We start from the raw sequence: 57,313 nt of genomic DNA, 5'->3' as shown, positions 1-57,313 counted from the left end.
TAGTCAAAATCTTATTGACTGTCAGTCAAAGTTGCGCTTGGTTCTCGGTCGCGAAAAATAATTCAGGGGCGATCGGGAGGAGGTCTCATGGAGACCGAAGTGGCAATTGTTGGTGCCGGACCAGTGGGTCTGACGGCTGCCGGCTTGCTGGGTTCGTTGGGCGTGAACACGATCCTCATCGAACGAAATGCCTCGACATCGGCTCATCCGCGGGGGCATGTAGTCAACGCGCGCACGATGGAAATATTCCGATCGATTGGTTGCGACGAGCCAATAGCAAAGGCCGGCCTGCCTCCAGAGCGCAATGCGGGAGTCTCCTTCCTGTCCCGGCTGATAGGGCCGGATATCGCGGTATTGGCGACGCGGGGCATTCCCGACCGCGACCGGGCTCATCAAGCCGCCAGTCCGAGCCGCAAGACGTCGTGCCCTCAGGACGTGCTTGAACCGATCTTGGTTGATGTTGCGCGAAGCTTTGCGCCCGTCAAATTGCTGTTCTCGACCGAGCTTAAAGAACTCGCGTCCCGACCTGATGGTGTGCGGCTCGAATGTCGGCAGGGGGTCGGCGACCTCATGATCGACGCGCGCTACGTGATTGCCGCGGACGGCGCGCGCAGCTTCGTGAGGGAGCGCCTCGGCATCGGGATGACGGGACGAGGACGAATCGGCCGACAGATCGGCATCTACTTCGAGGCCGACCTATGGGAGTTCGTCGAAAAGCGGCCTTACCTGCTGTGGTGGATCTACAACGCCACGACGTGCGGAGTGCTCATTGCTCTCGATGGCCGACGACGTTGGACGTACAATTTCGCCTTCGATCCGGACCAGGAAAGCGTCGAGTCGTTCACGACCGAGCGCTGCGAAGCGATCGTTCGCGCAGCCATCGGCTCGGACGACGTTCCGCTCGAGATCCATAGCATCCTGCCGTGGAGAATGCAGGCTCGCCTTGCGGACCAGTTCAGCAAAGGTCGGGTATTCATCGCGGGGGACGCCGCCCATCCGCTGCCGCCGACGGGCGGGCAAGGAATGAACACCGGCATTGGTGACGTGCACAATCTGGCGTGGAAATTGGCCTTCGTGTTGCGCGGCAACGCTCCGGCCTCGCTTCTCGAAAGCTATAACGAGGAGCGCCGTCCTGTCGCTCAGACCAATATCGAGCAGAGCGTTCACAACGCAATGAAGATGGCGGAGAGTGGTCTCTCCGGGATGGCAACGCACGACAGCCCGATCGCCAGGATGCTCGAGGGCCCGGATTCCGCCGCAGCGGAGCGTCACATTCGGGACGTGATCCCGAGCCTTCGCGAGCACTTTGACTACATAGGTCAGACATTCGGCCAGGCTTATTCCTCCCGATGGATATCGCCTGACGGGACGTCGGCTCCGCCCTTCTGCATTGAGCAGTACGAACCGGTTGCCTGTCCCGGACACCGAGCACCCCATCTCTGGCTGCAAGGACCAAGCGGCAGATTGTCGACCGTCGATCTCGCCGGTGCCGGCTACTTCTTGATGCTGACGACACCCGGCGCAGAAGATTGGCAACGCGCCTTTGCCAAGGTGTCCGCAGAGCTTCATGTTCCAGGGCGCTCCTGCAGCATTGGCGCCGGCGGCGACTACATCGATCAAGACGGACTCTTCATCCAATCGTACGACATCGGTCCGCGAGGGATGGTCCTGATCAGGCCCGACGGCTACGTAGCCGCGCGTAGTTTCAACGCCGTGCCCGATCCAGAAAAATTCGTCGAACGTGCTCTTGGAACGGCATTGGCGGGAGCGGACATCAGAAGCGACGAGGAGCCGTCCGCCGCTTGAGAGCAACGCAACTCACGACATCAACAATAATGCCAGGGAGGACTCTATGAACAAGGGAATGCAGTACGCAGGACGAATATTGAGTCTTGCGATGATCGCTCTGGGCGCCCTGCACGGCTCCTCGCCGGCGCTCGCACAATCGCCGGTCCCGACAACGATTGCCTTGCCGGCTCAATCCCTCCTGTTCGCGCCGCTCTACATCGCGCAGGAGCGCGGCTTCTTTCGCCGACATGGGATCGAGCCGAAGGTCATCTATGTCGCCGGTCCCGGCGTCATCAACGCGATGCTCGGCAAGAGCGCAGACTTCTCGTTGATCTCGGGAGGAATCCAAATCGCAGCCGCGGCCCGAAATCAAAAGCTCGTCGCGATAGCCAATACACAGGATCGCTTCACGACGGATATCGTGATCCGCGACGCGGTAGCCCAAAAGCTGGAAATGGCGCCGAACGCGGACGCAACGGCGAAAATCCGCGCTTTGAAAGGACTCACGATCGGGGTCGACGCAATCAATGGTCTACCCCACAGTTTCCTGCGGTTCGTCGCGGTCAAGGCGGGAATGAACCCGGAGACCGATTTCACGATTACCGCGCTACAGCCACCCGCGATGGTCGCGGCGCTCAAGGCAGGTACGATCGACGCCATGGTCTTCTCGCCTCCGTTCTCTCTTCTGGCCGTCAAAGAAGGCGGTGTTCGATGGCTGTCGGGGCCGGAAATATCTCTCCCTGAGTTGAAGCCCTTTCCATATAACGTCGTTCTGGTTCGGCCGGGCTACTGCGATACCGAAACGGTGCGCTGCCAGGGATCTGTGGCGGCTCTGAAGGACGCGATCGCGTTGATGAAAGCGGACCGCTCCGCGAGTCTGGAGGCGCTCGGCAAGTCATTCGACAAGATGGAGCCTGATATCCTGAAGGCATCCTACGAGGTGTTTGCCCCGTTCGCTCAGCCGGACATGAAGCTGACGAGCGCGATGCTGGACAACGTCATCGCCTTCGATCGGATCAGCGGAATCATTCCTCCGGACGCCAAACTGCCCCCCGAGTCGGAACTTTATTCAACAGCGTTCACTCCGTAGAGGGACCGCGGAACAGAACCCATGAGTAGAGCAACCTTCGATAGATTCGGGTTCGGAGCCATGCTGCTGCTTGTTTGGCAAGCAGCAAGTGTCTGGACTGGGCCCGAGTTGATAAGTTCGCCGCTTCTCGTTGGGCAGCAGCTGTATCTGTGGTCGCTCAACGGCGTCCTGGGTGCGAACGCAGGCTATACGTTGCTGGCTGCCGTCCTCGGATTTGTTATCGGCGGCTTGCCGGGCTTGGTGCTTCCGTTTGTCCTGCGGAAACGGCCGTTTGTGACGGCGGTGCTCGATCCATTCATATTGATTGGATACGGGCTGCCCAAGGTCGCATTCATTCCCCTCTTCATTATCTGGTTTGGAATCGGCATCTGGAGCAAAGTTGCACTCGTCGCGAGCGTAAGCTTCTTCCTCGTGTTCTTCAGTACAATGGAAGGCGTTCGAGGCGTCGATCCTCGCCTGCTCCGGATGGCAAAGGTTGCTGGCGCGAGTGAAGTGCAGTTGTTGCGCACCATCGTCTGGCCTTCTGCTTTGCCGTTCGTTTTTCAGGCCGTGCAGGTCACGCTACCTCTTTCGATTGGCGGAGCAGCCATTGCCGAACTGATCTCCTCGAACCGCGGATTGGGGTATCTTGTTCAATTTTCTGCGGGGAATTTCGAAGTCACGGGCGCGCTCGCCGCCGTAACAGCTCTCGCGCTAGTCGTAACCATCACCAACGTCGGCATCGATCGTTTGCACGACCGCCTGCTGGCTTGGAAGGGTTCTCATTCCAAAGGCGTTAGTTCGGGAAGCCTCACATGAGACAGAATGGTAAGCCGCTCCTGGATGTCTGCAATCTTGGCAAGCGCTTCCAAGGGCAGATCAAAGACGGAATTCGCTGGGTCGTAGAGGGAATGTCGTTTGCGCTCTACGAAGGTGAATTCGTCACGCTGATCGGACCCTCAGGCTCCGGAAAATCGACGTTGCTCAATATGATCGCGCAGATCGATATTCCTTCGAAAGGGGAGATATTGTTTCGCGGCGAAGTCATCAACGACTCGAGCCGCAGCAGGCCTTCTCCGGGATGCGGCGGTCGCATCGGATATGTGATGCAAGACGATAACCTTTTGCCCTGGCGGACTCTGCGGGAAAATGTCGAGTATCCGCTCGTTGTCCAGGGTCGACTCAACAGCGAGACCAGGGCGCGCGTCGAAGAACTGATCGAGACAGTGGGGCTAGGTGGCTTCGAAGGGTATTACCCTCACCAACTTTCCGGCGGTATGCGCAAGCGCGCGTCCATCATCAGAACGCTGGCCTACGATCCGCCGGTCATCCTGATGGACGAACCATTCGGGGCGCTCGATGCCGAATCTCGGCTCCATATTCAGTCGGATCTCGTCAAGTTGTGGCAACGAGGAGAGAAGACGATCCTGTTCGTCACCCACGACATCAATGAGGCGATCGCCCTTGGAGACCGGACGATAACGCTGACGAAGTCGCCCGCTTGCGTTCGAGGCGAGCACGTCATCGATATCCCGCGCCCCAGAGCACTCGATAGCATCGTGACCGCACCGCAGTTCCCGGGCTTGTTTAGCCGGATCAGGGCGCAAATCTGATGCCGAGTTCGTCAACGATCTCGGCAGGTCGGTCGCAGATGGCGATCGTTCCGTCGCCATTAATCATCGCGCGCACGGCGGTCGCCGTCGTGCTGGTTGGCATGTGGCTCGCCGCCGCGCGGGCACATCCGACGCTTGTGGCGACGCCGCAAGCCACTCTCCAGAGGGTCATCGAGCTGATCTCGAATCGAGAACTTTTCCCGATGATGGCGACGACCGCCGCAGAGGCCGGCATAGGCCTCATGTTGGGAGCGGGTCTCGGTGTCGTCCTTCCTTTTCTCGTCCAACTGTCCGAGCGGCTTCGGGTGGTCGTCGAGCCGTTCGCCCGAACCGCCGTCGGAATTCCCAAGCTGGCGCTGAGTCCCATCCTCATCCTGTGGTTCGGCATTGGCCTTGGCTCGAAAATCGTGCTCGTCGCGTTGATGACGTTCTTCCTGGTGTTCGTCGCGACGGCCGCGGGAATACGATCCATCGGCCCGAACCTCGTCCAGACAGTATCGATCTTCGGTGCAAGCAAGATCGAAGTGGCGCGCGAGGTGATCTTTAATAGTGTCCAGCCGTTTGTGTGGGCGGCGCTGCGGGCCGCGCTTCCATGGGCCATCAATGCCGCGCTTGTCGGCGAGTTTCTCGCGGCCGAGAACGGCGTGGGTCATTACATCGAGCAATCCTACAACTCTGTGGACATTGCGGGCGTCTATGCCGGCATAACCTTGATCGTACTCATCGTCTTCGCGTCCGACGGAGTGCTCATGGCTTTGCAGCGGCGATGTCTTGCGTGGCGTCCGGTCGATCAGGATGTCGTTTTGCATTGATCGGGAGAACAAATGATGAAGCTCTACTTTGCGCCCGGCGCCTGCTCGATCGGCATTCACTATCTGCTGCAAGAAATCGGGTGCCGTTTCGAACTGAGGAAAGTCGATATTCGCAACGGAGAGAATTTTCAGGCCTGGTACACAGCGGTCAATCCGAAACGCAAAGTGCCCGCGCTCGAAAGCGCAGGCGGCTCGATCCTCACCGAATTCCCCGTGATCGCGCGCTATCTCGCCGAACAAGCGCCTTCGGCGGGCCTGATGCCGTCTGACCCGGAGACTGTTCTGAGCGCCAGTGAGCTGACCGAGTTCATCGTTTCGACCATCCACATGCAGGGCTTTTCGCGCGCGTTTCGTCCGGACAAATTTGCGATGGCTGAAGAAGATCATGAGGCGACGCGGGCGCGTGGGCGAGAGATCATCCAAGAAGGATTTCTCGTCGTCGATCGTCACCTGCGACAGAACACAGGGCCGTCATTCGCCGATGGCGCGCTCTTCTACGTTCTTTTCTGGGCTTGCGAGCGTCTCAGGCTCGAAGTCCCGGCGGCGTGCGCCGCTCAGTGGAGCGAATTCAAGTCCCGGCCTTCCGCGCAACGCGTCTTCGCAGCAGAAGGAATAGCCCTTTAGGCCTGCGCGACCGGCGCCCAGAATTAGGCAACGCATCGAACTTGGGAAACGGCGGAGGAAACGGTTCATGGCACTCAAATCATTGGGCTACGTTGGCGTAGAATCGACCAGGCTTGAGGACTGGGAGGGCTTCGCGACGCGCCTGCTCGGTATGCAGAAGGTCGACGCAGCCGCCAAGGTTCGGGCGTTTCGCATGGACGATCGACAGCAGAGGCTCGTCGTGACCGGCGCTGACAGTGATGGTCTCGGCTTCCTTGGCTGGGAGGCCGAAAGCAAGGCGGATCTCGACGAGTTGGCAGCTCGTCTGGACAACGCCGGCGTGGCTGTCTCCAAGGGCACGCGCGCTCTTGCGGACGAGCGCCGTGTCGCGGATCTCATCGCATTTCGCGATCCGGGGGGCCACCGGGTGGAAGTGTTTCACGGGCAGGAGATTTCGCCCGACCCGTTCAAGCCAGGACGGCCCATCTCGGGCTTCAAGACCGGCCCTCTTGGGATGGGTCACGTCGTGATGAACGTCGCCACGGTGGACGATCTGTTGCCGTTCTACCGCGATCTGTTGGGCTTCCGCATCACCGATTATGGTCTGTCGCCATACCCGCTCTACTTCCTGCATATCAACGGACGCCACCATAGCTTTGCTATGGTCGGCTCGGGCAAACGCAGTTTCCACCACTTCATGGTCGAGATGCAGAGCTTCGACGATGTGGGGCAAGGCTATGATCTCGCCCAGCTCGAAGAGGGGCGCATAGCCTATACGCTCGGTCGGCACACGAACGATCACATGACATCATTCTATGCTCACTCGCCCTCCGGCTTCTTCGTGGAGTACGGTTGGGGAGCGCAAGTGATCGACCCCGAGACATGGCAGCCCTTCGAAACCTATGATGGCCCGAGCCTATGGGGGCATGAGCGACTGCACCTTCCGGAGGAGCAGCGAGCTCGCATGCGCAACATGCGACTAGATGCTGCAGCCCGCGGCGTCCGGGTCCCGGACCCGAACTGCGCCTGGCTCGCCTCGGTCGTGGCCCAAGAGTCGGTAGTGGACCAGGAGCAATAGCGGAGCGCGCACCGTCGCTGGACGCCGAAGACCAGATGTTGACCCGCGCGACGTGCTCGCCAAAACATCCAGCCTCCATTCGGAGTGCTGGCGTCAGCGCGCAGGCGAAAGCTGCTCGCTCAGGCGGCGCTGACAGTCTGGAGTTCAGCCACCAAAAACTGCTTTTCAAACGCCTCGGCAGGCATCGGACGGCCGAAGAAATAGCCCTGCCCTTCCTCGCATCCCATGTTAACCAGGAAGTCGGCAGTGGCCCGGTTCTCGATGCCTTCGGCCACGACCGTGAGGCCGAGCTGCTTGCTGAGACCGATGGTCGAACCGACGATCGCGGCATCGTCGGAATTGGCAAGCAGGCCGAACACGAACGACCGGTCGATCTTGAGCCCGTCGAGCGGAAACTTCTTCAGATAGCTCAGGCTCGCGTAACCGGTGCCGAAATCATCGAACAGGACCCGGACGCCGAGCTCCTGAATCCGCTTGAACATGGCCAGCACGCGGCGCTCGTCATGAAGCAGGATGTCCTCGGTGACCTCGATTTCGAGAAGCGACGACGTCAGCCCGGTCGTCTCGAGCAGTGCCGCGACCGAATGCGCGAGATCGCCGGATTGGAGTTGCGAGGGCGAGAGGTTGATGGCAACGCGCACGTTGTTGCCGGACAATTCCCAGGCTCGCGCCTGACGGCAGGCCGTCTCCATCACCCAGTTCGCGATCCGCTCTGACAGGGCCGACGTGTTGACCACCGGCATGAATTCGGCCGGCGAGACGTAGCCGCGCACCGGATGGCGCCAGCGGATGAGCGCCTCGGCTCCGACCAGGCTGCCGTCGACCAGGCGAACCTGCGGCTGATAAAACAGCTCGAACTCGCCGCGATCGGCGGCAAGCGCCAGCTCGCTCTCCAGCGTCAACCGGTTCTCCAGCTCCTGCCTGATTGCGGTTTCGAACAGAACATGGCCGCCGCGCCGCGTCGCCTTGGCGCGGCTCAGCGCGAGATGGGCGTTGCTCAGGAGATCGTCGGCGGTTTGCCCGCCTTCCGGATAGACGGCGACGCCGACGCTGATCCTGATGCGGTGCTGCCGGGCGCCGGCCGCGAGGGGAGCTTCGAAGGCCTGCGCGATGCGCTCGGCGAAGGTCGCGACCGGTTCGCCGATATCGGCACAATCGAGCGCAATGGCGAATTCGTCGCCGCTGAGCCGGGCGATGGTCGCCTTGCCATCGGCTTCGGCGCGGAGCCGATCGGCGACCGCGCACAGCACGAGATCGCCCGAGGAGTGCCCGAGCATGTCATTGATCTCTTGGAAGCCGTCGAGCCCGAGCACGAGCAGAGCGACGCCGGACGACCGCCGCTCCGCCGCAGCGATCAGGTCGGTGAGGCCCGTGTGCAGCATGTTCCGGTTGGCAAGACCCGTCAGCACGTCATGTTCGGCCAGATATTGAATGCGTTCGGCCTCACGCTTGCGGACCGAGATATCGCGCAGGATCGCGCCGTATTGAAAGCCGTCCGTTCCCTGCCAGCCCGAGAAGCTCGCCTCGACGGAAAAAGTCTCACCATTCTTGCGCCGGCCCTCGAACTCGACCACGACGGCCCCGCCTGGAACCAGAAGCGCCTGGCGCGCGGCGTCATGCATGGACGATCTGGCATCGCCGTCCACCGGCAAAGCGCACAGCGTTTCGAACGGGCGGCCGATCATCTCGGCCGGCGTGTAGCCGAAGATCGCGCTCGCGCCGGGATTCCAGACCGTGATCCGATGATCCTCGTCGGTGCAGACGAGACCGTCGCCAAGCGACATCGCGATGCGGTGAAAGCGGCTCTCGGCGATACGCCCCAGCAGCCCACGGAAATCGATTTCATCCAGCGCGATCGCGGTCAGATAAGCGATGATCGCGATATGAAATAGCGACGTGTCGATGACGAGGGGCCATCTTGCCTGCACGAGGATCGCGGCCAATCCCATGGCTGCCCCAGAAGCGACCAGCGCTGCGACGCGAATCCCCGGCCCGAAGCGCCGCCACGAATACATCATCAACAGGCAGATCACGCCCACGCCCAGGATCATGCCGATATCCGAGGTCCAGCGCAGCATCCGGTCCTGAAGGATGGATTCCGCGGCCAGTGCCTGGAGCACCGGCCCCGAGACGATCTTGCCGTTGGGAACGCTGAAGCGGTCGCCAAGCTCGAGCGCGGTGGCCCCGACGATGATCTTCTTGCCTCTCACTTTGTCGAGCGCAGCAGGATCGCCGCGCAGCACGTCGATATAGGAGACGGTCGGAATGGAGGCCGCGCGAATGCTGAAATCGATCAGGAAGGGCGGCCGTCGGTTGGCGTCCTGGCCGGCCAGCACGACCGCCATCGAGGGCAACACCTCATCCCCGAGCTTCTCGGCGACCGGGTAGCGGCGAACGCGCCCGTCGGATTCGACTGCGACGTTCACGACCGCCGGCCACGACTGGTTGCTGAACGGCTTCAGAGGACGATTGACGTGGGCCGCGCCGCCCTTCGGCGTCGGCTGCTTGAAGGACGGCAGGATCGTCGAGCCGCCGGCATCGCGAAGGGCCTTGACGAAAGCCTCGTCGGAGGCCGGATCCGACGGCGTGCTGAAATCGACATCGAACGCGATGTCTCCCGAGCCCGCCGCCTCGAGTCTCCTCAATAGGTCCGCGTGAAGCCGGCGCGGCCAGGGCCACACGCCGATCTGATCGATGGACGGTGCGTCGATGGCCACCACCACGACCTTGCCGCTGGCGTCCCGCGGCTGCCAGGCGAACCGCAGATCGGTGAGCGCGTTGCGAAGTGCGCCATGCCATCCCGTGGACAGCACGATCGCAAGCGCGATCATAACCAGAATATGCGGCCGATAGCGTTTCACTCCGATCCTCCCCCGTCCCCGCTTCTGCGGGCACGCCCCTCATCCCCTAGGAAATCGCCTCAGCGTCTGCCGTAGGCGTGACCATTGCTGCCATTGCCGCCGCCATTCCCGTTGTTGCCCCTGCCGTTGCCGGTGGCGCCGTTGTTGGCATGGCCGCTGCCGCCGTTACCGTTGTTGCCGCCGTTACCGTTGTTGCCGTTGTTACCGTTGTTACCGTTATTGCCGTTGTTGCCGTTGTTGCCGCCATTGCCGTTGTTGTTACCGGAATTACCGTTGCCGCCGGCGTCTCCGTTCTTGGCGCGCGGGGCATCGCTTGATGCCCCGGCTGTCATTGCGGCGGTCGTGGCGTTCGCGCTGGCGCTACCGCCAGCTGCCGCGCTGTTGGGTGCGGCCGGGCTGGTCTTGCCATCGTTCCAGACCGTCTGACTGTCCGCCCTGGCATTCGCGTTACGCGCCTGCCCTGGCGGAACGCCGCCGTGGGCGAGGCCGCGCGTCGCCTTGTGGACGTTCAGCTTGACCTCCCCCAGCGCGGTCGAAATGCGCACGACTCCCGCCTTGGGGGCATGCCCCGCAGCCACCTGCCCCGATGCCTTGGGTGCACCAGCCGCCTTGCTGCCCTTGTCGACCGGACCGAGTGCATGGATGGAATGACCGGTCGCGGCATTGCGTGGCGCCGTCAGCCCCGATCTCGGCACCGGGACACGCTCGATCGTCGGGGCGCGCGGCTTGCCCTGCTCGATCGGACTCAACTTTCCTGGGCCGCTCAGACTAAGTCCGGGCTTGCCCTGCTCGAACACCGTAGCCGCTTGTCCCGGCATGACCTGGGCAATCTGCCCCGTCCTGAAGTCGGAGACCTCGACCTGGCCGCGGAGCACGCCGACCTTGGTGCTGCCCGCCTCCACCGTGACGCTGAACTGGGTTCCCTTGACCACGGCCGCGAGATAGGGCGTCTCGACCTCGAAGTGCTTGACGTTGCGCTTCTCGACCTCGAGCAGGATCGAACCCGCCTGCTGGATGATGGTGGTCGAGAGTCCCTCCTTCTTCTCGGCCGGCAAGCCGACCACCGAGTTCGGAGAGATCAGGATCGTTTCCTCGCCGCGGACCAGCAGCACCCGGCCATTGCGGCCGGTGCGGATGGTATTGCCGGGCTTGAGCGTCTCGTCCCGGTTCAGCGCGACCTGTTGTGCGCCGTCGGTCGCGACCCACACCTCGCCGGTGGCCTTGCTGATCGACCAGACACCGTCCTCCGCGGCGAACGCGCCGGAAGCTGTTCCAAGAGCCAGCGCCACGAGGGCACATCGCATTCCAATTCTGCCGAGCATGACGATCCTCAGTCTGCGTTACAGCCAGATCTGAGGGGTATCCGAAATCACTCAAGAGAGGATTAGCAGGAAGCGGCCAGTGGAGCGGCGGCATTAACCAATCGTTGACCTTAAAAAACTATGAAAAATCATGAGGCTAACGACCCCCTCCCGTCCCGCGGCAATTCCTCCGTCAAACTACGGGGAAAATTTCGCCGCGCGCGCCGGAAAGCGGCATCTCGTTACCGCAATGGCCTTGCTGGCTCCGCTTTTTGCCGGGGCTGCCCAAGCGTTCGCACAACAGGCGAACCAACCGGGCTTCGATCCGCGACAGCCCGAGAAATATTTTGAAAACCAAACCGAACGGGAAAAACTGAACCGCCCGCCGGTCAGCCTGCCGACGGTTGGCCAACCCGATACCCGCGGCGATACCAAGCCGCAATTCGTCCTGCGCGGCGTTAACGTCAGCGGCGCCCACGCGGTTTCCCGCGACCGTATTACCGCAGTCTATCAGCCGTATCTCGGCAAGAGGGTCTCACAGGCGGATCTCGCCGGGATCGCCGGCGCGATCGGCGAGCTCTACCGCGCCGACGGCTTCCATCTCAGCCGGGCGATCGTGCCGCCGCAGGACATTGCCGACGGCCGGGTCCGGATCCAGGTGATCGAAGGCGCCATCGTGCAGGTCGAGCTGAAAGGCGACGGCGCCGAGCAGTTCGGCGTCAGGCCGATGCTCGGGCCGGTTCTCGCCGAGCAGCCGTCGCGGCTCCCGACGCCTCGAGCGCCAGCTCTTCCTCATCAACGCCAGGCCGGGCGTTCGGATCACCGACAGCGCGCTGGAGGAGATCGGCAGCGGGTCCGGACGCTTCCGTCTCACCGTCTATTTGAAGACCTGGCACGTCTTCTCCTCGTTCGGCCTGGACAACCTTGGATCATCCTCGGTGGGCCCGTGGCAGACCTACGCCACCGGCGCGTTCAACTCCTACCTCACGCCCGGAGACACGCTGGCCGTCAACCTGTCGACCATTGCCAACGATCCTCGCCAACTCGGCTTCGCACGGCTGTCCTATGACGCGCCCGTCGGCGTCGATGGCGTACGTCTCGGCGCTTCCGTGCTCTACAGCGCGGTCCGGCCAGGCGATGCCCGCCGCCTCGACAGCGACATCACGACGACCGAGGCCTTCGAGCTGCGCGCCAGCGTCATTCCGCTACAATCGCAATCCTCCACACTCACGCTGACTGCGGCGACGAGCTTCAGCAATGTGTCCGAGCATGACCTTTACGGCCCCTGGTACAACGACCACATCAGGACCGCGAGCCTGACCGCCGACTATAGGCTGCAGGATCGCTTCGGCGGCACCAATTTCGCGACACTGATCTACCGCCAGGGCCTCGACATGTTCGGTGCCTCGCATTTCAACGACGATCTTTTGTCGCGCGCCGGCGCCTCGTCGAACTTCTCGGTGCTGAACCTCTGGTTCACGCGCTACCAGACACTCAACGACGCCTGGTCGCTCAAGCTCGCGGCAGCGAGCCAGACTGCGTCGCGGCCGCTGTTCACCTCGCAGCAATTTTATCTCGGCGGTGCGGCCTTCGGCAGGGGTTACGGCGCAGCCGAAATTAGCGGCGACAACGGCCTCGCCGGCTCGCTTGAGCTGCGCTTCGATCAGAAGCTCGATTTCCGCTACTGGACCGGCTATCAGCTCTATGCCTTTGGCGACGCTGGCGCCGTCTGGAACGACGGCTACCGTTTGAGCGAAGGCCTGTCGCTGACATCGGCCGGAGCCGGTGTCCGCCTTTTCCTGCCAAACGATCTCCAGGCCGACCTCGGCGTGGCCGTGCCGTTGAGCTACCGGGCGCCGGATAACGAACGCCGCAGCCCTCGCCTCCTGTTCACACTGTCAAGCGCATTCCGGCTCTGCCCTGAACGCGGCAGGTCGGGGTGTCTCTAACCAGCCAACCGTTTGCAAAAATGGACCCGGCCCACCCACGGCCATTGCGGCCTTGCTCACAGAGTTGCCTAAATTTAATCCCGTAACCTGCTCACGATCGCTCGATCGGGGAGCTCCGAATGACCATGTTCAGTCGAACGTGATTTGAGACGAAGCCATGAAGAGGGTGTTTGCGATCCTGGCGTTTCTCTGCGTCCTCGGCGCCGGGGAATATTTCGTCGTCAGCCGGTTCGCGATCCGTCATGAGACTTTGGCGCTGTTCGACGCCTCACGGCAGCGGCCGATCTCGGTCGAGCTGGCGGTGCGGCGCGATTACGAGACCAAGGCCAATCTCGGCCTCTGGAAACTCCCGCTTGCCATCATCAGCAACGGCAACACCGTCAAGGCCACCGAATATTCCTTCCTCGCCAATGTGCTCGCCGCGCGCGGCTATCTGGTTGCCAGCATCCAGCAGGACCTGCCGACTGATCCGCCGCTGATGACCCATGCCGGTCAGCCATATGTCGGCCGACGTGAGGTCTATATCCGCTGCGAGGCCAACATTCTCTTCGTGCTGGATAAGCTGAAGAGGCAGCAGGAGAACGTCGATTACGACCACATCACCCTCGTCGGCCACTCGAACGGGGGCGATGTCTCCATGTACGTCGCCCATCAGCACCCGGAGCTGGTGGCGAAGGTGATCACGCTCGACAATCTGCGAGTGCCTTTCGTGACCAGCGACGGCATGAAGATCCTGTCGTTCCGGTCGAAGGACCCGCATTTCGTGACCGATCCCGGCGTGCTGCCGACGCCGGAAGAAGCCAAGGCGCGCGGCATCGACATCGTCCACACCGGCGCACAGCACACGGAAATGAGCGATCGCGGCCCCAACTCGGTCAAGCAGAAGATCCAGGAAACGCTCGACCGCTTCCTGCGTGACAGCGCCAGCAGCGCGCTCGCGCCCGCCGATACGAGAAGCCCGATGATCATGAATCCGGGCGACTATTAGCCGGGAACGCTTTGCGGCAGATCAAGGCGGCTCCGAGACGGCAGGATAGAAAAGCGACATGGCCTCGGAGAGACAGGTGTCGCATTCCGTCGAAAGTCTTGATACGAAGGGGCTTGATGCAAGAAGCCTGAGCCTGCCGGCGGCGAGAATGCCGGCAGTCGTACGGCATCTCTATCGTTCGGTCCGCAAGCTGCTGCGGTCGATCATCGCCCGCATTGATCTCTCGCAATTTCCGGGATCGTGCTGCGGATAGGCTTGGCCGACGGAATGCAAGAAGGTTACCCGATGCACCAGCATTTGAGACGAATCTGCCTGATGCTTGCCGTAACCTCGAAGCGTTGGCGCGTCGCCCGCGCTCGCAGCCGATGCCGATCACGGTGCCGACCTTGCCAAGCGCTGGTGCGCAAGCTGCCATATCGTCGCGAACGGCCAGACCCAGGCGAGCGCCGACGTCCCCTCCTTTGCCTCGATCGCGCGCAGGCCAGACTTCAGTCCGGAGAAGCTCGCCTTCTTCCTGCTCGATCCTCACCCGAAGATGCCGAATTTTCCCTTGAGCCGGACCGAAGCGGGCGACATCGCGGCTTACATCGCATCGCTGCGCTAGTGGATGATCCGGAAAGCGGTCTTCCGAAAAGCTCAAACAATCCAAAGCGCGATGACGATTCTTCCTGATCTCATCGAGCTTGAGTGCCGCGCCGAGCACAACACCTGCCACAGATATAAATAAAGATCCCTGCCGGAGGACCGACAGGGATCAGCAGAAGAGATGACGGACGGCGAACAAGGCATTCGGTGGCCCGTCATGGATCTGCGCCCGCATCGAAAGGCGGATCGCCGCGCCACGCAAGTTCAATTTGTGGGCATACTGCGTACAGAACGAGAATCAGGACTTGTCCTTGCCCGATTGCATAAGACTGCCGGTCATCTGGCGCATGTGATCTCCAGCACTGGTGAACTGGCTGCGTAGGAAATCGGACTGGATTCGCATTGCTTCCTGAAGGTCGTTGGCATGAACCAGCTTGCGCGCATGCTCGAAGGCCGACCTCATATTCTGCTCAGTGAAATTCAACGCCTGCTTCGACACCTCCGTCCCCGCGCCCGGAACGGACGACATTGACTTGCTGGCGGCTTCGAAAAACATGCCGAACGCTTTTTCGGCCTGATCAATCGTCTTCTCGGCCAGGTCGCGCAGTTCGGCCGGAACTTCCAGCTTCGGTTCGATCATGGTCGCACTCCTCCCGCTTTCCCGACTGAATACCACACTTGCCGGATCGCCTTCCAGCGGCCAGCCTCGAGGAAACCTCGCCGGGGACCGGGCTAGGGCATGATCCGGAAAAGTGCGCAGCGGTTGTCCGGAAAGATCATGCGCAAACAATAGCCTGAAGCGCTATGACGATTCGCCCGAATCTCATCGCGCTTTAGGGCAGGAAGGGACGGCACGAGGCCGGACTCAGGACAACGGGCGCTCGGGAAGGGCTTCTTCGGTGGCTAGATCTTCGACCAGCTTGATCACCTCGAAACGCTGTCGCGGTGCGAGCTTCAGGAACGCGCGGAGCAGGCGCAGACTTTCGACCGTGCCGCTTGCGGGCGCGCCGAGCTTGAGGTGCAATTCAGCCGCGAAATTGAGGTTCTTCATCTCGCACCTATGACAAGCGCCAGCCTTCGTGATCTACGCGAGGCCGACGCCGCAGCAAGACGCCACGATGGACCATGGCGACAAACTGTCGGCCGGGTGGCCCCGGCCAGCCGACACGCCGAACGACATGCCCAACAACGCTCAACCATCTGGTTGCAATTATGTCAGGGAACAACCCGTCCGGCAAGTCCGACAGCGGGCGCAGAGATGCTTCGTCTGCATCGCAGCGCGGCAATTCCGGATAACAGGAATATCGGCCGCCGTCACCCACCTGCGTCAAGAAGCGGCATCCATCTCGCCACACAGTCCCGACCGCTGTCAATTGGCACAGCGTTTCGGCTTGTTTCCGACATGAATGCACATTGGCTGCATACGTGCGCTTCTCGGCGCATACACGTAATTGTTGAGTCAGCGTCCCGATCTCGACACGGATGTCGCATCGTCGGTCCGCAGGTCTCCGGTCATGAACCATTGTCCATATGCGAGCGACCAAGCCGTTGCGACACGGCCACGCAGATTACGGGCGCCATGGCTGAACTCTTCGATTCGGGCGCGCCTCAGCACCAAGGACGACGGCATGATTTCTCGCTGCGATCTCATCAAGGGCGCCGCGGTCGCGCTTTTCACCCTCTCGATACAAGGCGCATGGGCGCAGGAGACCAAGATGAACCTGTTCAAGATCATCACCGTCAAGGACGAAATCGTGATCGGGTTATCGGCAGAGGAGCTTCAGGGGCTCGGCGGCAATGATGCGAGCGCGGTTGCGCACGCGCTTGCGCAGAAGGGCGACCTCACGGTATGGCAGTACAACGTGCATCGCGGCCCGAACGGCGAATTGCAGCAGACGCCGACCGCCAAGATCGGGCTTCTGGCCAATGCCTCGCTGCGCGTCGAGCCGTACACGACACCTTATCAGATCGTACCGCATCCATAAGCGACCGACCATCTTCACCCGGGCCGCTCTGCCCGTCGGGAGCTCTTTTCCGTCGCAAAGCCGTAGATCAGTGCCAGCCGGTCCAGACATTCGCGAAAGCGCCGCGCAAAGTAATCGTTCCAGCGCTGCGTCCGAACGGCGCGACGCGCGCCGATCTGATCCATGGTCAGGCCCAGGATCAGCACGTCGTGCACCAGCGCTGCGCCGTCGGTACCAAGCTCGCGCTCGACCCGATTCAACCGCAACACCGCCTGGCGCTGGCTCTCGGTAACCGGGTCGCGCGTGCGCGCGCCGTCGACATGTTCCCGTGTCGGGTCCACCGCCTGAGGCCCCCGCTCCGCCCTCTCCCAATCGTTCTGGAAGGCACGCCCGCCGCGGTATTGCGCCTCGTCGATCTGGTGGTGTGCGTGCAGCCGCCCCAGCGGGTCGCCATGGATCGACCGGATGGCCAGGATCTTCTCACCGGAATCGAGCGCCAGTGGATTGTCGATCTCGACCTCCGCCACTTCGGCATTGAACGGCACCTCGCGGGACCGTCGATCGTAGATCTTGGCCAATTTGTAGGACTTGTTGCGTCGGACACGAGCCACTCGGATACTCCTTGCGAAATTGACGACGGAACGGATGGGAGCTCAGGCAGCGGAGACCAGCCTCAGCACGACGGGACCGGCGGCGCGGGCGGACGCCGCACCGGAGCGGCGCGTCAGGCGCGCATGCGGCGCGCAATAGTTGGAGCCCGGCCGGCAGGGATGACCGCAGAAGGCGATTTCCTCCCCGTCCTTGTCGCCGCCATAGGGATAGCGGCAATCGGCCGGCTCGAGCTCGACCAGTTGGATCAGGCGCGGCTGAACGCCGACGCAGCGCAACTTCACCGTCGCCGCCGGCTTCATTGCGGATTTCGGCGGCACGTTCAGGTTCGGTAACACCGCGCGGCGCGGCGAAACCGGAGCCTCGCCCGGCAAATATGGCGTGATCGACGGGCTCGTTATCCATTCCGGGATGACGAGCCCGAGCCGCTTGGCGCGGCCGATCACCGCATTGCGCGTATAAGCCGTTCCAAACCTTGCATTAATCTGTCTTCCGATCTCCGCATAAGACATGCCCTTGCGAAAATAGTCGCGAAGCGCGTCGGAATGCTCCGACGGCCAATGGCCCGGTTCCATGATGCTGTCCTGTGATGCGCCTTCCCTCGTCGAGCGACCGGGAGGCGAAACACATATTCCGGTATTCCGAACCGCGAGTCAAGCGATAATTCTGATATTCATAATTGCATCAATTCCGAATTTCGGATTACAAGAGCCAAGACGGTGCGCAATCGAGGGAATCACCATGTTGGACGTTGCAATGATCGAGCGAGGCCTGGAGAAGACGGGCAAGAGCAAGGGCGGCCTGGCGGCGGCCATGGGCGTGCGCCCCGGCGCGGTCTCGGAGATCCTCGGCGGCGAACGTCTGGTGAAGGCTTCGGAGATCATTCCGATCATGGAATATCTCGAGCTCAATCTCGCGCCGATCATGGGCCGGGTCGGCGCCGGCGCCGTGATCGAGCCGGATTACGAGCAGGTTCCGCCGGAGGGGCTTGGCGACATCACGTTGCCCTTCCCGATCATGGAAGAAACCGTCGCATTCGAAATCGTGGGCGATTCGATGCTGCCCAAATACGAGAGCGGCGACGTGATCGTGGTCTACAAGGATCAGCGCCATCCGCTGTCGAGCTTCTACGGCGAGGAGGCCGTGGTCCGGCTCAAGACCGGCGAGCGCTATCTGAAGACCATTGAGCGGGGGAAGAGTCCGTCCGTCGTCAATCTTACCAGCTTCAATGCCAAGCCGATCGTCGGCGTCAAGCTCGACTGGGTCGGGGAAATCTGCCTGTCGATGCCCAAAGGGCAGCTCGAGGCGGCTGCGCGCCAAGTCGGCGCGGCCGCGCAAGAAGGGCAAGTGATACCAAATTCCGTTTTTCAGAAACAGTCCTTGACTTGATTCCGTTTTTCGGAAATACTTTGCCGCGTTCCCGGTGACGGGAGCGCGGCAGGATCGTTTTCATGCAATATTTCGTCGTGATGATCGATTATGGGCGGCGCGGCCGTGAGGCGGTCGTTGATCCCGAAATCACAAGGCGCGAGGTCGTCTCCCGCATCGCCTCGGGCGAATACCAGAACGTCTCGTTCATCCACGAGATCGCGGAGAACTCGGTCGAGGACGTCACCGAGGCCATCCTGACGGAGGCGACCCTGCCCCAGATTCCACCGGAAGAGGTCGACCTCCAGGCAGTCCGCCTCGACCACGCTCGCGATCTGCGCAAGCACGAACGGGCGTGACGCAGGAGAGCCTGCGCCAACGTCCCGGAGCGGATCAGACCGTGAGGACGGTCGATCCCGTCGTCTTGCGTGCGGCGAGATCGGCGTGCGCCTTGGCGGCATCCTTCAACGGATAGGTCTGGTGCACCTCGATCTTGACCGCGCCGGACTTGACGACGTCGAACAGCTCGCCGGCCATCGCAACCAGGTTTTCGCGCTTCGCGGCGTAGGTGAACAGGGTCGGGCGGGTGACGTAGAGCGAGCCCTTCTGAGCCAGCAGGCCGAGATTGAGCGGCTCGACCGCACCGGAGGACTGGCCGAACAGCGCGGCGACGCCGAGCGGCGCGAGGCAATCCAGCGACTTCAGGAACGTGTCCTTGCCGACGGAATCGTAAACCACCGGCACCTTCTTGCCGCCCGTGATCTCGTCCACCCGCTTCACGAAGTCCTCCCGGGTGTAGATGATGACGTGATCGCAGCCATGCGCCTTGGCGAGCTTGGCCTTCTCGTCGTTGCTGACGGTGCCGATCACGGTCGCGCCGAGGTGCTTAGCCCATTGGCTCAGGATCAGGCCGACGCCGCCGGCCGCCGCATGCAGCAGGATCGTATCGCCGGCCTTCACCCGATAGGTCTGCCGGATCAGATATTGTGTGGTGAGCCCCTTGAGCATCATCGCCGCCGCGGTCTTGTCGTCGACGCCGTCCGGCAGCCTCAGCAAACGATCGGCAGGGATCAGCCGCGCCTCGGAATAGGCCCCGAGCGGCGAGGCGCCGTAGGCGACACGATCGCCCGGCTTCAGATCGGTGACACCGGGCCCGACCTCCTCGACAATTCCGGCCGCCTCGCTACCGAGCCCGCTCGGGAGTTGCGCCGGGTACAGGCCCGAACGGTTGTAAATGTCGACGAAGTTGAGTCCGACCGCGGTATGGCGGATGCGCGCCTCGCCCGGCCCGGGCTTGCCGACGCTGACCTCCTCCCAGACCAGGACTTCCGGACCGCCGGTCTTGTGAAAACGTATGGCATGGGTCATGGGCGTTGCTCCCTTATCGTTGGGTGAGGATCCGATAAAGCTGGATGGCCGCAGAAATAGGCATTCCGTCTGCCCGTTACAGTACAGACACGTAGCAAGAATGTCACAGCGAGCGACAAACCCCCGCCGTTCGACCTCCGTTCGAAAAAGTTGATGACGCGCATGAAGCGACCGGCAGTAACTTCCGCGCGGGGTTTGGTGGTCGCCTGCGAAGGAGAGCCGAGATGCCAGCTTATGTACAGCATCATCAGGACGTCGAGATCGCGCCCGTGAATTGCCCCGCCTGCATGGGGTTCCTGCCGATGTATGTGCGCGAGGTCGAGCCGCATTGGAGCCTTGCCAAGATCGACTTTGTCTATGAATGCGCCGATTGCGGCGCCGAGGTCAGACAGACCATCCGCAAGCCGGAAGTGCTGCGGCACTGATCCCGCGGACGGCGGACCGCTCAACTATTTGCGTTCAGCGGAAAAAACGCCACTGATGCGGGTCTGATGTCTCCCAAACGAGGCTTGTTCTTTGCCGGGAACGCAGGCAGAACAAGCCTCAAGCAAGACCTTGGGAGCGCCCATTCGTGGCTGATCAGAAGGCCTCGACCTCGATCGAGGCAGTGGAGAGCGGCCTCGCCGCGCAGGGCTACATCGCGAGCCGGCAGATCGCGACCGCCGTCTATTTGTCGCAGCAGATCGAGAAGCCGATCCTGGTCGAGGGCCCCGCGGGCGTCGGCAAGACCGAGCTTGCCAAGGCGATCGCCGCCTGGCGCGGCATGAAGATGATCCGCCTGCAATGCTACGAAGGCCTCGACGAGGCCAAGGCACTCTACGAGTGGAAATACGCCAAGCAGCTTCTGTATACGCAGATCCTCAAGGACAAGCTCGGCGAAGTCCTCGGCGGTGCGCAGACGTTGCATGCCGCGCTCGCCCAGCTCCACGATTTTGGCGACGTGTTCTTCTCCAAGGAATTCGTCGAGCCGCGTCCCCTGCTCCAGGCGCTGGAGCAACCGGGCGGCTGCGTGCTCCTGATCGACGAGATCGACAAGTCGGACGCGGAATTTGAATCGCTGCTGCTGGAGATCCTGTCCGACTTCCAGGTCACGATCCCCGAGCTCGGCACCGTCTCGGCCATCACGCCGCCGACCGTGATCCTCACCTCCAACAGCGAGCGAGACCTCGGCGACGCCTTGAAGCGGCGCTGCCTGCATCTGCATATCGGCTTTCCCGAGCAGCGGCTCGAGGAGCGCATCGTCGAAAGCCGCGTGCCCGGCATCTCGCAGGCGCTGCGCCGGCAGATGGTCGGCTTCATCCACGAGATCCGCTCGCTGGATCTGAAAAAGCTGCCGTCGGTCAGCGAGACCATCGACTGGGCACGCGTCCTGGTGCTGCTCCAGGCCGCCGAGCTCGACACAGATATCGTCAAGGACACCCTCAACGTGCTCCTGAAATACGAAGCCGACATCGAGGCCGCATCGCCGCAGGTGACAACCTTCATTGCCAAGGCGACACGGTCCAACGTCTTCGGTTGACGCCGATGCGCGAGAACCTCCATCGTTTCTTTCGGGCAGCGCGGGGCGTCGGCGTTCACGTTTCGCCTGCCGAAAGCATCGATGCGATGCGCGCGGTCGCGCAAGTCGGCATCTCCGACCGTGCCGTGCTGCGCGACGCGCTGCTGCTGACGCTCGCCAAGTCGCAGGACGAGAAGCTCGCGCTCGGGGATTGTTTCGATCTGTTCTTCAGCCAGCCGGAGCCGCGACGGGACCAGCCCGAGGCGAATAACGACGACGCCTCGCAGGACACGGATCAGTCGCCCGCTTCCAGCTCGGCCAGCGAGCCGGGCGAAGGGCAGCCTCCTGAGGGTTTGGGTCCGCTTGCGCAGATGCTGCTGTCGCAGGACCGCAATGCGATCGCAGCCGCCATCGCCAGCGCCTCCGGTACGGCCTCCCTGTCCGAGATCCGCTATTCCACCCAGCGCGGCATCTTCTCCAGCCGCATCCTCGACGCCATGGGCCTGCAACGCCTGCGCGACGATCTCGACCAGCTGACCGCAACCAATCCCGCGCTGGCCGAGCGCCTGCGCGCCTCGCTCGACGCGTTGCGCGAGGCGGTGCGAGACACGGTCGCGCAGGGGCTCGCGCTCTATGCCCGCGAGGAGGCCGAGAATCTTCGCAACGAGATCCTGCGCAACGCGCCGCTTGCCCGCATCGAGCGGCGCCAGGTCGCCGAGATGCGCGCCCTCATCCGCCAGATCGCGCGCCGGCTGCGCGAGCGCTATTCCAAGCCGCGCAAGCGCCAGCGCCGCGGCCACCTCGACGTCCGCCGCACGCTGCGCCGCAACGCGGCCTGGGGCGGCGTGCCGTTCCTGACCGCGTGGAAGCGCAAGCATCGCGACCGGCCGAAGATCGTGGCGCTCTGCGACGTCTCTGGCTCGGTCGCCCAGGTCTCGGATTTCTTCCTGCTTCTGATCCACTCCTTGCACGAAGTCGTCGATGACGTCCGCTCCTTTGCCTTCTCCTCGCATCTGATCGAGGTCAGCGACATCCTGGAGGCGAAATCGCCGGAAGAGGCGATGGCCGAGATCATGTCCAAAGTCGGTTTCGGTTCGTCCGACTACGGCTCTTCGCTGGTCGATTTCGAAAAGGACTTCATGAGCGCGCTGACGCCGCAAACCACGGTGATCGTGCTCGGCGATGCCCGCAGCAACAATCTCGACCCGCGCGCCGACATCCTGCGCCGCATCTCCGAGCGTTCGAAGCGGCTGGTCTGGCTCAATCCCGAAGGGCGGCTCGCCTGGGGCTTCGGCGATTCCGAGATGCCGCGCTACGCCACCTTCTGCAGCGTCGTGCGCCAATGCGCCACCGCGCAGCAGCTCGAGCGCGCCGTGTCCGACATCGTGGCGACTTATCAATAGGTCTCGCGCGCGGCCAACCTCGTTGGCGAAACGCAGTTTCGCGCAAGCTGCGCCTGGTCGAGGTTACACTCCCGGAAGTGATAGGCGATTTCGTCGAGCGCGCGTTGCTCCCATTCCTCGGCCTGCGCAAGCCAGAACAGCCGACGATCCAAATCGAGGGCCGCACGCTCCCGGCACAGGGATTCCTGACTGCGAATTTCGACCAGCCTGTTCATGCACTCCACTCCTGCCGCGTGAAGTCATTCCCCGGGAATCAACCTAACAGAATCCCGAATTGCTCGCTTCACCATTTCTGTGCATATCGCGACGCATCATGGGACAGCGATGCTTCCCGTGCACTGCAGCAGCCCCGCAGCGCAACATCAACTGCGGATCATCAATTAGTGATCGAACCACGGACGTATTCCCGCTCAGGCGATCTTCTTCTCTTGTCGCAACGAAGTGCGGCAATTTGTGAAGAGGCATTCTAAACGGCTTACCGAATTCCCGACTCATTGTCGTCGCATGGTCTTCATGCGGCGCCGCTAACAGGGCGCCAACGGCACGATCTCTTGAGGCAACATGAGCAACGATTTCGAATTCGAACTTGCGCCGGACCAGTGGGAAGCGCTGCGTACACTTCGCAACCCGCTGTCGAACGGTCGCCTGGCGAAGTCTTATCTTGTCGAAGGCCTCGTCGAGCTCGGCCTCGTTGCCATCAACGACGGTGTACCTGCGATAACGCCGGCCGGACGCAAGGTGCTCGTGCGCGGATCGTGCCGGTTGCTTGATCTAGCGGCGTGACAGGTTTGCGCTGACCCTCGGCGACATCCCTGCCGGCATATCGCCGCGCAGATCAGTCGTTCCATTGCAGGAGCGGCGATCCATATGCCCTCCTCCAGACAGACAGGAAACGCGGAAACCAGGAGTGGGCTACCGCGCCCTTATAGGCCCAGGTGCGATATTTCAGCCCCTGCTCGGAGATCAGCTCCTGATATCCGCCATGCAGCTCGGTTGCTTTCCGTATGTCCTTCAAGATTCCCTGGGCGCAGGAACGGTAGGTGTCGCTTCCCGAGGATTCGTCATAGTCCAGCATGCGATCCGCAAATTCGACGTTGAACGTCGGCCAGGAGGTACGTCCCTGGTAGGCAGGCGCCGCGATCTTGTGGATCAGCTTGTTCCGCGGATTCTCCGCTGATACCAGGAAGTGAAACGTATTGGGGATGCGAAAGCGCGGCTCCGCAATGATCAGATCCGCCGTCGCCGCGAACAGCGCCCGCTCGCCGGCATCGTTCAGATTCCAGAAGCCGCGATGCACGCTGACGAAATCCAACGCGACTGATGACGCCGGCGGGCCCTCCGGCCCGTCGAGAGAATGCCTGATATATCCCTCCCTGCCGAACAGACGGAGCAGGTCCTTCTTGTACTGCATGAGGTCGCGCCCGAGCAGCCGCTTCAGCTTGTTCTCATCGACGATTCCGAGCTGCACGCTCCACACGAAGGTCGTGTGGACGCAGGCGTTGGTGACGAAGCGCCGGCGCTCGGCGCGGGTATCCGTTGCGGCGGAGCGAGGACCACGAGCGTCGCACAACAAACAGGAGCTGCCGTCATAATCGAACGGCTCGAGCTCGCTCGCGAGCTTGAGGATTGCACGCCTCAGGTCGCCGCCATATTCAGCCAGCAGCAGGCGCCCGGCATGCGCGCATTGTGACACCGCCAGATAGGACGGCGCCCTCTGGTCGGCCAAGATCATCTGCTGCAGACCGGCCAGAATGCCGAGCAGCGTATCCGACGGGCGCGAGAAGTAGTTCACGCCGAGGTATCGACCGCGCCCGGCCGGGACGATGGTCGTCGTGACCACATCGGCGCGAACCGCCTCCAGCAACAAGCGGATGCTCCTGTCGAGAAGCCGCGCACGCCGCACCGCATCCTGCGCATCCATGATGGTTTCGGGATCGAGGACGTCAGGATAGAACCAGGCGAAGTCGCGGGGGTAATAGGCGGATGCGTGGGGTGCGCCGGTGACGAGGAAGGCCTCGGTCACCGCAAATGCGCTATCCATCGCGTGCCGGTAGAGGTCCTCGATGGCCGACAACGAATGATGCGATCTTCTCAGGAATCGATCCCCGAGAAAATTGACCGCCTGGAGGGCGTTGGCGAAAACCGTCGCAACCACACCTCGGTAGAATCGGTTTCCGCGATCTGAAGACAACGAGATATCGCTATTCATATGCGGACTAGGAGTAACTCCGATGGTGCGGTCACCATCCGAAGCTTGGCTGATTCGTGTTTCGTCCAGATGACTTGGCGGCTGCCGGCTTACATCACCTGCCTCGGGCGACCCTTCCCGCTGGCCGAGATTCTCGATCCCCCCGAGCCGCACCCGCGCAGCGGCGTCGGCACAGGCGTGATCGCGCAACTTTGCTCACTGCGACGTCAAGTCCGCATGGCGGGTTCCAACTTGGCCTGGACCGTCACATATCTGCAACAGGCGCCCGCTTCATGCCGAAGCGTTGAGCAAGGGATGACGCATTTTCACACCTTACGCCGGGCTCCAAACTGGCCCACTATCGAGACATTTCACCCATGCAAGCGCATCAGCGAATGTTGGATTCGTTAACTGACGGCCTGAATTCCGGCGAATCTCCGCTGCTGCGGACGATCGGGCTTACCAAACGATACGGCGATTTCCTCGCCAACGATTCCATCGACATCGATATCTGGCCCGGCGAAATCCACGCGTTGCTCGGTGAGAATGGGGCCGGCAAGTCGACGCTGGTGAAGGCGATCTACGGGCTGATCCAGCCCAGCTCCGGTGAAATTTACTGGCAGGGCCAACGCATCGTGCTGTCCGGCCCCTCGGAAGCCCGCAGCCGCGGCATCGGTATGGTCTTTCAGCACTTCTCGCTGTTCGACAATCTCACGGTCGCCGAGAACGTCGCGCTCGGCCTCGACGGACGGGAATCCTTCAACGACATGTCGGCGCGGCTGGCGGAGGTGTCGAAGACTTACGGTCTTCCGCTCGATCCCCGGCGCGAGGCCTGGCAATTGTCGGTCGGCGAGCGCCAGCGCATCGAGATCGTCCGTGCGCTGATGCAGGACCCGAAATTCCTGATCCTGGACGAGCCCACCGCGGTATTGACGCCGCATGAATCCGATCAGCTTTTCATCGTGCTGGAACGCCTCAAGTCCGAAGGCCGCGCCATCCTCTACATCAGCCACAAGCTCGAGGAGGTGAAGCGGCTCTGCGACACCGCCACGATCCTGCGCGGCGGCAGGAAGGTCGAGACCTGCGATCCCCGGCGCGAGACCGCCGCTTCGCTCGCGCGCATGATGGTCGGCGGAGAGATCAAGGAGGTGAAGGCGGCGGCCCGCCGGACCACCACGGTGCCGCGGCTCGTCGTCAACGATCTGTCGCTCGGACCGAGCGAGGCGCATGGCGTGCGGCTCGAGCACATCTCGTTCGAACTGAAGGGCGGCGAGATTCTGGGCATCGCCGGCGTCGCCGGCAACGGTCAGGACGAATTATTCGCCGCGCTGTCAGGCGAGCGATTGTCGAAGGATCCGGGCACGGTGGTGATCGAAGGCGTTGCCGCCGGCCAACTCTCCATCACGCAACGGCGCAAGCTGGGGGCCGCCTTCGTTCCCGAGGAGCGGCTCGGCCACGGCACGGCACCGCGCATGAAGCTCTCGGAGAACGCGCTGCTCACCGGACATGCCGCAAGCGGCATGGTGCATCGCGGCTTCATCGATACCGCCGCCACGCTGAAGACCGTCGACCGTGCGACCGAGACGTTCGACGTGCGCAAGGCCAAGCGCGATCCCGAAGCAGCATCTCTCTCCGGCGGCAATCTGCAAAAATTCATCGTGGGACGCGAGATCCTGCGCAAGCCTGCGGTGCTGGTCGTGAGCCAGCCGACCTGGGGCGTCGACGCCGGCGCCGCTGCCGTCATTCGCCAGGCGCTGCTTGATCTCGCCACCGCCGGCGCCGCCGTGCTCGTGACCAGCCAGGATCTGGACGAACTCGCCGAGATCGCCGACCGTATCGCCGTGATGTTCCACGGCAGGTTGTCAGCACCGCTCGCCGCCAGCGAGGCGACGCGCGAAGAGCTCGGCCTTCTCATGGGCGGCAGCAGCCTGGAGCCGAAGGAGGCGGCGCATGCAGTTGGTGCTTGAGAAGCGCGCCGAGCGCTCCGGCACGATCGCGCTGGTTTCGCCGCTGATCGCGGTCGGCCTCACGATCGTGACGATGGTGATCCTGTTAGCGATCCTCGGCAAGAATCCGCTGCTCGCATTGCACGCCTATTTCATCGCGCCCCTGACCGACGACTATTCGCTCCAGGAGATCGCGGTGAAGGCCGCGCCGCTGGTGATGATCGCGATCGGACTGTCACTCTGCTATCTCGCCAATGCCTGGAACATCGGCGCCGAAGGCCAATTCCTGATCGGCGCGGTGGCCGGAAGCTGGATCGCGGTGAGGACGCAAGGCACCGACGCCGGCGCCTGGGTGTTGCCGGCCATGTTCGTCCTTGCCGCCGCCGCAGGTGCGCTCTATGCGCTGATCCCGGCGATCTGCAAGGTGAGGTTCGGCGCCAGCGAGATCCTGACCAGCCTGATGCTGGTCTATGTGGCCGACCTCCTCCTCGACTATCTCGTGCGCGGCCCCTGGCGCGACCCGCATGGCTTCAACTTCCCGACCACGGCCGAGTTTGACCCGGTGGCGACCGTCCCACTGCTGATCGAGGGCGGCCGGCTGCATCTCGGCGCGATCATCGCGCTTCTTGTCGTGGCGGCTGCCGCAATCCTGCTCGGGCGAACCATCAAGGGTTTTGAGATCCGCGTCGTCGGCGCCGCCCCCGTGCGGCGCGGTTCGGCGGCTTCAAAGCCGACCATCTGGTCATCCTGACCTTCGCGGTGTCGGGCGCGCTCGCGGGCCTTGCCGGCATCATCGAGGTCGCAGGTCCCGTCGGCCATCTCCAGCCCGGCATCTCCCCAGGCTATGGTTTTACGGCGATCATCGTTGCCTTCCTCGGCCGGCTGAATCCGCTTGGAATATTGGTTGCAGGCCTTTTCCTTGCGTTGACCTTCATCGGCGGCGAGCAAGCGCAGATCGCGATGAAGATCCCGTTGGATGTCACCAAGGTTTTCCAGGGTGTTCTGCTGTTCTACGTGCTCGCCTGCGATTCCCTGATCCTCTATCGCTTCAGGTTGGTCTTCCCGAACCGTCAGGTGGCCCGTGGAACTCGTTGAAGCCATCGTCCTTTCGGTGCTCGCCGCATCGACGCCGCTCCTGATCGCCGCGACCGGAGAGCTCGTGACCGAGCGCTCCGGCGTGCTCAATCTCGGCGTCGAGGGCATGATGATCGTCGGCGCGGCCTGCGGCTTTGCCGGGGCCTGGCTCACCGGATCGATCTTCATGGGCGCATTGTTCGGCATCTTCGCGGGCACGATGATGTCGCTGATCTTCGCATTGATGGCGCTCGGACTCGCCGTCAACCAGGTCGCGACGGGGCTTGCGCTGACCATCCTCGGTGTCGGGCTGTCCGGACTGGTCGGTGCCGGCTTCGTCGGCGAGCGCATCACACCGGCAGTTCATCTCTCGATTCCGGGCCTCACCGATATCCCACTGGTCGGCCGCGTGCTGTTCGGCGAGAACGCCTTCGTCTACTTCTCCCTTGCGCTCGTCGGCGGCGTCTGGTGGTTCCTGTACCGCACACGCGCGGGACTGATCCTGCGCGCCTGCGGCGACAATCACGTCTCCGCGCATGCGCTCGGTTATCCCGTGTTGCGCATCCGCACCTTCGCCGTGATGTTCGGTGGCGCATGCGCCGGGCTTGCCGGCGCCTATCTGCCGCTCGCCTATACGCCTTTCTTCATCCCCGGCATGACCGCGGGCCGCGGCTGGATCGCTCTGGCGCTGGTGGTGTTCTCGTCCTGGCGGCCGGGCCGGCTCGTCGTCGGCGCCTATCTCTTCGGCGCCGTCACGATCCTTCAGCTGCATGCGCAAGGCTGGGGCGTCGGCATTCCCTCGCAATTCATGTCGGCGCTGCCTTATCTTGCGACAATCATCGTTCTGATTCTGATCTCCCGCGCGCGCAGCGGCGGCTCGACCGCACCGGCCGCGCTCGGGACCGTGTTCGTACCTGACCGCTGAGTTTCATTTCCGCGACGGGCGCGATGGGGCGCGCAGGTTGCGGATCGTGGCTTTCCCCTGATGTTTGGAGATCGATGATGAGGAAATCACTTCTTGCGCTGGCCGCCACACTGTTGCTCGCCGGGAGCATCAGCGCAGCCTCCGCCGCCGACAAGCTGAAGGTCGGCTTCATCTATCTGGGCCCGATCGGAGACTTGGGGTGGACCTATCAGCACGATCTGGGGCGCCAGGCTCTGGTGAAGGAATTAGGCGACAAGATCGAGACCACCTATCTCGAGAACGTGCCCGAAGGCCCCGACGCCGAGCGCTCCATCGAGCAGCTCGTCCGCGCCGGCAACAAGCTGATCTTCACGACGTCGTTCGGCTACATGGATCCGACGCTGAAGGTCGCCAAGAAATATCCCAACGTACATTTCGAGCACGCCACCGGATACAAGCGCAACCCGAACATGTCGACCTATTCGGCCAGATGGTATCAGGGCCGCTACATTCAGGGCCTGATCGCGGCCAAGATGTCGAAGTCGGGCGTGCTCGGCTATATCGGCTCGTTCCCGATTCCGGAGGTCGTCTCCGGCATCAACGCGACGATGCTGGCGGCGCAGACCATCAACCCGAACATCAAGGTCAAGATCATCTGGGCCAACACCTGGTTCGATCCGGGCAAGGAGGCCGACGCCGCCAAGGCCTTGATCGACCAGGGCGCCGACGTGATCATGCAGCACACGGACTCGCCCGCGGCGATGCAGATCGCCAGCGAACGCGGCAAGCTCGCCTTCGGCCAGGACTCCGAGATGATCAAGTTCGGGCCGAAGACCCAGCTGACCTCGATCCTCGACACCTGGGGCCCCTATTACATCGAGCGCGTCAAGGCCGAGCTCGCCGGCACCTGGAAGTCCGAGGACAGCTGGGGCGGCCTCGACAGCCATATGTTCACGATGGCGCCCTATACCAACATGCCCGACGAGGTGAAGAAAATGGCGGAGGATGCCCAGGCCGCGATCACGGCAGGCAAGCTGCATCCGTTCAAATGCCCGATTGTTGGGCAGGACGGCAAGCCGGTGGAGTGCAAGGGCGGCGATCACCTCGATGACAGCCAGATCCTCGGCATGAATTTCTACGTCAAGGGCATCGATGACAAGCTGCCGGGCAAGTAGCACGCTTCTTGCTTTGTCCAAATCACCTGCTCCTCCCGGAGGAGGTCCGGAGGGGGTGGCCAGAAGCACCCGGCACTTGTGGTCGCCCCCTCTTTCAATTTCTGCCCCTATCCCGCCTGCATGGCCCGCGCCGCGGAACTGTGGCGACGGATGAGATCGGCGACATCCAGGCCCGGAATCGCACCGTCGATCACGACCCATTGTCCAGCTACCATTACGCGGTCGGCCCGATGCGCCCCGCACAGCACCAGCGCGGCCAGGGGATCGCCATGGCCGGAGAAGCGCAGCTCGTCCAGCTTGAACAGTGCAAGATCGGCCGCCTTGCCGACGGCGATCTCGCCGAGTTCCGGCCGGCCCACGCAGGCCGCCGAGCCCTTGGTAGCCCAGCGCAACGCATCCTTGTGGCTGACCTTCGTGACGCCATAGCGGGCCCGTTGCAGCAGGAAAGCGGCCCGCACCTCCTGCATCAGGTTCGATGCGTCGTTCGATGCCGAGCCGTCCACGCCGAGCCCAATCCCGACGCCGGCCTCCTCCATCTCGCAGACCGGACAGCAGCCTGAGGCCAGCAACTGGTTGCTGCACGCGCAATGGCTGATGGTCGTCCTGGCCTTGCCGAGCCGCTTGATCTCGTCGGCGTTGAAGAAAATGCCGTGAGCGAGCCAGGTTCGCGCATTGAGCCAGCCGCATTGTTCGAGATAGTCGAGCGGTCGGCAGCCATACATCTGCTCGCAGAACTTGTTCTCGTCCTCGGTTTCGGCGAGATGGGTATGCAGGCGCACATCGAGCTTGCCGGCGAGATCGGCCGTCGCGCGCATCAGGGACGTCGTCACCGAGAACGGCGAGCACGGTGCCAGCGCGATCTGCACCATCGCATCCGGACCGCGCTGGTGATGTTCGGCGACCACGCGCGCGCTGTCGGCGAGGATCGTGTCTTCGTCCTGCACCACGCTGTCGGGCGGCAAGCCGCCGTCGCGCTGTGACAGGTTCATCGAGCCGCGCGTCAGCAGCACGCGCACACCGAGCCGCTTTGCGACGCCGACCTCGACGTCGATGGCGCCTTCGAGTCCTGTCGGGAAAACGTAATGATGATCGGTCGTGGTGGTGCAGCCCGACAACAGCAGCTCGGACATCGCCACGGAGACGCCGAGCTCGAGCGCCTCAGGCGTCAGCTTGGCCCAGACCGGATAAAGTGCCTGGAGCCAGGGGAACAGCTCGCGGTCCATCGCCGCCGGCAGCGCCCGCGTCAGCGTCTGGTAGAAGTGATGATGGGTGTTGATCAGGCCCGGCAGTACGACGTGCTCGCCCGCATCGAACACCGCGACATCGGTAGTCGCAGGCGTGCCGCCGGCCGGCACCAGCTCGACGATCCGGCCGTCCGTCACCACAATCCCGCGCTCGGCACCGTCGGCGAGGACCGCCAGGGGATCCCTGATCCAAATCGGCCTTGTGTCGCCCATGATTCCGCTTCTCCTCACATTCGTTGACGACGAGACCGCAAGTCGGAGGCGGGTCCGATCGCCAACTTGCTGCGACTTGTCGTTGCGACTTCTTGTTGCGACTTGGCTCCGGTCTTGCAAGACTTTCCGTCGGACGATTCACCCGACGCGAGCGTGGGCGCAGCCATGGACTTGAATACCATCACAGCGGTCGCCCATCCGCAAACGCGCGCACAGCTGCCAGTTTGGACGGCGGGAGATGCTTGGCTGGCAGGCGGCACCTGGCTGTTCTCGGAGCCGCAGACTCATCTGACACGGTTGATTGATATCACCGATCTGAAATGGCCGGCGCTGACGGTCACTGAGACCCATCTCAGCATCGCCGCGACTTGCACCATCGAACAGCTCGATGGTTTCGTCTGCCCGCCTGATTGGCGCGCAGCGCCGCTGATCAGCCAATGCTGCAGGGCCTTTCTGGCCTCGTTCAAGATCTGGAAGACCGCGACCATCGGCGGCAATCTCTGCATGTCGCTGCCGGCAGGGCCATGATCTCGCTCGCTTCCGCGCTCGATGGCGTCTGCACCATCTGGAAGGCCGGTGGCGGCGAGCAGAAGATTCCGGTCATCGACTTCATCACCGGCAACCAGCGCAATCGCCTGACGCCGGGTGATCTGCTTCGCCAGATCGATATACCGATTGCCGCGTTGAAACGCCGCACGGCCTTTCGCCAGATCTCGCTGGCACCGGTCGGCCGCTCGGCGGCGCTCCTCATCGGCAGCCTCGATGCCGATGGCACGTTGACGCTCACGGTTACCGCGTCGACGGTACGGCCGATCCGGCTGTCCTTTCGCGGCGTCCCGGACGGGAGTGCGTTGCACGCGGCGATCGCACAGCAGATCACGGACGATCTGTACCACAACGACATCCACGGCCAGCCGCTCTGGCGCAAGCACATGACGCTGCGGCTCGCCGAGGAAATTCGCCGCGAGCTCCTGGGAGCAATGCCGTGAGTTTCGAGATCAACGGCAAGAGATTTTCGCAGGAGCCGCGCGCTGGCCAGTGCCTGCGCACGTTCCTGCGCGAGCTCGGCCATTTCGGCGTCAAAAAGGGCTGCGATGCCGGCGATTGCGGCGCCTGCACCGTGCTGCTCGACGGGGAGCCGGTGCACAGCTGCCTGATCCCGGCGTTCCGTGCGGAGGGACGCGCCGTCACCACGATTGAAGGTCTTGGCGGAGATGACGGCACGCATCCGATGCAGCAGGCCTTCCTCGATGCGCAGGGCTTTCAATGCGGCTTCTGCACCGCCGGCATGATCCTGACCTGTGCCTCGCTGAACCAGGCCCAGCGCACCGACCTCGGCGCGGCGCTGAAGGGCAATATCTGCCGTTGCACCGGCTACCGCTCGATCGAGGATGCATTGCTCGGCAAGACCAATGTCGAGGCAGGCGTCGAGGCAGGCGCCGCCTTCGGCCGTAGCCTGCCGGCGCCCGCCGGCCCCGACATCGTGCATGGCATCGCGCGCTACACCTTCGACACCGCAATCGACGGCCTGCTCCATGTCAAGCTGGCGCGTTCGCCTCACGCCCACGCCAGGATCGTCGCGATCGACGCATCGCAAGCCCTGAAGATTCCCGGCGTGCACGCGGTGCTGACGCACGAGGATGCACCTTCGGTCCTGATGTCGACGGCGCGGCATGAGATGGACTGGATGGACCCGGAGGACACCCGCATTCTCGACGACGTGGTCCGCTTCATCGGCCAGCGGGTTGCCGCAATCGTCGCCGAGAGCGAGGCCGCCGCCGAGGAGGCGTGCCGCCGGCTGAAGGTCGACTACGAGATTCTGCCGGCGCTGATCGATCCCGAGCAGGCGATGGCGCCGGGCGCGCCCGTCCTTCATCCCGATCGAACCACCGCGAACCGCATCGCCGATCCCCAGCGCAACCTCGCGGCGGAGACGCATGGCGAATTCGGCAATGTCGCCTCGGCGCTCGCCGCGTCCGCCGTTACTTGCGAGGCCACCTTTCACAGTCATCGCGTGCAGCATGCGGCGCTGGAGACCCATGGCGGCCTCGCCTGGCTCGATGAGTCCGGTGTGCTCAACGTCCGCAGCTCGACGCAGGTGCCGTTCCTGACCCGCCGCGCGCTGTCGAATATCTTCCGGCTTCCCATGGACAAGGTCCGCGTGTTCTGCGAGCGCGTCGGCGGCGGCTTTGGCGGCAAGCAGGAGATGTTCGTCGAGGACATCCTGGCGCTCGCTGCACTGAAGACCGGCCGCCCTGTGAAGCTGGAGTTCACCCGCGAGGAGCAGTTCATCGCGACCTCGACGCGGCATCCGATGCGGATCCACATCAAGGCCGGCGCCGACGCCGGCGGCAAGCTGACCGCGCTCCAGCTCGATTTGCTGTCCAACACCGGCGCTTACGGCAATCACGCCGGGCCCGTGATGTTCCACGCCCTGGCGGAATCCATCGCCGTCTACAACTGCCCGAACAAGCGGGTCGATGGCTTTGCGGTTTATACCAATACGGTGCCGGCGGGAGCATTTCGCGGTTACGGCCTGCCACAGGCGCTCATTGCCGTGGAAGCCGCAATCGACGAGCTGGCGAAGCAACTCGGCATCAGCGCCTACGAGATGCGCCGGCGCAACATGGTCAGGCCCGGCGATCCCATGCTGTCGCCGCCGCCGTCCGAATATCACGACGTCGTCTACGGCTCCTATGGGCTCGACCAGTGCCTCGACCTCGTCGAACGCGCCATGCGTGCCGATGGTCCCCAGCCGGACCTGTCGCCGGAATGGCTGATCGGCGACGGCGTCGCGCTGACCATGATCCACACAGTGCCGCCGGCTGGACATATCGCCGACGCCACGATCGTGCTCAACGAGCACGGCGGCTTCGACCTCACCGTCGGCACGGCCGAGTTCGGCAACGGCACCAGCACCGTGCACCGGCAGATCGCGGCCACGACACTAGCGACCACCGTCGACAGGATCCGCCTGCGCCAGTCCGATACCGCCCTTGGCGGCCATGACACCGGCGCCTATGGCAGCGCTGGCACTTTCGTTGCCGGCAAGGCGACGCATGCGGCGGCCGTGCAGCTTGCGGCCGAGCTGAAGGCGGCGGCCGCCGGCGCGTGGCTGTGCGACGTGAAAACCTGCGTGCTCGATGGGGACGCCGTCGTCAGCGGCGTACGGCGCATGCCCTATACGGAACTTGCAAAGCTCGCGCACGACCGCGGACGGCCGTTCGCAGGCACCGGCAATTCCACCGGCACGCCGCGTTCGGTCGGCTTCAACGTGCAGGGTTTTCGTGTCGCCGTGAACAAGGGCACCGGCGAGCTCAGGATTCTCCAGGAGCGTGCACGCCGCCGACGCAGGCGTCGTCGCCAATCCCATGCAGTGCCGCGGTCAGATCGAAGGCGGCGTCGCTCAAGCGCTCGGCGCCGCGCTCTACGAGGAGATGGTGATCGATGCTGAGGGGCGCGTCATCAACCCGAAATTTCGCGACTACCACCTGCCCTCATTCGCCGACGTGCCCCGCACCGAGGTGTTTTTCGCCGAGACATCCGACACCGTCGGTCCATTGGGTGCGAAGTCGATGAGCGAGAGCCCGTACAATCCGGTCGCTGCCGCGCTCGGCAATGCCATTGCCGATGCCACCGGCATCCGCTTCACCGCACCGCCGTTCAAGCCGGACCGGCTGTTTCCGGCGTTGCTCGACAAGTTCGGCGGCTAGCTGCCGCGATAGGTCGAATAGCTCCAGGGCGTGACCAGCAGCGGTACGTGGTAATGGCTTTCGGGCTCGCTGATCGCAAAGCGCAGCGGGATTTCGTCAAGGAAGGGCGGGTCGGACAGCGGCACATTGCGCTCGGCGTAATATTTGGCAACGCGAAATCTGAGCTCGTAGCGGCCGATCGGCAGCGGGCGACCGCCTATCAGCGGCTGGTCGGTGCGCCCGTCGGCATTGGTCACCGCGCGCGCGATGACGCGGCTCTCGCCAAGGCTCGCGAGCTCCACGAGCTCGATCGGAACGCCCGGCGCAGGTTTGCCGATGTGATTGTCCAGCACATGGGTCGACAATCGGCCATGCACCTTCAACGCGTCGTCGGCCATGACGAGCTGATCGAGCCGCAGCGCGGAGATCCGGCCAATTTCCTCGATCGCACGTCGCGTCTCGGTCTTGGCGATATTGAGCAGTCGCGTCTCGAAGTCGCGCAGCACGGAGTCCCTGGTGTGACGGCGCACGCAGACGATATAGGGAAAACCGAACTTGTCGCGATAGGCGTTGTTGGCACGCTCGAAGGCGTCATATTCGGCCTCCGACAGCCGGTCGAGCCCGGCGCTGTTCTGCTCGTCGGTCGATTCCGCGGTGAGGCCTTCCGCGCGCCGGGTCTTGCTGGCGAGATCGGGATGCGCCCGGATCAGCGCGAGCTGCACATCGGGCTCGGCGCTTTGGATCGCCGCCATCAGCGCGGCGTGCAGCTGATTGATGCCGGCGAACGGCCGCTTGTCGGCGAGCTGCTCGGCGATCCATGGCGAATATTCGACGACGTTGGCCAGCGCGGCGACGAAATCGGCCTTTGCCGCGGCATTGAGATCGGACAGGGAAATCTGCGACATCGTCAACCGATCTCAAACGCGTCGGCGGCAAGATGCGCGTGCCTGGCGTGCCAGTGCTGCGCAATCTGCAATCGCGTCGGCACCCAGACACGCTCGTGCTTGCCGATATAGTCGAGGAAGCGGATCAGGCCCGCAGCGCGGCCGGGCCGGCCGGCGAGGCGGCAATGCAGGCCGACCGACATCATCTTGGGCGCGGTCTCGCCTTCGGCATAGAGCACGTCGAAGGCATCCTTGAGGTAAGTGAAGAACTGCTCGCCTTCGGCAAACCCTTGCGGGTTGATGAAGCGCATGTCGTTGGCATCCAGCGCATAGGGAATGACGAGCTGCTTGCCGTTCGCGCCCTTGATCCAATAGGGCAGATCGTCGGCATAGGAATCGCAGAGATAAAGGAAGCCGCCCTCCTCCATCAGCAGACGGTTGGTGTTGATCGAGGAGCGTCCGGTGTACCAGCCGAGCGGCCGCGCGCCGGTGGCTTCGGTATGGACGCGGATCGCCTCCGCGATCTCGGCGCGCTCCTGCGCCTCGGTCATGTCCTTGTGCTCGATCCATTTCAGACTGTGACTGGCGATATCCCAGCCCGCCTCGTTCATCGCCGCAACGATCTCGGGGTTGCGCTTGAGCGCGGTGGCGACGCCGAACACCGTGGTCGGCCAGCTGCGTTCGCCGAACATCCGCCACAGCCGCCAGAACCCGGCGCGCGAGCCGTATTCGAACATCGATTCGATATTGGCGTGGCGCTGGCCGGGCCACGGCTGCGCGCCGAGCACGTCGGACAGGAACGCTTCCGAGGCGCGGTCGCCGTGCAGAATGTTGTTCTCGCCACCTTCCTCGAAATTGACGACGAACTGCACTGCGATGCGCGCATCGCCGGGCCATTGCGGGTGGGGCGGGTTACGGCCGTAACCGCGGAGATCGCGCGGGTAGCTCTTATCGGTCACTCAGACTTCCTCAAAGCGGATCGGCAGGGCGCCCTTCCACAGCACACTCTTGCCCAGCGTTGCCAGATTCTCCAGGCCGGAGGTCAGCGTGATGAAATGGTTGCCGGCGAGTTGGCCCATCTTGCTCGCGAAGTGCACGCCGCCATAGGCCAGCAGGATCTCGGTCTCGCTGATGCCGCCGGGATAGAGAATGATCTGGCCGGGTGCGGGATAGCTGGTGTGGTTCTCGTAGCCGACGCCGAAATCGAGATCGCCGAGCGGCATCCACACGCCTTCGCCGCTCCAGCGCACATGGATGATGTGGCTCTCGAACGGCAGCGCCTTGCGGAAGGCGGCGACGGTCTTGGGCGCCAGCTGCTCCTCGAAGCGGGCATCGAATGTGAAATCGCCGGCGCGGATAACGAGCTTGCTCATCTCATCTCTCTGGATCGGGCTGGTAGCGCCCGGAGCACCCTCAAGCAAGAGCACTCCCGACGGTTTCGCGCAAGGGGCGCGGCCCGCGTCACCTGCGATCGTATGACCAGCCGAAACGCCGCTCCGCCGCGTCTCCGGTTCCGGCTCGGCGGCGGATGGGGGGACCTCCTTCAGATCTGCCCGCGGCGGTGGGGGGCGGCGCGGGCAGGTTCTCGCATTTCATGGAGTAGACCAGCTTGCCATCTGCGGTACGCCCGATCGGGGCACAGGGATCGGGACGTGCCGCCGCGGCCTTCGGCGTTGCCTTGACTTGGCGGCCGCCGGGGAAGCCATCAGCAGCAGGACCAGCAGATATTTCGACATCGTTGTCGCCTGGAAACTCGATTGGCCCATTGAACCGGATTGCGGCAGGCAAGTCCATCGGCGTCGTCGGGCCAGCGTGCCGAATATTTAGCCGCATGCGCGCGAGCGTAGCGGCGCAGAGTCGGGACTCCCAGACGGTACGGCGCCATGCGGATGTAGGGGCCCCACGCCGTCATGGCGATGCTCCAGTAAACATCCCAGCGGCGGCGCTGTAGGGTGGGCAAAGGCGCACTTGCGCCGTACCCACGATCTCCCTCCATGAGCAACAAGACGTGGGCACGCTTGCGCTTTGCCCACCCTACGAGATCTGGATTGCTTCGTCGCATCTGCGCAAAATTGCTCCGCAATTTTGTCGCTGAGTTCCTCGCAATGACGGAGAATGGGGCGGCAGCTTGCTTCTCCAAGTATCGCTGTCATTCCCCGCCTTGTGCGCAATTGCGCACTGGAGCGGGGAATCCAGTACGCCGCAGCCTCTCGGTTCAGTCACTGCGGCCTCTGGAATACTGGATCGCCCGGTCAAGCCGGGCGATGACAGCGCGTGTGGTGACAGACATGCTTCGTCGCTCTCGCGGCTCAAATTCGCCCGAGCTTTGCTTGCGTCTCCACCCTCAAAGCCAAGAGGGCGCAGGGAAGGCCGGGTGCTGACAACGCACCCGCGGTCCGCTGCGCGAAAAATGCACACGCAGGAAGAACCGCACAGCAGCATACAGGTGGTGCCGATCACTCGGCCTTCCCTGCGCGATGGTCGGACGGCTTATGCCGTGCTCTCCCGGGAGCCGAACTTTCCTTCTGGCCTCCCTCGCCGTTCGAATTTGATGATGCCGTCTGCCCGGTTGGGCTCGCGCACATCTTCGAACCGGTTTGACCGTAGCAACGACGGTCAGGACCACACGGTTTTGCCGTACGCACGGCCCGCCATGTCGCCGCAGTATTCCCAGCCCTGTCGACGGAGCCGGAAACTTACAAACGAGACGAAGCCTAGCAGCGCCGCTCGTCTGCACGCGGGGTTCGAGCTCACAGGGACTACCCGCCCTGCCCGCCCCATCTCGTGCCGACGCTGCCGCGTCCACCGCAAGCCCGGCTCGCGATCAAGACGACCTCGAGATCGCCCCTCTTGGGTGAGCCGGGATAAACGACACATACGCCGAAACCGAATTTCGGTAAAGCGGAATATTTTTGACGGAATGGATTGACAACGGGCGACACAGGCACGGCCGCGTAGCCCGGATGGAGCGGAGCGCAATCCGGGAGAGTGCGCGATACCAGACGAGCGCCCCGGATTACGCTTTCGCTCCATCCGGGCTACAAGAGCACCGACGCAACAAGAAGGGCGGTACAAAGCACCGCCCTCCTTCACCAGTCCAATCGGACCACGTCGAAAATGATCGCGCGATACGATCCCTAGTAGCCCGGATCGTAATAGAACTGACCGCCACCGCCGTAATAGCCGGGTCCGCCGTAATAACCGGGACCGCCGTAGTAGGGACGCCCGCCATAATAATAGCGATTCTCGTAGTAATCGCGGCGCCGCTGCTCGGCGATCACGCCCCCGATGATACCGGCCGCTGCGCCCATGAAGGCGAGACCTGCGGCGTTCGACCCGCGTCGATAATAGCGGCGACGGTGGGCGCTGAAATCGGTGACTTCGGAGGAGCCCTGCCCCGCCGTGACAGGCTTTGCAGATGGCGCCTCGGCCGGCCCCGCAGCCGAGGGCGATGCGGAGGTTGCGACCAATGCCAGGCTCGTGAACGCGGCCAGCACCATGTTGCGACCGGCTGCAGAAATCATCGGTCTCGCATTCATTTTGACCTCCTATGTTCTTGCCTATGTTCTCTCACGACGTAGAGATATGCAAACCCTGTTTAATGCGCAAACCATTGAAATGGTTTCTCGATCGCGGCAATCCGCCACGCTTTGAACGATTATAGACCGACCAAATCCCAGCTTGAACCATCCAACCTGAGCGGATCATGAACAGCCGCGCCGTTTGGCGGTCGCCGCCCGGCGCCTGGGCGCTATCCTGGCCGGCCGCCTTTCCGACGCTCCTCGTGGTGCTTGCGCCGCTCCGGCGGATCGTGACCTGCCTCGTTGCGACCCCCACCCCGCCGATAGACGCGCCTACGACAGCGCCCCCAGCACGCCGCGCGTCGCCTTGTCGATCTCCTCGACATAGCGACGGCGGGCGAAGGTCTCGGTGAGAAAGCCGATCACCTTGCGGCTGTCGGTGGAATCGACCACCGCCAGCATCTCGGCCTCGGCCTCGTCGAACACAGCCATCGCCGACTTCACGTTCATTTCCGGGATCAGCACGATGTCGATCAGGCGGGCGAGCTCGACCACCTGGATGTCGTCGGCGATGCTGTCGAGATCATTGGAGAACAGGTCGGGCAGCATGACCAGCCCGACATATTCGTCCGCGTTGTTGACGATCACGATTCCCGGCCGCGAGCCCAGCGCGAACTCGCGGCGGACGGCGGCGATCGTCGTGGTCGAGGGCACCTTGCCGACGTCGGAGCGCATCAGCCGCTCCACGGTGAGATTGCGCAGCCAGCCGACGTCGTTGGCGCTGCGGATGGTCTCGCCGCGCAGATGCAGGCGCCAGGTCGAAAAGGAATGGCCGAACATGAACCGGACGCAGATCGAGGTGACGATGCAGCCGGCCAGCACCACGGCGGTGACGTCGACGTTGCGGGTCATCTCAAGCACCAGGAACGACATGGTGAGCGGGCCCCCGACGATGGCGACGCCGAGCGTCGCCATGCCCGTCAGCATCGCGACCAGCGGATCGATCGCGAAGTTCGGGCTGATCAGAAGCAGCACCGCGGCAAAGAACTTGCCGATCAGGCTGCCGACGAACAGCGATGCGAAGAACAGGCCGCCGCGGAAGCCCGAGGCGAGCGAGATCAGGCAGGCCGTCACCTTCAAGGCGATGATCAGCGCGATCAGGCCGATCGTCATGTCGTGAAAGAGGTCGAGCACCATGGCGCCGTGGCCGGCCGCCAGCACCTGCGGCGTGATGATCGCAAAACCGCCGACGATCAGGCCGCCTATCACCGGGCGCAGCCAGACCGGCAGCCAGGCGAACAGGCGCTCGAACGTCGGCGAGGAGCGCATCACGGCGATGCCGACGCCGCTGGTGATGAGCGCCAGCCCGATCAGTGCGAGATATTGCTCGACGCCGACCGCGCTGACCTTGGGTATCTCCAGCGAATACGGCGCGCCGCCGAGCCATTGCGCGGTCAACGCGCCGGCGAGCGAGGCGGCCAGGATCGGTGCCGCGCTGGCGACCGAATAGACGCCGACGATCAGCTCGCAGGCATAGAAGGCGCCGGTGATCGGCGCGCCGAATGCCGCGGCGATCGCCGCGGCAGCGCCACAACCGACCATCAGGCGCAGATCGTTGCGGCGCAGATTAAAGAACTTGCCGATCAGCGAGGCGAGGCCCGAGCCGATCTGGGTGTAGCCCGCCTCGAGCCCGACCGAGGCGCCGCAGCCATTCGAGATCAGAGTCTGACCCGCAACCACCACACTGTCGCGCATCGAAAGATTGCCGCCGCGCAACGCGTTCGCCTCAATCGGGTCGACCGCGTTCGATATCTTCATGCGCCGCCGCGACCATTCCATGATTCCGAGCAACAGCCCACCGAGCGCAGGTGCAATCAGTGCTGCCCATGGACTGACGCTCGCGTGAGCCGACAGGTGGACATCAATGGGGATGCCGTAGATCACCACATGCGCGATCTGGGCGATGTGGGCCATCAGCGTCACGACCGAGCCCGCGAGCGTGCCGATCATCAGCGCGAGCGGGATCAGGTAGAACTCGTTGCTGCGCAAGAGGGCGCGCAGCCGAACCATGGTGCGGTTCGTCCCCTTGCGATCGACGAGATGCCTGATCCGTACGAACACCCTCTGCCTGCCCTACCCTTCCGACAGCCCGTAGCCGGCCATGCGCTGGCGGACCCGCTCGATCTCGGCGCTGGGGAGCAGCGGCGGTTGTCCGATCTGGAGGCAGCCGTGATATTGCCGCGCCAGAGTCTCGACCTCGACGGCGAGCCACATCGCCTTGTCCAACGTCTTGCCGGTCGCGATCATGCCGTGATGGTCGAGCAGGCAGGCAAGCCGGCCCTCCAGCGCCCGCACCGCATGTTCCGACAGCTCCGCCGTTCCGAACGTCGCATAGGGCGCGCAGCGGATGCTGTCGCCGCCGGCCGCCGCGATCATGTAATGCACCGGCGGAATCTCCATGCCCATGATCGCCAGGATGGTGCAATAGGTCGGATGGGCGTGGACGACGGCGTTGATCTCGGGCCGCGACTTCAGGATGTCGCGATGAAACCGCCATTCGCTCGACGGCTTCTGGTCGGGCTCGTGTGTGCCGTCCATGGTCATGAACACGATCTGCTCAGGGGTCATGGCCTCATAGGGCACGCTGGTTGGCGTGACCAGAAGCCCGTCCACATGCCGGACAGAGATATTACCCGAGGTGCCCTGGTTGATGCCGAGCGCATTCATGCGCCTGCAAGCGTCGATGATGGCCTGTCGCTTGGCGAGCTCGTCCGTTGTCATCGACATCCCGATTTCCCGACGATGGTCTTGTTAGACCGGAAGTACGTCAAAGCAATATGGCAGTGCAAGCGAAAGCGCCCCGGATCTCGTGCCGTCCTCGCGCCCTTCCTGCAAAATCATAAAATGGGCCGCAGAATCAACGGATTCGCAGATTGTCGCAGCCCTATGGCAGGCTGGTCCGGACCGCCGCAACCCCGTTGATCACGAACTGCACCGAATAGGCGGCAAGCAGCATGCCGAGGACGCGCGAGAGCACGGCATTTCCAGTGCGTCCGAGGGTGCGCGCGATCAGCTGGGCCGAGACGAAGCACAGCATGCAGAGCAGGCAGACCGAGAGGACGACGGCGATGATGATCGCGAGCTTCCCCCATGGCCGACGTCGCCCGACAGGAGCAGCGTGGTCGCAATCGCTCCCGGGCCGGCCATCATGGGGATGGCCAGGGGAAACACTGCGACATCGGAGGCGTGCTCTGCAGTCGCCTTGTCGGCCTCGCGGGCCTCGCGGTGCGGACGGTCGCCGAAGATCATCTGGTAGGACACGCCGAACAGCAGCAGCCCGCCGGCGATCTGGAACGCGGGGATGCCGATCCCGAGCTGGCGGAGCAGCCAGTTTCCGACCAGCGCGATCATCACCAGGATCGAGGCCGCGATCAGCGGCGCGCGCGCCGCAATCGTCCGCTTGGCCCTCTCGGGCATGCCGGCTGTGGCAGCCAGAAAGGCCGGCACGAGACCGACCGGATCGATCACCAGCAGCAGCGTCACGAAGGCGGACAGGGAGAAATCAATCATCGGCATCTCTCCCGGTCCGCTGTTCAACGGCCGAGCAATAACAAAAGCTAAGGCCCGCACCGCGTTGGAAATTCGATCAGCTCAATTGCAGAGCAACCATTCGTCACGATTGCCGTTTTACCCGGCATCGAAACACGAACAGAAGCAGTCGCGACAATTGCAAGAGCCCCGTTCCAGAATTGATCCGCACGATCCCATTGCCTGCAGTCGCTGGGCTCTTCGCTTAGGGACAAACGTCAGAGAACTCAAGGCCGCCATTCATCAGTTCGGCAGCGCGGCGGATGCCGTGACATATGGCCTTCAGCAATGGCGGCACAGCGCCTCTCGCGCCCTGTGGCAGGCCCGCAGCGGCGCGCCACAGGTCGGCATTCTCTCCGATTCCATGGTTGCGCGCGGCGAGCAGCTCGCCTCAGTCGCCCTGATCTGCGTCAACGCCGTCGGTCTCGTCGCGGGCGCCGTGCCGCGAATCCTGCCCGCTGCGCCCGAAGCCGACGTCGACGCCTATCTCGACGGGCTCGACGGAATCTTCATCGGCGGCGGGCAGACCAACGTGCATCCCTCCCGCTATGGACAAACGGCGGACGAGGCGCGCGACGGCCCGTTCGACGAATTCCGGGACGAGCTAGCGCTCCACCTGATCCCGCGGGCGCTGGCCCGCGGCATCCCCGCCCTTTTCGTCTGCCGCGGCTTCCAGGAGCTGAACGTCGCCTTCGGCGGCACGCTGGCCAAGGAGCCGGACGACTTGCCCGAGGACCAACGCCATGGCACGCCCGAAGCCGACAACGAGGACGCCCGCTACCGGATGCGGCAAGAGGTGACGCTCCGCAAGGGCGGCCTGCTGCAAGAGATTTGCGGCGCCGACTCCATCGCCGTGAACTCACTGCACAGCTTCCTGATCGCCGATCTCGCGCCGGGGCTCATCGCCGAAGCCGTGGCCGAGGACGGCTCGATCGAGGCCGCCAGTGTCGAGGGCGCGAGCGCGTTTGCGCTGGGCACGCTCTTTCATCCGGACTATTGGGCAAGCTCCGATCACGCATCGGCGCGCATTCTATCTGCCTTCGGTGATGCGGTTCGCCGCCACGCCAGGGCGCAAGGGGCAGCATAGGTCATGCACCGTTACCGCTTCGGCATCGAGGAAGAGTACTTTCTCGTCAACCGGCAGTCCGCTGCGCCGCGATCCGAGCTGCCCAAGCCCTACATGGCGGCGGCCCAGAAACGTCTCGGCGAACGCCTGACAACCGAAATCCTGCAATCGCAGATCGAGGTGGCGACACCGCCCTTGACGTCCTCGGCCGAGGCGATCGCCGAGCTCGCGCGCTACCGCTCGGTTCTCACCGAAGTCGGCAAGGACCACGGGGTCGGCATCATCGCGGCCGGCACCCATCCCCTGGCGCAGCCGCAGCAACAGCGCATGACGCGCAAGCGCCGCTACAGCAAGGTGATCAACGACCTCGGCATGGTCGGCCTCGGCAACCCGATCAGCGGACTGCACGTCCATGTCGAGGTGCCCGAGCCCGACCTGCGGGTCGAAATCATGCACCGCCTGGTGCCGTTCCTGCCGCTGCTGCTGGCGCTGTCGACCTCCTCGCCGTTCTGGTGCGGCTATCCGACGGGATTGCTGGGTTACCGCAATGCCGCCAATGATGCCCTGCCCCGGACCGGCTTCCCCGAGATGTTTCGCAACCTGGCCGAATACGAGACCTACGTGAAGACGTTGGTCGACGCCGGCATCGTCCCCAATGCGACCTATGTCTGGTGGGCGCTGCGGCCCTCGCTCCAGCATCCGACCCTGGAGCTGCGCATCACCGATTGCTGCACGGCGATTACGGATTCGGTGGCAATCGCAGCGCTGTTCCGCGCCCTCGTTCGCCACGCTGTCCACCATCCCGATATCAACGCCACCTATTCGGCCGTGCACCGGGCGCTGATCGAGGAAAACCGCTGGCGCGCCCAGCGCTATGGAACCGACGGCACCTATATCGACCTGGCTTCGTTCGAGCCGATTTCATTCCGAAGCTGGCTCGAGGCGGTGATCGCGATGCTGGCCGGCGACATCGCCCATCTCGGCATCGATGACGACATCCAGCATCTCAGGACGATCCCCAAGCGCGGCACTTCGGCGCATCTTCAGCTCGAATATTTCCGCGGCTTGCGGAAATTCGGCCGGTCGCCGCGGGACGCTATCGGCGACGTGACGAAATGGCTGCGGACCTCGACCGAAGCCGGCGACTTCACCGCGCGGGGTGGCGAGCCGAAGGGCGCACCCGTCCGGCAGCCCCTGGCGGATCTGGTCTGACCGCAACAAGATGGCCTAATGGAACGACGTTTCGGCCGCCGACTTAGCTCAGCACGATCGCAATCGACATCGATGGAGACCAATCATGAGCGACAGCGGAGTTGGCATGCTGCTGGGCCACGCCTCGAGCCAGATGCTTTGGCTCTGGTTCATCGGAGCCTTCGTGCTCGGCGGCGTCCTCGTCTACGGCGTGATGAAGGCCGGCCACCTCAGGCGCAGCGAGCGGGCTCAGCTCGACCGCAACACCGAGGCGCGGCAGCGCCAAGAGGATCCCTATAAGCGCCCGACCTGAGCGACGGCTGCGAGCGCCGGGCTGCAGTTTGGAACTTTCGTTCATCAAGCGGCTTTGATCGCCTGAGGATTGAGGAGGGCGAGGCCTTCCCGTGTTGCCTCATGAGGAGGACCTATGGCTAAACGAGCGAAGAAACGCACGACCAAGAAGACCGCGGCGCGCCGGCCGCGTCAGGCACCGAAGATGCTCAGCGACCTGTTTCTGGAGACGCTGAAGGACATCTATTTCGCCGAGAACAAGATCATCAAGACGTTGCCCAAGATGGCGAAGGCAGCTCACTCGAAAGAGCTGGCCGCGGCCTTCAACAAGCACCTGCGCGAGACCCAGGGTCAGGTCAAGCGGCTCGACCAGATCTTCAAGATGCTGGGCAAGCCGGCACGCGGCAAGCCCTGCGAGGCCATCAACGGCATCACCGACGAGGGCGCCGAGATCATGAAGGACTTCAAGGGCGCACCGGCGCTCGACGCGGGACTGCTTGCGGCCGCCCAGGCGGTTGAGCACTACGAGATCTCCCGCTACGGCACCTTGCGGACCTGGGCCGAGGAACTCGGCATGCAGGACGCGGCAAGGCTGCTTCAGGCGACGCTGGACGAAGAAGAGGCGACTGATCACACGCTGACGGAGCTCGCGACGTCCGTGATCAATCTCGAAGCGGAGGAAGAATACCGCGCCGCGGCCTGACCCGCTGCGCTGTCGATGACGGAACGCCGCGGCCCAGCCGCGGCGTTTGTTTTTGGATTGCACGACAGCGCATAGCACGCCGGGGCCGGCGCACTGGATTTTCCGGGAACCGCCCCCATATGCAGGCTTTCCCACCCCTGAGCCTTCCACATGCAACCCAAAAATCCCCTCGACTGGATGCTGTCAGAAGCCCTGGATTCGCTGACCCGCGCCGACCGGCTGCGCCAGCAGTTCGGCCGCCAGGAAGCCTGCTGGGAGCCGCCGATCGACGTGCTGGAAACCGAGCACGAGCTCCTGATCCTGGTGGCGCTCCCGGGCGTCAATCCGGACAATGTCGAGACGGTCATTCATGACGGCGTGCTCGTCATCTCCGGCCAGCGCACCCTGCCGCCGGAACTCCGCAACGCCCGCATCCACCGGCTCGAGCTGCCGCAGGGGCGTTTTGAACGCCGCATTGCATTACCCATCGGCCGCTACGCCATCAGCCGCTTCGTGATGGACGGCTGCGTCGCACTGCGCCTCGCCAAATCCTGAGGTCGATCATGGCCACCGAACAGACGAACAACGAACAGACCAATAACGACGCGAAGATCCCCGACGACGCGCTGATCATCATCCCCGTGCGCGAGATGGTGCTATTCCCCGGCGCCATCGCGCCGATCACGATCGGCCGGGCGAAGTCCATCGCCGCCGCCCAGCAGGCGCTGCGCGAGCAGCGGCCCGTCGGCATCGTCCTGCAACGCAGCCCCGAGACCGACGCGCCGGGGCCCGACGACCTCTACCGGGTCGCGACCATCGCAAACATCGTGCGCTACATCACCGCGCCCGACGGCACCCACCACATCGTCTGCCAGGGCGTGCAGCGCGCACGCCTGCTCGACTTCCTGCCGGGGACGCCGTTTCCCGTTGCGCGCTTCCAGCAGATCCCCGAGCCGACCACGACCTCGCCCGAGATCGAGGCGCGCGCCCTGAACCTGCAGCGTCAGGCCGTCGAGGCCATCGAGCTGCTGCCGCAGGCGCCGCCCGAGCTGGCCGCGATGTTCCAGGGCACCAGTGCGCCGGGGGCGCTGGCGGACCTCGCGACCTCGTTCATGGACATCAAGCCGCAGGACAAGCAGGAGGTGCTGGAGACCATCGACCTCGTCTTGCGCGTCGAGAAGGTGTCCAAGCACTTGGCCGAGCGGTTGGAGGTGCTGCGCATTTCCAACGAAATCGGCCAGAAGACCAAGGCCTCCTTCGACGAGCGGCAGCGCGAGGCGATCCTGCGCGAGCAGATGGCGACCATCCAGCGCCAGCTCGGTGAAGGCGACGGCAAGGCGGCCGAGGTCGCCGAGCTGACGGCTGCCATCGCCAAGGCCAATATGCCGCCCGAAGCCGACGCGCACGCCAAGAAGGAGCTGCGCCGCTACGAGCGCATGCCGGAGGCCGCCGGCGAAGCCGGCATGGTCCGCACCTATCTCGACTGGCTGATCGAGCTGCCCTGGGCGCTGCCCGCGGAAAAGCCGATCGACATCAAGGAGGCGCGAGCCATCCTCGACGCCGACCATTTCGGCCTGGAGAAGATCAAGGGCCGGATCATCGAATATCTGGCGGTCCGCAAGCTCGCCCCGCAGGGCAAGGCGCCGATCCTGTGCTTCGTCGGCCCGCCCGGCGTCGGCAAGACCTCGCTCGGCCAATCCATCGCTCGCGCGATGGACCGTCCCTTCGTCCGCGTCAGCTTGGGCGGCGTGCACGACGAGGCCGAGATCCGCGGCCACCGGCGCACCTATATCGGCGCGCTGCCGGGCAACATCATCCAGGGCATCAAGAAGGCAGGCAGCCGGAACTGCGTCATGATGCTGGACGAGATCGACAAGATGGGCCGTGGCGTGCAGGGCGATCCCTCTGCCGCCATGCTGGAGGTGCTCGACCCCGAGCAGAACGGGACGTTCCGGGACAATTACCTGGGCGTCCCATTCGACCTGTCGCGCGTGGTGTTCATCGCGACCGCCAACATGTTGGACCAGATCCCGGGCCCGCTGCTGGACCGCATGGAGTTGATCAGCCTCGCCGGCTACACCGAGGACGAGAAGCTGGAGATCGCGCGGCGCTATCTGGTGCGGCGGCAGCTGGAGGCCAACGGCCTTTCGGCCGAGCAGGCCGAGATCGAGCCCGATGCGCTGAAGCTGGTGGTCAAGGGCTATACCCGCGAGGCCGGCGTGCGTAACCTCGAGCGCGAGATCGGCAAGCTGTTCCGGCACGCCGCGGTGCAGGTCGCCGAAGGCACGGCCGCGAAGGTCGTGATCGCGGCGAAGGACATCGTCACCGTGCTCGGCCAGCCACGGTTCGAAGGTGAGATCGCCCAGCGCACCAGCATTCCGGGCGTGGCCACCGGCCTTGCCTGGACGCCGGTCGGCGGCGACATCCTGTTCATCGAGGCATCAAAGGTGCCCGGCAAGGGCGGCATGATCCTGACCGGTCAGCTCGGCGACGTCATGCGCGAGAGCGTGCAGGCTGCGATGACGCTGGTGAAGAGCCGCGCCTCGCAGCTCGGCATCGATCCGCAAGCGTTCGAGAAGAGCGACATCCACGTTCACGTGCCGGCGGGAGCAACCCCGAAGGACGGACCGAGCGCGGGCGTTGCGATGTTCACGGCGCTGACGTCCCTGCTCACCAACCGCACTGTGCGCAGCGACACCGCCATGACCGGCGAGATCTCGCTGCGCGGCCTGGTGCTGCCGGTCGGCGGCATCAAGGAGAAGGTGGTCGCAGCCGCGGCCGCCGGCCTGAAGCGGGTGATGCTGCCGGCGCGCAACAAGCGGGACTACGACGACATCCCGAAGAGCGCGCGGGACAACCTCGAATTCATCTGGCTGGAGCGTGTCGACGAAGCCATCGCCGCAGCGCCTCGAGCCGGTCGGGGCCAAGGTCAACGCAAAAGTCGAAGCGGCGGAGTGACGCGATGAAGAAATTGCTGAAGAAAGCGAAGGGGTCGCGGAAGACGCAGCGGCTGCGCCAAATGCTCGATCGCGCGATCGACCGGCTTCGCGATGCGCTCGCGGCGCCCGGGCGGCAGCTTCAACCCGTTCCGATCAGGATGAAGCGCCGCAAGGGTTGAGCCCTCCGTCTCAAGTCCTCGCGGCTGCCCCAAACAAAAGGCCCCCTTACCCAAGGGGGCCTTGCGTCGTTAGCCCACGGCGTCCTTGGCCGCCTTGACCGGGCGGGCGCGGACGATCTTGCGGGCCGGCTTGGCCTTGAACATCATCTCTTCACCCGTGAACGGGTTGGTGCCCTTGCGAGCCTTGGTCGCCGGCTTCTTGATCACGACGAACTTGGCGAAGCCCGGCACCAGGAACAGGCCGTTCTTCTTGAGCTCCTTGTGACCGACGTCGGTCAGCGTCTCCATGACGTTCTTGACGTCGCGCTTGGAAAGCTCTGTGGCGGTCGCAATCTTTTCGATCAACTGCGATTTGGACATTTGGGTGGCCATCGTGTCTCCTCTGATTCGTGACGGCTGCATATTAGACCAACCGGCGAAGGCCTATAGCCTTCTGCACAGTTTTGTCGCGGTTTTACGGGCATTTTTGGCCCTATGTGACAAAAAACCCTGCATTTTAGCCACTTCCAGTGCGGAAGAAGCCTTGAGCAGCGGATTTTGCCTTGTTTCAAAGGCCCGCACGACATCTTGCTAGAACTGATTCGCCGCTTTCGACAAGCGACGACCGGCCTCTTTCTGACGGGAGGCGCGCGATTCACCCTGAAAAATAAGGGCTGGATCGATATCGCCGGTCTTCCTCCCCGTAAAAGCAGGGAGAAAGTGACGGGCGATCGGCTAGACGCGCTCGATGATGATGGCGGGCGCCATGCCGCCGGCGGCGCACATGGTGACGAGACCGCGCTTGAGATCGCGCCGTTCGAGTTCGTCGAGCACGGTGCCGATCAGGATCGAGCCGGTGGCGCCGATGGGGTGACCGAGCGCGATCGAGCCGCCGTTGACGTTGACCTTGGCACGATCGAGCTTGAGGTCGCGGATATATTTTTCCGCCACCACCGCGAACGCCTCGTTGATCTCGAACAGATCGATGTCGTCGACGGTCAAGCCCGCCTTCGCCAGCACCTTGCGCGTGGCCGGCACCGGCGCGTTCAGCATCAGGGTCGGCGAGTCCCCCATATTCGCCATCGCCACGACGCGGGCGCGGGCTTGGAGGCCATGCGCCTTGGCATAAGCGGGCGAGGCCAAGAGGATCGCCGCGGCGCCGTCGACGACGCCGGACGAGTTGCCGGCATGGTGCACGAAGTCGATCTCGAGATCAGGATATTTCTGCAAGATTAGGCCGCGATAGGTGGTGCCTTTGTCGTCGAGCACATAGTCGGCGATCGCCGGGAATGCCGGTTTCAGGCTGCTGAGCCCCTCCATCGTGGTCTGCGGCCGCGGATATTCCTCGTGGTCGAGTGCAAGGCTGCCGTCCTCGCGGTGAACAGGCACGAGGCTCTTCTTGAAGTAGCCATTCGCGATCGCGTGCGCGGCCCGTTTCTGACTCTCCAGCCCGAGCGCGTCGACATCCCGTCGGGTAATGCCTTCCAGCGTCGCGATTGCATCCGCGCAGACGCCCTGATGCGACTGCGGATGCCGCGCGCGCAGCCGCAGATTGCCGTTGTCCATCATCATCGGGCCCGAGCCGCGGCGTCCCTCCATCGACATCATCTCGCAGCCGCCGGCGATGACGAGGTCTTCCGCACCGGCCATGATCGAGGATGCGGCCATGTTGACGCTGGTGATGCCGCTTCCGCAAAAACGATCCAGCGTCACGGCGCTGGCGCGCACGTCGTAGCCGGCATCGAGCGCCGACATCCGGCCGAGATCGCCGCTTTGCGTTGCGACCTGCGCGCTGCAGCCCCAGACGATGTCGTCGACGTCGGCAGTATTGATGCCGGTCCGGTCGGCGAGCGCGCGCAGAACGGTTGCGCCCAGTTGCTGCGGATGAATGCCCGAGAGTGCCCCCTTGCCGGCCTTGCCGACGCCGCGCGGGGTCCGGCAGGCATCGATGATGAGTGCGTCAGCCATGGGCGTTGTCCTCTCGTTTATGGATGTTGAGAACGGTTTTGGATAAGCGCGAGAAGAGAGTCAATGCGCGGCGTTTAAGCCCCGCAGCCGGATTTTCCGCTGCGCGAAAGCCCCCGCGACGTCATGGCCGGGCTTGTCCCGGCCATCCACGCCTTGCAACGTCGCACGAAGAACGTGGATGCCCGGGACGAGCCCGGGCATGACGATCTCTCAGTGGCTCTAGATGGAAGAAACCGCTACGCCCCCGCCGCGTTCTTCGCGATCACGTTGCGGTAGAAACTGGCGCTGAGTTTCGGCGTGCGCACCTGGGTATCGAAATTGACGTGGTAAAGTCCGAAACGCTTGTTCAGCCCGTAGACCCATTCAAAATTGTCCATCAGGCTCCAGAGGAAATAGCCGCGCACCGGCACGCCTTCGGCGGTGGCGCGCTGGAGCTGGGCGAGATAGTTGCGCAGGTACATGATGCGGTCGGTGTCGTAGATCTTGCCGTCGGGCGTCACGACGTCGTCGCCGGAGGCGCCGTTCTCGCTGATATAGATCGCATCCGTCTTCCAGATCTTTGCCGCGAGCTTCGGCACCCAGTAGATCGTCTCGGGTCCGACGCGCAGCCAGTCCGAGTTCATATGCGGAAACGATTTCGGAATCGGCAGCGGCATGAAGCCGGCGCCCTGATCGGACGCCACCACGTAGTTCTGTGGCGCGTAGATGTTGAGGCCGAGGAAATCGACCGGCGAGGAGATGATCTTGAGCTCCGCATCGGTGTATCTGGGCGCGTTGGGCCCGGCGAATTTCAGGAAGGCGTCGGTATAGCGGCCCGTCATGATGACGTTGAGATAACCGGCATTCATCTCGCGCAGCGCGATCTCGGCGGCGCGAACGTTTTCCGGCGTGTCGATCGCGGGCGCGCAGGCATCGACGTTCTCGGCCGGCCCGACCCTCGTGCCGCGGCGGCCGTGGGCGCGCACCGCCTGCACCGCGAACCCATGGGCCAGCGCACTGTTGTGCCTGATCTGGTTGACGTCGGCTTGCGGCAGCTTCAAGCCCGGCGCGTCGATGCCGATGCCGTAGCCGAAATAGACGAAGCGGCCGCTCTCGTTCAGAGTGAAGACGTTCTTGACACGATCGGTCAGATGCTCGGCGACATAGGCCGCGTAGTCGCCGAAGATCTTGCAGGTCTCCGTCGAGCGCCAGCCGCCGAAGCGATCCTCAAGCGATTGCGGCAGGTCCCAATGATAGAGCGTCAGCCACGGCTCGATGCCGTTCTTCAGGAGCTCGTCAATGAGCCGGTTGTAGAAGTCGAGCCCCTTTGGATTGGGCTTGCCGTCGCCGTCCGGAAACAGCCGCGGCCAGGCCACCGAAAAGCGGTAGGCCTTGCAGCCGAGTTCCTTGATGAGCCCGATATCCTCCTTGTAGCGGCGATAGTGCTCGTTGGCGCGGTCGCCGGTGGTGCCGTCCTCGATCTTGCCGGGGATGCGCACGAACTTGTCCCAGATCGAGGCCCTCTCCCGTCCTCGTTGACCGCGCCCTCGACCTGGTAGGACGAGGTCGCTGTGCCCCACACGAAGCCGGCCGGAAAGCCGGCGCGCGGCGCTGCCGGTCTCGCTTCGGCTGCATCGAGCGAACCGGTCAGGCCGGCCGCAGACAGCCCCGCGAATTTCGCGAAACGGCGACGCGAGACCTTGTCCGACATTGATGCTTCTCCGCTTCCAGTCCTGTTGCGGGCGCACAATGGCGAGTTCAGGGCGGTTTGAGAAGCAAGCTTTGGGAGAAACCGGATGCAGAATCGCGCGGCCCGGGCCGACATAGGGATGCCGGGCCAACTGCCCGCATGCTGGCCGGCTCAGCGCGGGCGCTTCGGCAATTTTGGCAGCTTGGCAGGGTTGAATGCCGGGCGCTGCTCGGCTCGCTGTTCACGTACCGGCAACTCTGGTTCGGCGAGAATGAGGGTTCCCTGGAGAATCATGCCCGGCACTTGCTGTGCCGTCGCGGTGTAAGTCGCGATCTTGCCGGGGCAGTTTCCCTCGATGTCCAAAACGAGCTCGTCTTCCACGCCGAACACCGTTGCACGACCGTCGGTATGGCGCTTGGTCGAGACGGTGGCGGTGAAGCGATCTCCATCGACCTGACAGGAGCCGTGATAGGTCATCAGGCTGTCGCGGCCCCAGATCTGTCCGTCGGCGACATGGACGATCCCGGTCCCCTGATCGAGCGGCGTCTTGTACCACGCCGCATATGTCCCGTCCTTCAGCATGAGAGCTGTCTACCCTGGCATTCCCCCACGATCATCCGCACGATCAGCGCTAAGAAAGCGTTAATCGCGCGGCCCGTGCCATTCCGGCCTGTCCTTGCGCAGCTCGGCTTCGAGCTCCTCGACGATGCCGTGAAGCAGACACGCGGCCAGCGGATCGGTCACCTCCCGCTCCAAACGCCGATAACGGGCGATCCGGCATTCCTGCTCTCTCAATTGGTGCTCTGTCATCACACGGGCCCTCCGGCGAATTGACGCGGAGAGCGCCGGGCAGTTTCGTTAAAGTTTTCAGATCATTCTTGATGGTTTCTGATTGGTAAAGACGGCGCTGCGCGGGAGCGGGGCCAAGCCATCGCAAAGGCGGCATCGCCTCTAGGTGGACAGGCGAAGCCAGACGTCCCTGCTCGCCAGCGTGCCGTTAGGCGTCGCGATCTCCATGTCGACGACGTGCAGGGAACCTGGCTCCTTTCCATAGATGTACTTGAGGTGCCACATCAGACCCAGGTCCGGTGAAACGACAAAATCGTCCAATGCGTCCGTGATATCTCGAACGGCCTCGCGGTGCGTCAACGGCGCGGAAAACATCGCATCGATCAGGTCGGCGAGGCTCATGCCCTCGACGAGCATCAGTCGCGCGATCTCGTCGCCGTAGACATGTCGAAGCGCTGAAACGATCGCAGCGACGGCATCCGGATTCTTCAACGACACGGCAAAGCAGGCCTCCGAACCTATCATGCCGGAGGCGGCATATTCTGCAAGCTCACCGAGCACTCCCGCAAGAGCAATGGGCGCGGCGGCCGAAGGCGCACAGTCTGGCGGGCTCCGCGAGCCCAGGTCGGCGAGCGGCCCACCATTGGCGAGATTGGGCGAGGCTTCGCGGTCGACGCCGCGGCGGCTGCTTCCGATTGCACGCGCGGCGTGCTTCTGCTAGCTTGAGGTACGTGCCTCATTTCACCTCGCCGGCCCCGCGTCGGTGAATGGGATTTGGGCACAAGCAGAGTTGGCCTTCATCAAGGGCCGACCGCCTTAGGGAGGATGATATGCAGCGTCTCTTGGTTGCAGGTGTCTCTATTGCCTTCGCGATAGCTGCGGGTGTCGGCTCGGCCGGTGCAGCGGACAAGAAAGTCCTGGCCTTCGTCGTCAATGGCGCATCCGACTTCTGGAAGATCGCTGAGGCCGGCATGAAGAAGGCGCAGGGCGAGTTGCCCAACTACGACCTCCAGTTCAAATATCCGGAACAGGCTGCGGCCGCCGTGCAGCAGCGCGTGATGGACGACCTCGTCGCCGCCGGCGCCGCCGGCATCATGGTCAGCGCGGTCGATCCGAAGAACCAGACCGATCACCTCAACAAGGTTGCGTCCCAGACGGTGCTGTTCACCACCGACAGCGACGCGCCGCAATCCAAGCGCGTGGCCTATATCGGCTCCTCCAACACCGATCTCGGCAAGGAGGCAGGAAAGCTGATGATCAAGGCGCTGCCGAACGGCGGCAAATGCGTCGGCTTCGTCGGCCTGCCCGGCGCCGACAATGCACGCGAGCGCATCGAAGGCGTGAAGGAGACCATCAAAGGCTCGAAGGTCGAGCTCGTCGACGTCCGCGGGGACGAGATCGACCAGACCCGCGCCAAGCGTAACGTCGAGGACATCCTTGCGGCGATGCCCGATGTGAGCTGCCTCGTCGGCTTTTACTCCTACAATACGCCGCGCATCTATGAGGTGCTCAAGGAAGCCGGCAAGCTCAACAAGATCAAGATCATCGGCTTCGACGAGGATCCGATCACGCTCGGCGGCGTCAAGGAAGGCAGCATCGTCGGCACAGTGGTCCAGCAGCCGTTCGAGTGGGGCTATCAGGGCATGAAGCTGATGGCGAACTACATCGGCGGCAACAAGTCTGGTGTTCCGGCCAACGGCATCATCATCGTGCCCGGCAAGGTCATCGAAAAGGCGAATGTCGACGACTTCATGGCCTCGATGAAGCAGATGCTGAAGAAATAGGAGATATCCCCGCTGCCCGAGCCGCAGCCTGCCATGTCAGAGCCGTTTCTCGAGCTGATTGACATCAGCAAGAGCTATCCAGGCGTGGTCGCTCTCGACCGCGTCGGTTTGCAGGTGTCGCCCGGCGAGGTCATTGCGCTGATCGGCGAGAACGGCGCCGGCAAGTCGACGCTGATGCGCGTGCTTGGCGGGGTGGTTGAGCCGAGCGGCGGCGTCATCCGTGTGGACGGCGCCGCGCGAAGCTCGCTCACCGTGGCGGATGCGATCAAGGCGGGCATCGCCTTCGTCCATCAGGAACTGAACCTCTTCGACAATCTGGATGTCGCCGCCAACGTCTTCATCGGCCGCGAGCCCGTGCGCGGCGGGCCCTTGCGGCTGATCGACCGCAAGCGCATGCACGCCGACGTCGCTCCGCTGCTCGACCGGCTGGGCTGCGATTTCGCGGCCGATGCGCCGCTCGACGAATTGTCGCTGGCCCAGCGCCAGCTCGTCGAGATCATGAAGGCGCTCTCGCTCGATGCTCGCCTCGTCATCATGGACGAGCCGACATCGAGCCTGACGCTCACGGAGACCGACCGCTTGATGCGGATCGTCGCCGGCCTGAAAGCCCACGGAGTCAGCGTCATCTTCATCACCCATCGCCTCAATGAGGTGATGCAGTGCGCCGACCGCGCGGTCGTGCTGCGTGACGGGCGCGTGGTCGGCGCGCTGACACGCGCGGAGCTTTCGCCGGCCGCGATGATCCGCCTGATGATCGGCCGCGACCTGAAGTCGCTTTACGTTCCTCCGGCCGCGCCACCTGGGGACGGCGTGCTCCAGATCGTCGATGCCGTCACCGATACCTACCCCGACCGCGCCGTGAGCCTGTCGGTCCGCAGCGGCGAGATCCTCGGACTTGCGGGCCTCGTCGGGTCCGGCCGCACCGAGCTCGCGCGCGCCGTCTTCGGCATCGACCGATTGCGTGACGGCGCGATCAGGCTCGATGGCGAGCCGATCCGCATCGCAAACCCGCGGGCCGCCATCGAGCAAGGCATCTATCTCGTTCCGGAGGACCGCAAAGGCTCGGGCCTGCTGCTCGACGTCTCGATCACCGAAAACATCTCGCTGCCCGATCTGGCATCCTATTCGCGCTTCTGGCTGGTGGATACGGCGCGCGAGCACGAGAATGCCATGCGCCAGCGGGAGCGTCTCAATATCCGCGCCCCCGACGTCGAGACCGCCGTCGGCTCGCTGTCGGGAGGCAATCAGCAAAAGGTCGTGCTCGCCAAATGGCTGTCGATGCGGCCGAAGGTCCTGATCTTCGACGAGCCGACGCGTGGTGTTGACGTTGGAGCCAAGCAGGAAATCTACGACATGCTGCGCCGCCTGACCGACGCCGGCGTTGCGATCCTGATGATCTCCAGCGACATGGAGGAGGTGATCGGGATCAGCGACCGGATCGCGGTCATGCATGAAGGCGCAATCTCGGGCTTCCTTGATCGCAGTCAGTT

Annotated in this window: 46 protein-coding genes and 11 pseudogenes (1 of these 57 running past the window's edge); 33 read left to right on the top strand and 24 right to left on the bottom strand. The window is 63.6% G+C overall.

Going from position 1 to position 57,313, the window contains the following annotated elements; translation table 11 throughout:
• Window positions 1-87: 87 nt before the first annotated feature.
• The 7 genes from ACETMP_RS32730 (at window position 88) to ACETMP_RS32700 (ending at window position 6,963) form a co-directional block, all read left to right on the top strand.
• Complete coding sequence (locus tag ACETMP_RS32730; protein ID WP_375159358.1) at window positions 88-1,806, top strand: FAD-dependent monooxygenase; 1,719 nt, start codon at window positions 88-90, stop codon at window positions 1,804-1,806.
• A gap of 46 nt (window positions 1,807-1,852) precedes the next feature.
• Window positions 1,853-2,878, top strand: a complete 1,026-nt coding sequence (locus ACETMP_RS32725; RefSeq protein WP_375159357.1) for an ABC transporter substrate-binding protein — start codon at window positions 1,853-1,855, stop codon at window positions 2,876-2,878.
• 60 nt (window positions 2,879-2,938) lie between these two features.
• Window positions 2,939-3,676 carry an ABC transporter permease gene (locus ACETMP_RS32720; RefSeq protein ID WP_375159356.1) on the top strand — a complete coding sequence of 246 codons (738 nt, stop codon included), beginning with the start codon at window positions 2,939-2,941 and terminating at the stop codon, window positions 3,674-3,676.
• A complete protein-coding gene (locus tag ACETMP_RS32715) occupies window positions 3,673-4,470 on the top strand; it encodes an ABC transporter ATP-binding protein (RefSeq protein ID WP_375159355.1) in 798 nt (265 codons plus the stop codon). The genes ACETMP_RS32720 and ACETMP_RS32715 overlap by 4 nt, the downstream gene beginning before the upstream one ends.
• Window positions 4,471-4,508: 38 nt before the next feature.
• Window positions 4,509-5,282 (top strand): ABC transporter permease, encoded by a 774-nt coding sequence (locus tag ACETMP_RS32710; protein WP_375159354.1) that lies wholly within the window; start codon window positions 4,509-4,511, stop codon window positions 5,280-5,282.
• 12 nt (window positions 5,283-5,294) lie between these two features.
• Window positions 5,295-5,906 carry a glutathione S-transferase family protein gene (locus ACETMP_RS32705; protein ID WP_375159353.1) on the top strand — a complete coding sequence of 204 codons (612 nt, stop codon included), beginning with the start codon at window positions 5,295-5,297 and terminating at the stop codon, window positions 5,904-5,906.
• A 67-nt stretch (window positions 5,907-5,973) separates the two neighbouring features.
• The gene (locus tag ACETMP_RS32700; protein WP_375159352.1) at window positions 5,974-6,963 is read left to right on the top strand and encodes a VOC family protein; all 990 of its coding nucleotides are present in this window, start codon (window positions 5,974-5,976) and stop codon (window positions 6,961-6,963) included.
• A gap of 119 nt (window positions 6,964-7,082) precedes the next feature.
• Here the strand turns inward: ACETMP_RS32700 and ACETMP_RS32695 are convergent, their stop codons facing one another.
• Window positions 7,083-9,824: an EAL domain-containing protein gene (locus tag ACETMP_RS32695; RefSeq protein WP_375159351.1), complete on the bottom strand. Its 2,742-nt coding sequence runs from the start codon at window positions 9,822-9,824 to the stop codon at window positions 7,083-7,085.
• 59 nt (window positions 9,825-9,883) lie between these two features.
• Entirely contained in the window at window positions 9,884-11,146 is a 1,263-nt protein-coding gene (locus ACETMP_RS32690; RefSeq protein WP_375159350.1) for a FecR domain-containing protein, read from the bottom strand.
• Window positions 11,147-11,276: 130 nt separating this feature from the next.
• Between ACETMP_RS32690 and ACETMP_RS32685 the strand changes: the two are divergent.
• The 3 genes and pseudogenes from ACETMP_RS32685 to ACETMP_RS32675 all read left to right on the top strand — a co-directional run bounded on the left by ACETMP_RS32685 (window position 11,277) and on the right by ACETMP_RS32675 (window position 14,666).
• A pseudogene (locus ACETMP_RS32685) lies at window positions 11,277-13,074 on the top strand (ShlB/FhaC/HecB family hemolysin secretion/activation protein).
• Between the two features lie 157 nt (window positions 13,075-13,231).
• Window positions 13,232-14,062, top strand: coding sequence for an alpha/beta fold hydrolase (locus ACETMP_RS32680; protein ID WP_375159349.1), 831 nt, complete (start codon window positions 13,232-13,234; stop codon window positions 14,060-14,062).
• 285 nt (window positions 14,063-14,347) lie between these two features.
• Window positions 14,348-14,666, top strand: a pseudogene (locus ACETMP_RS32675) (c-type cytochrome).
• 279 nt (window positions 14,667-14,945) lie between these two features.
• Here the strand turns inward: ACETMP_RS32675 and ACETMP_RS32670 are convergent.
• Complete coding sequence (locus tag ACETMP_RS32670; protein WP_375159348.1) at window positions 14,946-15,287, bottom strand: phasin; 342 nt, start codon at window positions 15,285-15,287, stop codon at window positions 14,946-14,948.
• 225 nt (window positions 15,288-15,512) lie between these two features.
• A complete protein-coding gene (locus ACETMP_RS32665; RefSeq protein ID WP_028137733.1) occupies window positions 15,513-15,698 on the bottom strand; it encodes a hypothetical protein in 186 nt (61 codons plus the stop codon).
• A gap of 577 nt (window positions 15,699-16,275) precedes the next feature.
• On the opposite strand from ACETMP_RS32665, the gene ACETMP_RS32660 reads away from it, so the two are divergent.
• Window positions 16,276-16,632, top strand: coding sequence for a hypothetical protein (locus tag ACETMP_RS32660; RefSeq protein ID WP_375159347.1), 357 nt, complete (start codon window positions 16,276-16,278; stop codon window positions 16,630-16,632).
• Between the two features lie 14 nt (window positions 16,633-16,646).
• Here ACETMP_RS32660 and ACETMP_RS32655 read toward each other — a convergent pair whose 3' ends face one another.
• Together ACETMP_RS32655 and ACETMP_RS32650 are read right to left on the bottom strand one after the other, a co-directional pair.
• The gene (locus ACETMP_RS32655) at window positions 16,647-17,222 is read right to left on the bottom strand and encodes a hypothetical protein (RefSeq protein WP_375159346.1); all 576 of its coding nucleotides are present in this window, start codon (window positions 17,220-17,222) and stop codon (window positions 16,647-16,649) included.
• Between the two features lie 42 nt (window positions 17,223-17,264).
• Window positions 17,265-17,795, bottom strand: a complete 531-nt coding sequence (locus ACETMP_RS32650) for a GcrA family cell cycle regulator (RefSeq protein ID WP_375159345.1) — start codon at window positions 17,793-17,795, stop codon at window positions 17,265-17,267.
• Window positions 17,796-17,961: 166 nt separating this feature from the next.
• On the opposite strand from ACETMP_RS32650, the pseudogene ACETMP_RS32645 reads away from it, so the two are divergent.
• Both ACETMP_RS32645 and ACETMP_RS32640 read left to right on the top strand, forming a co-directional pair.
• Window positions 17,962-18,571, top strand: a pseudogene (locus ACETMP_RS32645) (helix-turn-helix transcriptional regulator).
• Window positions 18,572-18,671: 100 nt separating this feature from the next.
• Complete coding sequence (locus ACETMP_RS32640) at window positions 18,672-18,947, top strand: hypothetical protein (protein ID WP_375159344.1); 276 nt, start codon at window positions 18,672-18,674, stop codon at window positions 18,945-18,947.
• A gap of 34 nt (window positions 18,948-18,981) precedes the next feature.
• Here ACETMP_RS32640 and ACETMP_RS32635 read toward each other — a convergent pair whose 3' ends face one another.
• The gene (locus ACETMP_RS32635; protein WP_375159343.1) at window positions 18,982-19,956 is read right to left on the bottom strand and encodes a quinone oxidoreductase; all 975 of its coding nucleotides are present in this window, start codon (window positions 19,954-19,956) and stop codon (window positions 18,982-18,984) included.
• A gap of 224 nt (window positions 19,957-20,180) precedes the next feature.
• Between ACETMP_RS32635 and ACETMP_RS32630 the strand changes: the two genes are divergently transcribed.
• The 3 genes from ACETMP_RS32630 (at window position 20,181) to ACETMP_RS32620 (ending at window position 22,857) form a co-directional block, all read left to right on the top strand.
• Window positions 20,181-20,381, top strand: coding sequence for a hypothetical protein (locus ACETMP_RS32630; protein ID WP_028137740.1), 201 nt, complete (start codon window positions 20,181-20,183; stop codon window positions 20,379-20,381).
• Between the two features lie 146 nt (window positions 20,382-20,527).
• A complete protein-coding gene (locus ACETMP_RS32625) occupies window positions 20,528-21,475 on the top strand; it encodes an AAA family ATPase (RefSeq protein WP_375159342.1) in 948 nt (315 codons plus the stop codon).
• A 5-nt stretch (window positions 21,476-21,480) separates the two neighbouring features.
• The gene (locus ACETMP_RS32620) at window positions 21,481-22,857 is read left to right on the top strand and encodes a VWA domain-containing protein (RefSeq protein WP_375159341.1); all 1,377 of its coding nucleotides are present in this window, start codon (window positions 21,481-21,483) and stop codon (window positions 22,855-22,857) included.
• Here the strand turns inward: ACETMP_RS32620 and ACETMP_RS32615 are convergent.
• Window positions 22,851-23,072: a hypothetical protein gene (locus ACETMP_RS32615; protein ID WP_375159340.1), complete on the bottom strand. Its 222-nt coding sequence runs from the start codon at window positions 23,070-23,072 to the stop codon at window positions 22,851-22,853. The genes ACETMP_RS32620 and ACETMP_RS32615 overlap by 7 nt on opposite strands.
• A gap of 346 nt (window positions 23,073-23,418) precedes the next feature.
• On the opposite strand from ACETMP_RS32615, the gene ACETMP_RS32610 reads away from it, so the two are divergent.
• A complete protein-coding gene (locus ACETMP_RS32610; protein WP_375159339.1) occupies window positions 23,419-23,640 on the top strand; it encodes a hypothetical protein in 222 nt (73 codons plus the stop codon).
• A 52-nt stretch (window positions 23,641-23,692) separates the two neighbouring features.
• Here ACETMP_RS32610 and ACETMP_RS32605 read toward each other — a convergent pair whose 3' ends face one another.
• Window positions 23,693-25,066 carry a hypothetical protein gene (locus ACETMP_RS32605; protein WP_375162047.1) on the bottom strand — a complete coding sequence of 458 codons (1,374 nt, stop codon included), beginning with the start codon at window positions 25,064-25,066 and terminating at the stop codon, window positions 23,693-23,695.
• A 356-nt stretch (window positions 25,067-25,422) separates the two neighbouring features.
• Here ACETMP_RS32605 and ACETMP_RS32600 point away from each other — a divergent pair, with 356 nt between their 5' ends.
• The 4 genes and pseudogenes from ACETMP_RS32600 (at window position 25,423) to ACETMP_RS32585 (ending at window position 30,144) form a co-directional block, all read left to right on the top strand.
• A complete protein-coding gene (locus tag ACETMP_RS32600; RefSeq protein WP_375159338.1) occupies window positions 25,423-27,012 on the top strand; it encodes an ABC transporter ATP-binding protein in 1,590 nt (529 codons plus the stop codon).
• Window positions 26,996-28,086: pseudogene (locus ACETMP_RS32595) on the top strand (ABC transporter permease). The gene ACETMP_RS32600 and the pseudogene ACETMP_RS32595 overlap by 17 nt, the downstream one beginning before the upstream one ends.
• Window positions 28,073-28,990, top strand: a complete 918-nt coding sequence (locus ACETMP_RS32590; RefSeq protein ID WP_375159337.1) for an ABC transporter permease — start codon at window positions 28,073-28,075, stop codon at window positions 28,988-28,990. The pseudogene ACETMP_RS32595 and the gene ACETMP_RS32590 overlap by 14 nt, the downstream one beginning before the upstream one ends.
• Before the next feature lie 77 nt (window positions 28,991-29,067).
• Complete coding sequence (locus ACETMP_RS32585; protein WP_375159336.1) at window positions 29,068-30,144, top strand: BMP family ABC transporter substrate-binding protein; 1,077 nt, start codon at window positions 29,068-29,070, stop codon at window positions 30,142-30,144.
• A 107-nt stretch (window positions 30,145-30,251) separates the two neighbouring features.
• On the opposite strand, the gene ACETMP_RS32580 is transcribed toward ACETMP_RS32585, so the two are convergent.
• On the bottom strand, window positions 30,252-31,601 hold the full coding sequence (locus tag ACETMP_RS32580) for an 8-oxoguanine deaminase (RefSeq protein WP_375159335.1): 1,350 nt from the start codon (window positions 31,599-31,601) through the stop codon (window positions 30,252-30,254).
• A 165-nt stretch (window positions 31,602-31,766) separates the two neighbouring features.
• Between ACETMP_RS32580 and ACETMP_RS32575 the strand changes: the two are divergent.
• Window positions 31,767-32,590, top strand: a pseudogene (locus tag ACETMP_RS32575) (FAD binding domain-containing protein).
• Window positions 32,587-35,314 (top strand): annotated as a pseudogene (locus tag ACETMP_RS32570) (molybdopterin-dependent oxidoreductase). Before ACETMP_RS32575 ends, ACETMP_RS32570 begins: the two co-directional pseudogenes overlap by 4 nt.
• Here ACETMP_RS32570 and uraD read toward each other — a convergent pair.
• The 8 genes and pseudogenes from uraD to ACETMP_RS32530 all read right to left on the bottom strand — a co-directional run bounded on the left by uraD (window position 35,311) and on the right by ACETMP_RS32530 (window position 43,268).
• Window positions 35,311-36,198, bottom strand: a complete 888-nt coding sequence (uraD, locus tag ACETMP_RS32565; protein WP_375159334.1) for a 2-oxo-4-hydroxy-4-carboxy-5-ureidoimidazoline decarboxylase — start codon at window positions 36,196-36,198, stop codon at window positions 35,311-35,313. The pseudogene ACETMP_RS32570 and the gene uraD overlap by 4 nt on opposite strands.
• Window positions 36,199-36,200: 2 nt before the next feature.
• The gene (puuE, locus tag ACETMP_RS32560) at window positions 36,201-37,136 is read right to left on the bottom strand and encodes an allantoinase PuuE (protein WP_375159333.1); all 936 of its coding nucleotides are present in this window, start codon (window positions 37,134-37,136) and stop codon (window positions 36,201-36,203) included.
• Complete coding sequence (locus ACETMP_RS32555; protein WP_014493672.1) at window positions 37,137-37,550, bottom strand: DUF3830 family protein; 414 nt, start codon at window positions 37,548-37,550, stop codon at window positions 37,137-37,139.
• A gap of 88 nt (window positions 37,551-37,638) precedes the next feature.
• Window positions 37,639-37,913 (bottom strand): annotated as a pseudogene (locus ACETMP_RS32550) (hypothetical protein).
• Between the two features lie 1,401 nt (window positions 37,914-39,314).
• Window positions 39,315-39,716, bottom strand: coding sequence for a hypothetical protein (locus ACETMP_RS32545; RefSeq protein ID WP_375159332.1), 402 nt, complete (start codon window positions 39,714-39,716; stop codon window positions 39,315-39,317).
• Window positions 39,717-40,031: 315 nt separating this feature from the next.
• Window positions 40,032-41,819 carry a chloride channel protein gene (locus tag ACETMP_RS32540; protein ID WP_375159331.1) on the bottom strand — a complete coding sequence of 596 codons (1,788 nt, stop codon included), beginning with the start codon at window positions 41,817-41,819 and terminating at the stop codon, window positions 40,032-40,034.
• Between the two features lie 12 nt (window positions 41,820-41,831).
• On the bottom strand, window positions 41,832-42,485 hold the full coding sequence (locus ACETMP_RS32535; RefSeq protein ID WP_375159330.1) for an L-fuculose-phosphate aldolase: 654 nt from the start codon (window positions 42,483-42,485) through the stop codon (window positions 41,832-41,834).
• A gap of 157 nt (window positions 42,486-42,642) precedes the next feature.
• Window positions 42,643-43,268, bottom strand: a pseudogene (locus ACETMP_RS32530) (MarC family protein).
• Here ACETMP_RS32530 and ACETMP_RS32525 point away from each other — a divergent pair.
• The 8 genes and pseudogenes from ACETMP_RS32525 to ACETMP_RS32490 form a co-directional block, all read left to right on the top strand.
• Window positions 43,174-43,545: pseudogene (locus tag ACETMP_RS32525) on the top strand (hypothetical protein); the annotation flags it as partial. The pseudogenes ACETMP_RS32530 and ACETMP_RS32525 sit on opposite strands and share 95 nt — an antisense overlap.
• Before the next feature lie 9 nt (window positions 43,546-43,554).
• Window positions 43,555-44,373, top strand: coding sequence for a gamma-glutamyl-gamma-aminobutyrate hydrolase family protein (locus ACETMP_RS32520; RefSeq protein ID WP_375162046.1), 819 nt, complete (start codon window positions 43,555-43,557; stop codon window positions 44,371-44,373).
• Window positions 44,374-44,376: 3 nt separating this feature from the next.
• Entirely contained in the window at window positions 44,377-45,564 is a 1,188-nt protein-coding gene (locus ACETMP_RS32515; RefSeq protein ID WP_375159329.1) for a carboxylate-amine ligase, read from the top strand.
• An 85-nt stretch (window positions 45,565-45,649) separates the two neighbouring features.
• Window positions 45,650-45,856, top strand: a complete 207-nt coding sequence (locus ACETMP_RS32510) for a hypothetical protein (protein ID WP_375159328.1) — start codon at window positions 45,650-45,652, stop codon at window positions 45,854-45,856.
• 114 nt (window positions 45,857-45,970) lie between these two features.
• Window positions 45,971-46,537, top strand: coding sequence for a ferritin-like domain-containing protein (locus tag ACETMP_RS32505; protein ID WP_375159327.1), 567 nt, complete (start codon window positions 45,971-45,973; stop codon window positions 46,535-46,537).
• Between the two features lie 150 nt (window positions 46,538-46,687).
• Window positions 46,688-47,071, top strand: coding sequence for an Hsp20/alpha crystallin family protein (locus ACETMP_RS32500; protein WP_028137762.1), 384 nt, complete (start codon window positions 46,688-46,690; stop codon window positions 47,069-47,071).
• Window positions 47,072-47,079: 8 nt separating this feature from the next.
• Window positions 47,080-49,474 (top strand): annotated as a pseudogene (gene lon / locus ACETMP_RS32495) (endopeptidase La).
• Between the two features lie 4 nt (window positions 49,475-49,478).
• A complete protein-coding gene (locus ACETMP_RS32490; protein ID WP_375159326.1) occupies window positions 49,479-49,634 on the top strand; it encodes a hypothetical protein in 156 nt (51 codons plus the stop codon).
• Window positions 49,635-49,703: 69 nt separating this feature from the next.
• On the opposite strand, the gene ACETMP_RS32485 is transcribed toward ACETMP_RS32490, so the two are convergent.
• From ACETMP_RS32485 to ACETMP_RS32460, 6 genes and pseudogenes are all read right to left on the bottom strand, one after another.
• The gene (locus ACETMP_RS32485; protein WP_025037698.1) at window positions 49,704-50,006 is read right to left on the bottom strand and encodes an HU family DNA-binding protein; all 303 of its coding nucleotides are present in this window, start codon (window positions 50,004-50,006) and stop codon (window positions 49,704-49,706) included.
• Between the two features lie 342 nt (window positions 50,007-50,348).
• The gene (locus ACETMP_RS32480; protein ID WP_375159325.1) at window positions 50,349-51,581 is read right to left on the bottom strand and encodes an acetyl-CoA C-acetyltransferase; all 1,233 of its coding nucleotides are present in this window, start codon (window positions 51,579-51,581) and stop codon (window positions 50,349-50,351) included.
• Between the two features lie 60 nt (window positions 51,582-51,641).
• Window positions 51,642-51,782, bottom strand: coding sequence for a hypothetical protein (locus ACETMP_RS32475; protein ID WP_196236074.1), 141 nt, complete (start codon window positions 51,780-51,782; stop codon window positions 51,642-51,644).
• 35 nt (window positions 51,783-51,817) lie between these two features.
• A pseudogene (locus ACETMP_RS32470) lies at window positions 51,818-53,271 on the bottom strand (GH1 family beta-glucosidase).
• A 150-nt stretch (window positions 53,272-53,421) separates the two neighbouring features.
• Window positions 53,422-53,832, bottom strand: coding sequence for a hypothetical protein (locus ACETMP_RS32465; RefSeq protein WP_375159324.1), 411 nt, complete (start codon window positions 53,830-53,832; stop codon window positions 53,422-53,424).
• A 369-nt stretch (window positions 53,833-54,201) separates the two neighbouring features.
• Window positions 54,202-54,564 (bottom strand): hypothetical protein, encoded by a 363-nt coding sequence (locus ACETMP_RS32460; RefSeq protein ID WP_375162045.1) that lies wholly within the window; start codon window positions 54,562-54,564, stop codon window positions 54,202-54,204.
• A 305-nt stretch (window positions 54,565-54,869) separates the two neighbouring features.
• On the opposite strand from ACETMP_RS32460, the gene ACETMP_RS32455 reads away from it, so the two are divergent.
• Complete coding sequence (locus tag ACETMP_RS32455; RefSeq protein ID WP_375159323.1) at window positions 54,870-55,823, top strand: sugar-binding protein; 954 nt, start codon at window positions 54,870-54,872, stop codon at window positions 55,821-55,823.
• Window positions 55,824-55,856: 33 nt separating this feature from the next.
• Window positions 55,857-57,313: the 5' portion of a sugar ABC transporter ATP-binding protein gene (locus ACETMP_RS32450; protein WP_375159322.1), read on the top strand. The gene runs 61 nt beyond the window's last position; 1,457 of the gene's 1,518 nt are visible here — the first part of the coding sequence; it begins with the start codon at window positions 55,857-55,859; its stop codon lies beyond the right edge, outside the window.

This window comes from Bradyrhizobium dasycarpum, assembly GCF_042019905.1.
In the GTDB taxonomy this organism is placed as follows: Bacteria; Pseudomonadota; Alphaproteobacteria; order Rhizobiales; family Xanthobacteraceae; genus Bradyrhizobium; species Bradyrhizobium japonicum_B.
The sequence above is the reverse complement of the archived record's forward strand: the minus strand, read 5'-3'. Positions and strand labels throughout refer to the sequence as shown.

Excerpts from the sequence above, each read along its gene's own strand:
- ACETMP_RS32730 (WP_375159358.1), top strand. The coding sequence starts at position 88 with ATGGAGACCGAAGTGGCAATTGTTGGTGCCGGACCAGTGGGTCTGACG.
- ACETMP_RS32725 (WP_375159357.1), top strand. The coding sequence starts at position 1,853 with ATGAACAAGGGAATGCAGTACGCAGGACGAATATTGAGTCTTGCGATG.
- ACETMP_RS32720 (WP_375159356.1), top strand. The coding sequence starts at position 2,939 with ATGCTGCTGCTTGTTTGGCAAGCAGCAAGTGTCTGGACTGGGCCCGAG.
- ACETMP_RS32715 (WP_375159355.1), top strand. The coding sequence starts at position 3,673 with ATGAGACAGAATGGTAAGCCGCTCCTGGATGTCTGCAATCTTGGCAAG.
- ACETMP_RS32710 (WP_375159354.1), top strand. The coding sequence starts at position 4,509 with ATGGCGATCGTTCCGTCGCCATTAATCATCGCGCGCACGGCGGTCGCC.
- ACETMP_RS32705 (WP_375159353.1), top strand. The coding sequence starts at position 5,295 with ATGATGAAGCTCTACTTTGCGCCCGGCGCCTGCTCGATCGGCATTCAC.
- ACETMP_RS32700 (WP_375159352.1), top strand. The coding sequence starts at position 5,974 with ATGGCACTCAAATCATTGGGCTACGTTGGCGTAGAATCGACCAGGCTT.
- ACETMP_RS32690 (WP_375159350.1), bottom strand. The coding sequence starts at position 11,146 with ATGCTCGGCAGAATTGGAATGCGATGTGCCCTCGTGGCGCTGGCTCTT.
- ACETMP_RS32680 (WP_375159349.1), top strand. The coding sequence starts at position 13,232 with ATGAAGAGGGTGTTTGCGATCCTGGCGTTTCTCTGCGTCCTCGGCGCC.
- ACETMP_RS32670 (WP_375159348.1), bottom strand. The coding sequence starts at position 15,287 with ATGATCGAACCGAAGCTGGAAGTTCCGGCCGAACTGCGCGACCTGGCC.
- ACETMP_RS32665 (WP_028137733.1), bottom strand. The coding sequence starts at position 15,698 with ATGAAGAACCTCAATTTCGCGGCTGAATTGCACCTCAAGCTCGGCGCG.
- ACETMP_RS32660 (WP_375159347.1), top strand. The coding sequence starts at position 16,276 with ATGATTTCTCGCTGCGATCTCATCAAGGGCGCCGCGGTCGCGCTTTTC.
- ACETMP_RS32650 (WP_375159345.1), bottom strand. The coding sequence starts at position 17,795 with ATGGAACCGGGCCATTGGCCGTCGGAGCATTCCGACGCGCTTCGCGAC.
- ACETMP_RS32640 (WP_375159344.1), top strand. The coding sequence starts at position 18,672 with ATGCAATATTTCGTCGTGATGATCGATTATGGGCGGCGCGGCCGTGAG.
- ACETMP_RS32635 (WP_375159343.1), bottom strand. The coding sequence starts at position 19,956 with ATGACCCATGCCATACGTTTTCACAAGACCGGCGGTCCGGAAGTCCTG.
- ACETMP_RS32630 (WP_028137740.1), top strand. The coding sequence starts at position 20,181 with ATGCCAGCTTATGTACAGCATCATCAGGACGTCGAGATCGCGCCCGTG.
- ACETMP_RS32620 (WP_375159341.1), top strand. The coding sequence starts at position 21,481 with ATGCGCGAGAACCTCCATCGTTTCTTTCGGGCAGCGCGGGGCGTCGGC.
- ACETMP_RS32615 (WP_375159340.1), bottom strand. The coding sequence starts at position 23,072 with ATGAACAGGCTGGTCGAAATTCGCAGTCAGGAATCCCTGTGCCGGGAG.
- ACETMP_RS32610 (WP_375159339.1), top strand. The coding sequence starts at position 23,419 with ATGAGCAACGATTTCGAATTCGAACTTGCGCCGGACCAGTGGGAAGCG.
- ACETMP_RS32605 (WP_375162047.1), bottom strand. The coding sequence starts at position 25,066 with ATGAATAGCGATATCTCGTTGTCTTCAGATCGCGGAAACCGATTCTAC.
- ACETMP_RS32600 (WP_375159338.1), top strand. The coding sequence starts at position 25,423 with ATGCAAGCGCATCAGCGAATGTTGGATTCGTTAACTGACGGCCTGAAT.
- ACETMP_RS32585 (WP_375159336.1), top strand. The coding sequence starts at position 29,068 with ATGAGGAAATCACTTCTTGCGCTGGCCGCCACACTGTTGCTCGCCGGG.
- ACETMP_RS32580 (WP_375159335.1), bottom strand. The coding sequence starts at position 31,601 with ATGGGCGACACAAGGCCGATTTGGATCAGGGATCCCCTGGCGGTCCTC.
- uraD (WP_375159334.1), bottom strand. The coding sequence starts at position 36,198 with ATGTCGCAGATTTCCCTGTCCGATCTCAATGCCGCGGCAAAGGCCGAT.
- ACETMP_RS32555 (WP_014493672.1), bottom strand. The coding sequence starts at position 37,550 with ATGAGCAAGCTCGTTATCCGCGCCGGCGATTTCACATTCGATGCCCGC.
- ACETMP_RS32545 (WP_375159332.1), bottom strand. The coding sequence starts at position 39,716 with ATGAATGCGAGACCGATGATTTCTGCAGCCGGTCGCAACATGGTGCTG.
- ACETMP_RS32535 (WP_375159330.1), bottom strand. The coding sequence starts at position 42,485 with ATGTCGATGACAACGGACGAGCTCGCCAAGCGACAGGCCATCATCGAC.
- ACETMP_RS32515 (WP_375159329.1), top strand. The coding sequence starts at position 44,377 with ATGCACCGTTACCGCTTCGGCATCGAGGAAGAGTACTTTCTCGTCAAC.
- ACETMP_RS32510 (WP_375159328.1), top strand. The coding sequence starts at position 45,650 with ATGAGCGACAGCGGAGTTGGCATGCTGCTGGGCCACGCCTCGAGCCAG.
- ACETMP_RS32505 (WP_375159327.1), top strand. The coding sequence starts at position 45,971 with ATGGCTAAACGAGCGAAGAAACGCACGACCAAGAAGACCGCGGCGCGC.
- ACETMP_RS32500 (WP_028137762.1), top strand. The coding sequence starts at position 46,688 with ATGCAACCCAAAAATCCCCTCGACTGGATGCTGTCAGAAGCCCTGGAT.
- ACETMP_RS32490 (WP_375159326.1), top strand. The coding sequence starts at position 49,479 with ATGAAGAAATTGCTGAAGAAAGCGAAGGGGTCGCGGAAGACGCAGCGG.
- ACETMP_RS32485 (WP_025037698.1), bottom strand. The coding sequence starts at position 50,006 with ATGGCCACCCAAATGTCCAAATCGCAGTTGATCGAAAAGATTGCGACC.
- ACETMP_RS32480 (WP_375159325.1), bottom strand. The coding sequence starts at position 51,581 with ATGGCTGACGCACTCATCATCGATGCCTGCCGGACCCCGCGCGGCGTC.
- ACETMP_RS32475 (WP_196236074.1), bottom strand. The coding sequence starts at position 51,782 with ATGCCCGGGCTCGTCCCGGGCATCCACGTTCTTCGTGCGACGTTGCAA.
- ACETMP_RS32465 (WP_375159324.1), bottom strand. The coding sequence starts at position 53,832 with ATGCTGAAGGACGGGACATATGCGGCGTGGTACAAGACGCCGCTCGAT.
- ACETMP_RS32460 (WP_375162045.1), bottom strand. The coding sequence starts at position 54,564 with ATGATAGGTTCGGAGGCCTGCTTTGCCGTGTCGTTGAAGAATCCGGAT.
- ACETMP_RS32455 (WP_375159323.1), top strand. The coding sequence starts at position 54,870 with ATGCAGCGTCTCTTGGTTGCAGGTGTCTCTATTGCCTTCGCGATAGCT.